At 68.0% G+C, this 57505-nt stretch carries 54 protein-coding genes (1 of these 54 cut by a window edge); 18 read left to right on the top strand and 36 right to left on the bottom strand.

The genetic code is table 11. The features are described from left to right. From J2S53_RS00270 to J2S53_RS00260, 3 genes are all read right to left on the bottom strand, one after another. Positions 1-13 carry the 5' end (the start) of a deoxyguanosinetriphosphate triphosphohydrolase gene (locus J2S53_RS00270; RefSeq protein WP_456239254.1) on the bottom strand. Its footprint begins 1280 nt before the window's first position, so only the first 13 of its 1293 coding nucleotides appear in the window; its start codon is at positions 11-13; the stop codon falls past the left edge of the window. An 81-nt stretch (positions 14-94) separates the two neighbouring features. Beyond that, entirely contained in the window at positions 95-760 is a 666-nt protein-coding gene (locus J2S53_RS00265; RefSeq protein WP_456239253.1) for a YdcF family protein, read from the bottom strand. Positions 761-799: 39 nt separating this feature from the next. Further along, positions 800-2185 carry a glycine--tRNA ligase gene (locus J2S53_RS00260; RefSeq protein WP_092976217.1) on the bottom strand — a complete coding sequence of 462 codons (1386 nt, stop codon included), beginning with the start codon at positions 2183-2185 and terminating at the stop codon, positions 800-802. Between the two features lie 353 nt (positions 2186-2538). Here J2S53_RS00260 and J2S53_RS00255 point away from each other — a divergent pair, with 353 nt between their 5' ends. Beyond that, entirely contained in the window at positions 2539-2916 is a 378-nt protein-coding gene (locus tag J2S53_RS00255) for an ArsR/SmtB family transcription factor (RefSeq protein ID WP_456239252.1), read from the top strand. 116 nt (positions 2917-3032) lie between these two features. Continuing rightward, positions 3033-3449, top strand: coding sequence for a Fur family transcriptional regulator (locus J2S53_RS00250; RefSeq protein WP_130466720.1), 417 nt, complete (start codon positions 3033-3035; stop codon positions 3447-3449). Between the two features lie 149 nt (positions 3450-3598). Here J2S53_RS00250 and J2S53_RS00245 read toward each other — a convergent pair whose 3' ends face one another. The 5 genes from J2S53_RS00245 to J2S53_RS00225 form a co-directional block, all read right to left on the bottom strand. Beyond that, on the bottom strand, positions 3599-4048 hold the full coding sequence (locus tag J2S53_RS00245) for a hypothetical protein (RefSeq protein WP_456239251.1): 450 nt from the start codon (positions 4046-4048) through the stop codon (positions 3599-3601). Next, a complete protein-coding gene (locus J2S53_RS00240) occupies positions 4048-4893 on the bottom strand; it encodes an isoprenyl transferase (protein ID WP_092975413.1) in 846 nt (281 codons plus the stop codon). The genes J2S53_RS00245 and J2S53_RS00240 overlap by 1 nt, the downstream gene beginning before the upstream one ends. Positions 4894-4966: 73 nt before the next feature. Further along, positions 4967-5542: a GNAT family N-acetyltransferase gene (locus J2S53_RS00235; protein WP_456239250.1), complete on the bottom strand. Its 576-nt coding sequence runs from the start codon at positions 5540-5542 to the stop codon at positions 4967-4969. A gap of 29 nt (positions 5543-5571) precedes the next feature. After that, positions 5572-6480 (bottom strand): DNA repair protein RecO, encoded by a 909-nt coding sequence (gene recO, locus J2S53_RS00230; RefSeq protein ID WP_456239249.1) that lies wholly within the window; start codon positions 6478-6480, stop codon positions 5572-5574. A gap of 26 nt (positions 6481-6506) precedes the next feature. Then, positions 6507-6920: a DUF2752 domain-containing protein gene (locus J2S53_RS00225; protein ID WP_456239248.1), complete on the bottom strand. Its 414-nt coding sequence runs from the start codon at positions 6918-6920 to the stop codon at positions 6507-6509. Positions 6921-7276: 356 nt separating this feature from the next. Between J2S53_RS00225 and J2S53_RS00220 the strand changes: the two genes are divergently transcribed. Next, positions 7277-7759: a DUF4190 domain-containing protein gene (locus tag J2S53_RS00220; protein WP_456239247.1), complete on the top strand. Its 483-nt coding sequence runs from the start codon at positions 7277-7279 to the stop codon at positions 7757-7759. Between the two features lie 328 nt (positions 7760-8087). On the opposite strand, the gene era is transcribed toward J2S53_RS00220, so the two are convergent. Both era and J2S53_RS00210 read right to left on the bottom strand, forming a co-directional pair. Further along, positions 8088-8996, bottom strand: coding sequence for a GTPase Era (gene era, locus J2S53_RS00215; protein WP_456239246.1), 909 nt, complete (start codon positions 8994-8996; stop codon positions 8088-8090). Between the two features lie 117 nt (positions 8997-9113). Next, positions 9114-10889, bottom strand: a complete 1776-nt coding sequence (locus J2S53_RS00210; RefSeq protein ID WP_456239245.1) for a chloride channel protein — start codon at positions 10887-10889, stop codon at positions 9114-9116. 54 nt (positions 10890-10943) lie between these two features. Here J2S53_RS00210 and J2S53_RS00205 point away from each other — a divergent pair, with 54 nt between their 5' ends. Continuing rightward, on the top strand, positions 10944-11444 hold the full coding sequence (locus tag J2S53_RS00205; RefSeq protein ID WP_456239244.1) for a MarR family winged helix-turn-helix transcriptional regulator: 501 nt from the start codon (positions 10944-10946) through the stop codon (positions 11442-11444). Positions 11445-11472: 28 nt separating this feature from the next. Here the strand turns inward: J2S53_RS00205 and J2S53_RS00200 are convergent, their stop codons facing one another. The 9 genes from J2S53_RS00200 to hemW all read right to left on the bottom strand — a co-directional run bounded on the left by J2S53_RS00200 (position 11473) and on the right by hemW (position 20108). Next, on the bottom strand, positions 11473-11838 hold the full coding sequence (locus J2S53_RS00200) for a cytidine deaminase (RefSeq protein WP_456239243.1): 366 nt from the start codon (positions 11836-11838) through the stop codon (positions 11473-11475). Further along, the gene (locus tag J2S53_RS00195) at positions 11831-13147 is read right to left on the bottom strand and encodes a hemolysin family protein (protein ID WP_175530014.1); all 1317 of its coding nucleotides are present in this window, start codon (positions 13145-13147) and stop codon (positions 11831-11833) included. The genes J2S53_RS00200 and J2S53_RS00195 overlap by 8 nt, the downstream gene beginning before the upstream one ends. A 29-nt stretch (positions 13148-13176) precedes the next feature. Further along, positions 13177-13743 (bottom strand): rRNA maturation RNase YbeY, encoded by a 567-nt coding sequence (gene ybeY, locus J2S53_RS00190; RefSeq protein WP_092923436.1) that lies wholly within the window; start codon positions 13741-13743, stop codon positions 13177-13179. Continuing rightward, positions 13740-14819, bottom strand: coding sequence for a PhoH family protein (locus tag J2S53_RS00185; protein ID WP_456242660.1), 1080 nt, complete (start codon positions 14817-14819; stop codon positions 13740-13742). Before J2S53_RS00185 ends, ybeY begins: the two co-directional genes overlap by 4 nt. A 156-nt stretch (positions 14820-14975) precedes the next feature. Beyond that, positions 14976-15326: a histidine triad nucleotide-binding protein gene (locus J2S53_RS00180; RefSeq protein ID WP_456239242.1), complete on the bottom strand. Its 351-nt coding sequence runs from the start codon at positions 15324-15326 to the stop codon at positions 14976-14978. Between the two features lie 72 nt (positions 15327-15398). Continuing rightward, complete coding sequence (locus tag J2S53_RS00175) at positions 15399-16139, bottom strand: 16S rRNA (uracil(1498)-N(3))-methyltransferase (protein ID WP_456239241.1); 741 nt, start codon at positions 16137-16139, stop codon at positions 15399-15401. 120 nt (positions 16140-16259) lie between these two features. Continuing rightward, positions 16260-17438, bottom strand: a complete 1179-nt coding sequence (dnaJ, locus tag J2S53_RS00170; protein WP_092975443.1) for a molecular chaperone DnaJ — start codon at positions 17436-17438, stop codon at positions 16260-16262. A 91-nt stretch (positions 17439-17529) separates the two neighbouring features. Continuing rightward, positions 17530-18555 carry a heat-inducible transcriptional repressor HrcA gene (gene hrcA, locus J2S53_RS00165; protein ID WP_165400776.1) on the bottom strand — a complete coding sequence of 342 codons (1026 nt, stop codon included), beginning with the start codon at positions 18553-18555 and terminating at the stop codon, positions 17530-17532. A gap of 314 nt (positions 18556-18869) precedes the next feature. Continuing rightward, entirely contained in the window at positions 18870-20108 is a 1239-nt protein-coding gene (gene hemW / locus J2S53_RS00160) for a radical SAM family heme chaperone HemW (RefSeq protein WP_456239240.1), read from the bottom strand. 380 nt (positions 20109-20488) lie between these two features. On the opposite strand from hemW, the gene J2S53_RS00155 reads away from it, so the two are divergent. The 7 genes from J2S53_RS00155 to J2S53_RS00125 all read left to right on the top strand — a co-directional run bounded on the left by J2S53_RS00155 (position 20489) and on the right by J2S53_RS00125 (position 26652). Further along, entirely contained in the window at positions 20489-20584 is a 96-nt protein-coding gene (locus J2S53_RS00155) for a putative leader peptide (RefSeq protein WP_342752520.1), read from the top strand. A 235-nt stretch (positions 20585-20819) separates the two neighbouring features. Then, positions 20820-22532 (top strand): nitrite/sulfite reductase, encoded by a 1713-nt coding sequence (locus tag J2S53_RS00150; protein WP_092975449.1) that lies wholly within the window; start codon positions 20820-20822, stop codon positions 22530-22532. Then, the gene (locus J2S53_RS00145; protein ID WP_092630667.1) at positions 22529-22720 is read left to right on the top strand and encodes an eL43 family ribosomal protein; all 192 of its coding nucleotides are present in this window, start codon (positions 22529-22531) and stop codon (positions 22718-22720) included. The genes J2S53_RS00150 and J2S53_RS00145 overlap by 4 nt, the downstream gene beginning before the upstream one ends. Further along, on the top strand, positions 22717-23442 hold the full coding sequence (locus J2S53_RS00140) for a phosphoadenylyl-sulfate reductase (RefSeq protein WP_456239239.1): 726 nt from the start codon (positions 22717-22719) through the stop codon (positions 23440-23442). The genes J2S53_RS00145 and J2S53_RS00140 overlap by 4 nt, the downstream gene beginning before the upstream one ends. A 115-nt stretch (positions 23443-23557) precedes the next feature. Then, positions 23558-24502: a sulfate adenylyltransferase subunit CysD gene (gene cysD, locus J2S53_RS00135; protein ID WP_175496684.1), complete on the top strand. Its 945-nt coding sequence runs from the start codon at positions 23558-23560 to the stop codon at positions 24500-24502. Then, positions 24502-25857, top strand: coding sequence for a sulfate adenylyltransferase subunit 1 (locus J2S53_RS00130; protein WP_456239238.1), 1356 nt, complete (start codon positions 24502-24504; stop codon positions 25855-25857). Before cysD ends, J2S53_RS00130 begins: the two co-directional genes overlap by 1 nt. Positions 25858-25893: 36 nt before the next feature. Continuing rightward, positions 25894-26652, top strand: coding sequence for a sirohydrochlorin chelatase (locus tag J2S53_RS00125; RefSeq protein ID WP_456239237.1), 759 nt, complete (start codon positions 25894-25896; stop codon positions 26650-26652). 74 nt (positions 26653-26726) lie between these two features. Here J2S53_RS00125 and J2S53_RS00120 read toward each other — a convergent pair whose 3' ends face one another. Then, complete coding sequence (locus tag J2S53_RS00120; protein WP_456239236.1) at positions 26727-27521, bottom strand: FkbM family methyltransferase; 795 nt, start codon at positions 27519-27521, stop codon at positions 26727-26729. Between the two features lie 274 nt (positions 27522-27795). Further along, positions 27796-28722: a DUF5818 domain-containing protein gene (locus tag J2S53_RS00115; RefSeq protein ID WP_456239235.1), complete on the bottom strand. Its 927-nt coding sequence runs from the start codon at positions 28720-28722 to the stop codon at positions 27796-27798. Positions 28723-29422: 700 nt separating this feature from the next. Between J2S53_RS00115 and J2S53_RS00110 the strand changes: the two genes are divergently transcribed. Beyond that, positions 29423-34588, top strand: coding sequence for a type VII secretion system-associated protein (locus J2S53_RS00110; protein WP_456239234.1), 5166 nt, complete (start codon positions 29423-29425; stop codon positions 34586-34588). 24 nt (positions 34589-34612) lie between these two features. Beyond that, complete coding sequence (locus tag J2S53_RS00105; RefSeq protein WP_456239233.1) at positions 34613-37090, top strand: ADP-ribosylglycohydrolase family protein; 2478 nt, start codon at positions 34613-34615, stop codon at positions 37088-37090. A 313-nt stretch (positions 37091-37403) separates the two neighbouring features. On the opposite strand, the gene J2S53_RS00100 is transcribed toward J2S53_RS00105, so the two are convergent. From J2S53_RS00100 to J2S53_RS00090, 3 genes are all read right to left on the bottom strand, one after another. After that, positions 37404-37952: an RHS repeat-associated core domain-containing protein gene (locus J2S53_RS00100; RefSeq protein ID WP_456239232.1), complete on the bottom strand. Its 549-nt coding sequence runs from the start codon at positions 37950-37952 to the stop codon at positions 37404-37406. A gap of 357 nt (positions 37953-38309) precedes the next feature. Beyond that, positions 38310-39089, bottom strand: coding sequence for a nucleotidyl transferase AbiEii/AbiGii toxin family protein (locus tag J2S53_RS00095; protein ID WP_456239231.1), 780 nt, complete (start codon positions 39087-39089; stop codon positions 38310-38312). Positions 39090-39091: 2 nt separating this feature from the next. Next, positions 39092-39724 carry a type IV toxin-antitoxin system AbiEi family antitoxin gene (locus tag J2S53_RS00090; RefSeq protein ID WP_456242659.1) on the bottom strand — a complete coding sequence of 211 codons (633 nt, stop codon included), beginning with the start codon at positions 39722-39724 and terminating at the stop codon, positions 39092-39094. A 90-nt stretch (positions 39725-39814) separates the two neighbouring features. Here J2S53_RS00090 and J2S53_RS00085 point away from each other — a divergent pair, with 90 nt between their 5' ends. Both J2S53_RS00085 and J2S53_RS00080 read left to right on the top strand, forming a co-directional pair. Further along, positions 39815-39994, top strand: a complete 180-nt coding sequence (locus J2S53_RS00085; RefSeq protein ID WP_456239230.1) for a hypothetical protein — start codon at positions 39815-39817, stop codon at positions 39992-39994. Between the two features lie 294 nt (positions 39995-40288). Beyond that, positions 40289-40531: a hypothetical protein gene (locus J2S53_RS00080; RefSeq protein ID WP_456239229.1), complete on the top strand. Its 243-nt coding sequence runs from the start codon at positions 40289-40291 to the stop codon at positions 40529-40531. Positions 40532-40580: 49 nt separating this feature from the next. Here J2S53_RS00080 and J2S53_RS00075 read toward each other — a convergent pair whose 3' ends face one another. Together J2S53_RS00075 and J2S53_RS00070 are read right to left on the bottom strand one after the other, a co-directional pair. Beyond that, a complete protein-coding gene (locus J2S53_RS00075; RefSeq protein ID WP_456239228.1) occupies positions 40581-41810 on the bottom strand; it encodes an RNA polymerase sigma factor in 1230 nt (409 codons plus the stop codon). Further along, complete coding sequence (locus J2S53_RS00070; protein WP_092924339.1) at positions 41807-42175, bottom strand: YciI family protein; 369 nt, start codon at positions 42173-42175, stop codon at positions 41807-41809. Before J2S53_RS00070 ends, J2S53_RS00075 begins: the two co-directional genes overlap by 4 nt. 242 nt (positions 42176-42417) lie before the next feature. Here J2S53_RS00070 and J2S53_RS00065 point away from each other — a divergent pair, with 242 nt between their 5' ends. Further along, entirely contained in the window at positions 42418-43194 is a 777-nt protein-coding gene (locus J2S53_RS00065) for an enoyl-CoA hydratase-related protein (protein WP_456239227.1), read from the top strand. 317 nt (positions 43195-43511) lie between these two features. Here the strand turns inward: J2S53_RS00065 and J2S53_RS00060 are convergent, their stop codons facing one another. The 6 genes from J2S53_RS00060 to J2S53_RS00035 all read right to left on the bottom strand — a co-directional run bounded on the left by J2S53_RS00060 (position 43512) and on the right by J2S53_RS00035 (position 49675). Beyond that, entirely contained in the window at positions 43512-43850 is a 339-nt protein-coding gene (locus J2S53_RS00060; RefSeq protein ID WP_456242658.1) for a barstar family protein, read from the bottom strand. 250 nt (positions 43851-44100) lie between these two features. After that, positions 44101-44379, bottom strand: coding sequence for a hypothetical protein (locus J2S53_RS00055; RefSeq protein ID WP_456242657.1), 279 nt, complete (start codon positions 44377-44379; stop codon positions 44101-44103). Between the two features lie 440 nt (positions 44380-44819). Beyond that, a complete protein-coding gene (mmsB, locus tag J2S53_RS00050) occupies positions 44820-45707 on the bottom strand; it encodes a 3-hydroxyisobutyrate dehydrogenase (RefSeq protein WP_456239226.1) in 888 nt (295 codons plus the stop codon). A 56-nt stretch (positions 45708-45763) separates the two neighbouring features. Then, positions 45764-46822 (bottom strand): enoyl-CoA hydratase/isomerase family protein, encoded by a 1059-nt coding sequence (locus J2S53_RS00045; protein WP_456239225.1) that lies wholly within the window; start codon positions 46820-46822, stop codon positions 45764-45766. Continuing rightward, positions 46819-48000 (bottom strand): acyl-CoA dehydrogenase family protein, encoded by a 1182-nt coding sequence (locus J2S53_RS00040; RefSeq protein ID WP_456239224.1) that lies wholly within the window; start codon positions 47998-48000, stop codon positions 46819-46821. Before J2S53_RS00040 ends, J2S53_RS00045 begins: the two co-directional genes overlap by 4 nt. Positions 48001-48175: 175 nt before the next feature. Continuing rightward, positions 48176-49675, bottom strand: coding sequence for a CoA-acylating methylmalonate-semialdehyde dehydrogenase (locus J2S53_RS00035; protein ID WP_456239223.1), 1500 nt, complete (start codon positions 49673-49675; stop codon positions 48176-48178). A gap of 306 nt (positions 49676-49981) precedes the next feature. Here J2S53_RS00035 and J2S53_RS00030 point away from each other — a divergent pair, with 306 nt between their 5' ends. After that, complete coding sequence (locus tag J2S53_RS00030; protein WP_092975508.1) at positions 49982-50323, top strand: type II toxin-antitoxin system PemK/MazF family toxin; 342 nt, start codon at positions 49982-49984, stop codon at positions 50321-50323. Between the two features lie 40 nt (positions 50324-50363). On the opposite strand, the gene J2S53_RS00025 is transcribed toward J2S53_RS00030, so the two are convergent. Then, positions 50364-50990: an MOSC domain-containing protein gene (locus tag J2S53_RS00025; protein WP_456239222.1), complete on the bottom strand. Its 627-nt coding sequence runs from the start codon at positions 50988-50990 to the stop codon at positions 50364-50366. Positions 50991-51452: 462 nt separating this feature from the next. Continuing rightward, a complete protein-coding gene (gene aceA / locus J2S53_RS00020; RefSeq protein ID WP_092630723.1) occupies positions 51453-52775 on the bottom strand; it encodes an isocitrate lyase in 1323 nt (440 codons plus the stop codon). Positions 52776-52891: 116 nt separating this feature from the next. Between aceA and J2S53_RS00015 the strand changes: the two genes are divergently transcribed. Then, positions 52892-54367: an XRE family transcriptional regulator gene (locus J2S53_RS00015; protein ID WP_092923505.1), complete on the top strand. Its 1476-nt coding sequence runs from the start codon at positions 52892-52894 to the stop codon at positions 54365-54367. A gap of 325 nt (positions 54368-54692) precedes the next feature. Here J2S53_RS00015 and J2S53_RS00010 read toward each other — a convergent pair whose 3' ends face one another. Continuing rightward, the gene (locus tag J2S53_RS00010; protein ID WP_456239221.1) at positions 54693-56327 is read right to left on the bottom strand and encodes a BCCT family transporter; all 1635 of its coding nucleotides are present in this window, start codon (positions 56325-56327) and stop codon (positions 54693-54695) included. A gap of 444 nt (positions 56328-56771) precedes the next feature. Beyond that, positions 56772-57505, bottom strand: a 734-nt coding sequence (locus J2S53_RS00005) for a LysR family transcriptional regulator substrate-binding protein (RefSeq protein WP_456239220.1), incomplete at its 5' end; no start/stop codon positions are given.

Below are 57505 nucleotides of genomic sequence, written 5' to 3'. Positions count from 1 at the left end.
GGAGTGCGGACATCGACCACAGCCTACGGAACGGATCCGACAACACGCCGCGAACGAGTCAGCGCGTCGGCGGTGGGCCGATGAACTCCTACCGCTACCCGAGTCCGTATCCGGTGACGTCCGCCGAGGCGTGCATGAGGCGGTAGAACAACATCGCGGCCGCCTCGCGCAGGATGTAGGCGGTCCGCACGTCCTCGGTCGGGCCGCTCCTGGTCGGCGAGACCATGGCCCGCAACCCCTGGTCCTCGGCCATGGTCCGACACCGCCAGGAGTGCCAGGGGTCGCTGACGATCAGCGCCGAGTCCCAGTCGCGGCGCTCGGCGACCTCGGAGACGGCACGGATGCTGCGCAGCGTGTCGCTGCCGACCTCGGCCTCCACCACGGCTCCCGGCGGCACCCCTTGCTCGATCAACCACATGCTGCCCGCCTGGGCCTCCGTGTAGTTGTCACCGGCCTGGTTACCGCCGACAGTGACGATGTGCTCGGAGAGCCCACTCCGATAGAGCTCCAGCGCGTGCTCCAGCCTGCTGCGCAACACCGGGGAGGGGTCCCCGTTGTACTGCGCGGCCCCGAGAACCACGATCATGTCGGCGCTGCGCCGATGATCGACGAGCGCTACCTGCCAGACCCGGAAAGCGGTACCACCGAGCACCAGCGAGGCGACCAGCAGCGCACCGAGGAATGCTCTGCCGATCCAGACGGTGATGCGCCCACGGCGCCGCGTCCGGCCGGTTTCGGGGTGATGGGTCACGTCACGCATCGTTGCAGATCCGCCACCGACGACGCGCGAGCCCCGGGATCAGCAGCCGACCAGGCGAGCCGCCAGGTACGCCTCCAGCTTGTCGATGGCCACCCGCTCCTGCTCCATCGTGTCGCGTTCGCGCACCGTAACCGCGTGATCGGACAGCGAGTCGAAGTCGACCGTGACGCAGAACGGGGTACCGATCTCGTCGTGCCTGCGGTAGCGCCTTCCGATGGCACCCGCGTCGTCGAAGTCGATGTTCCAGTTGCGGCGCAGCGTGGCCGCGACGTCCCGCGCCTTCGGGGAGAGATCGGCGTTCCGCGACAGCGGCAGCACCGCGACCTTGATCGGCGCCAGCCTGCGGTCGAGCTTGAGCACGACGCGCTTGTCCACCCCGCCCTTGGCGTTGGGGGCCTCGTCCTCGCGGTAGGCGTCGACCAGGAAGGCCATCATCGGCCTGCCGAGCCCGGCCGCGGGCTCGATCACGTAGGGACGGTAGCGGGAGTTGCTGGTCTGGTCGAAGTACGACAGGTCCACGCCGGAATGATTGGAGTGGGTGGTCAGGTCGAAGTCCGTCCGGTTCGCGACGCCCTCCAGCTCACCCCACTCGCTGCCGCTGAAGCCGAAGCGGTACTCGATGTCGACGGTCCGCTTGGAGTAGTGCGAGAGCTTTTCCTTGGGGTGCTCGTAATGGCGGATGTTGTTCGGATCGATGCCGAGCCCGGTGTACCACTCGGTGCGGTTGGCGATCCAGTACTCGTGCCAGGACTCGTCCTCACCCGGCTCGACGAAGAACTCCATCTCCATCTGCTCGAACTCGCGGGTGCGGAAGATGAAGTTTCCGGGGGTCACCTCGTTGCGGAACGACTTGCCGACCTGGCCGATCCCGAACGGCGGTTTCTTGCGCGCCGTGGTCATCACGTTCAGGAAGTTGACGAAGATGCCCTGAGCCGTCTCCGGGCGCAGGTAGTGCAGCCCCTCCTCCGAGTCGACAGGACCCAGGAAGGTCTTGAGCAGGCCGTTGAACATCTTCGGCTCGGTGAACTGGCCGCGGTTCCCGCAGTTCGGGCAGGGCACCTCGGAGAGGTCGCTGTCGTCGACGTCCTTGCCGGTACGCTCGGCGTACTCCTCGGCGAGCTGGTCGGAACGGTGCCGGTGGTGACAGGCGGTGCACTCGACCAACGGATCCACGAACTCCTGCACGTGCCCGGACGCTTCCCATACCTCGCGCGGCAGGATGACCGAGGAGTCCAGGCCGACGACGTCGTCCCGCCCCTGCACCATGCTGCGCCACCACTGGCGCTTGATGTTGTCCTTGAGCTCCACCCCGAGCGGCCCGTAATCCCATGCCGACCGGGTACCGCCGTAAATTTCGCCGCTCGGGTAGACGAAGCCACGACGCTTGCACAGATTCACGATCGTTTCGATCTGGTCGGTGGGCACGCTCACTCCACGCTTGTCGCTGGTTGCTCGGGCTCCGGCCGGAAGTCGGTTCGGTACTCGACGAGTCGGCCGGGCTGGTCCCGCGGATTCCCGACGGTGAGTTTCCCAGCGTACCGAGGCAGCATCGCGGGCGGCGCGGCCCCACCCCGCAGTGCCGACACCCGCGACCTCGGCTGCGCCCGCCGAAGTGGACGACGCCCGTAGGATGGACGGTGTTCCGCGACCAACTCGCGACGAGGCGACGAAAGGACCCCTTCGGCCACGACACTGCGCCGCGTGTGCCTCGGAGGACTCGTACCGCCGTGACCGGCGGGCGGTCGGTCATCACGTGGTAGTGCCGCTGATCACCTCTCATGCGCAACGACGAAGAGCACTCCGGCGAACGAGCCGAACCGGCCACGGTCCCCGCCGGTGACCCGGAGACCCTTACCGAGGCGGGTGAGTTGCTGCGGGCACTGGCGGCGCCGGTGCGGATCGCCATCGTGCTGCAACTGCGCGTCGGCGAACGCTGTGTGCACGAACTCGTCGACGCGCTCGGCGTGGCCCAGCCGCTCATCAGCCAACATCTCCGGGTGCTGAAAACGGCTGGTGTGGTGCGTGGCCGCCGCAACGGGCGCGAGGTGGTCTACCGGCTGGTGGACGACCATCTGGCGCACATAGTCGTGGACGCCGTAGCCCACGCGGAAGAGGGTTCGGAGGACGAGAACGCCTCCACGGTGAACGCGCCCTAGTCGATGACACGATTCGACCGAGGGATCGTCGACCTCCCCTGAGCGGGGCTCCGCACGCGAGAACGAGAATCCACTCACAACCCCGTACACACACCCGAGCAGAAGACGGAGAAAGCGTGACCTCCAGCGAGCGTCCCTCGGCCGCGATCCCGGGTCTGCGGTCCACCAAGCAGCGGGCCGCGGTGTCGCGTCTACTCAGCGAGATCGACGATTTCCGCTCCGCGCAGGAACTGCACGAGCAGCTGCGGAACCGCGGCGAAGGTATCGGACTGACAACCGTCTACCGCACGCTGCAGTCGCTGGCCGACGCGGGTGAGATCGACGTACTTCGCAGTGACTCCGGGGAAGCCGTCTACCGGAAGTGCTCCACCGACCACCACCATCACCTGGTCTGCCGGTACTGCGGCAGAACGGTCGAGGTGGCGGACCCCCCGGTGGAGGACTGGGCGGAACGGATCGCCACCGAGCACGGCTTCTCCGAGGTGGATCACACCGTCGAGATAATCGGCACCTGCTCCGAGTGCGGAGTCTGATATCCACCGGGCGAGCGACACCCGCCCGTCACGGAACATGCCGGGAACCGGAGTCACGAACGGCCACACGGCCCCCGGAGAGCTCACTGGTCGGGCCCGTGCTCTCCGCCACCGGTTCGAGGAACCCCGCCACCGGAACGAGGTCCCGTTCAGCCGGGATCGCCGAACCCGGCCACAACCTCGGAACCGAACGCCTCGGCGAGTTCCCCCCGCAGCTGCGACCCGCCGGAAATCACGAGCATCAGCAACGTGGCCAACGGCTCCTCCGCCATCCCGTCCGCGGGGAACGCATAGCGCAGCGTGAGATCCGTTCCACCCTCGGTGCGCACCACACCGAGCGTGCCGAACATGCCCTGGCCGGCGCGTTCGGCCACCCATCGAGCTATCGCGTCCTCCTGGGGCAGGTCCCAGGCGATTACGCAGGTCAGACTCAGCACGGTCAGCCCCTCGGCGAGGCGCATCGCCTGCAACGCGCACGGCGTACCGGAGTGCAGGAAGGTCAGCGCGCCGTCGTCGTCGACCCGTACCTCGTAGTAGTTCTCCAGCGCGCGTTTGGCCACTGTCAGCAGATCGGCCGTCCCGGCGGCTTCACTCGACATCAATGTTGCTCCCCATCGGGCTCGGCCGAGCTCGAATCCGGCTCGGTTCGGTCCACCGCACCGCCGAATCGACGATCACGGCGCGCGTAAGCGGCGCAGGCGTCCCAGAAGTGAGTGCGGTCCACGTCCGGGAACAGCGTGTCCTGAAAGACCATCTCGGCATAGGCGGACTGCCAGAGCATGAAGTTGGAGGTGCGGCGTTCCCCGGAGGGACGGATGAACAAATCCACATCCGGCATCTGGGGCTGGTACAGGTGGCGTGCCACCGTACGCTGGTCCACCTTGTCCGGATTGATCTTGCCCGCCGCGGCGAGCCTGGCGATCTCACGTGCCGAGTCGCCGATCTCCGCGCGCCCGCCGTAGTTGACGCACATCGTCAGGTTCATGACCTGGTTCTCGGCGGTACGCCGCTCCGCGGCCCGCAGCTCGTCGACGACACTGCGCCAGAGTTTGGGACGCCGACCCGCCCAACGCACCCGTACACCGAGTTCGTCGAGCTCGTCCACCCTGCGGTGGATCACGTCCCGGTTGAAGCCCATCAGGAACTTGACCTCATCGGGGCTGCGTTTCCAGTTCTCGGTGGAGAAGGCGTACAGCGACAGCCACTGCACCCCCAGCTGGATCGCCCCGCGCGTCAGTTCCAGGACCACCGCCTCACCGCGTTTGTGCCCCTCGATACGCGGCAGACCGCGCTCGTTCGCCCACCTGCCATTGCCGTCCATGACCACGGCGACGTGGTTGGGCACCAGCTCCGGTGGAAGTGAGGGGGGTTGTGCTCCGGAGGGATGCGGGTCGGGCGCCCGTACGTTCGGCGCTTCCCTGTCCCGCCCGCGGCGTCGCAGCATCGATGGGTCCCCTTCGTGGTCGCTGGGCCGAGTCCTTCCCGAACCGTCTCCCATTCTCGCGAACGCGACGGCACTACCCGCCCAGTGGTCGGCCGAACCGGATGGCGGGGCCGTCGTCCAACGGCAGGCGTGTCATCCCCATCGCACGGTAGAACGCGTGAGCGGCGGCATTGGTGGCCCGCACACCGAGCTGCACCCCCGGGGAACCGGCCTGTTCCAGCGCGGTGAACAGTGTGCGCAGCAGCGCCGCACCCAGTCCGCTACGGCGGGCTCCGGAAAGCACGTTGATATGCAGGTGCGAAGGATAGCTCCCCGAGTCCGGCAACAGCATTCGCAGCGGTCGATGCAGCAACAGCCGCAAGTGCTCGTCGGCGTCGTCGGATCGTTCCTCGGCACCGGTGAGCGGATGACTGGCCGCGAACGCCGGGGTCCACTCCCGCTGCCAGCGGTGGTAGAACTCGGTCGAGTCCAGCGCCGCCACCGCATAACCGAGCGGTTGTCCCGAGATCTCGGCCAGAAAACACAGTCGCGGTTGCAGGGCGAGATAGGGCCCCGCGAAAACGTGGGCCATCAGCTCCGGGTCACGCAGGATGTGACGCGAGTGCTCCCCCGCGTCCCCCGTAGCCACACAGATCCGACGTACCGCCACGGCATCCTCGGGACGACAGGGACGGACTATCACGAATCCCCCGACCCGGTGACGGAATCGGGCTGGGCCGATCCGGAATGGGCCGACTGGGCAGCCCCGGTCGGAGTGTCGCGCTCGACCGAGTCCTCGACCCCGCTCGCGCGTTGCCGGATGAGCTCGGGCACGGGATTCGGCGACTCGTGCTCACGCACCTCTGGATCAGCCGCCGCGTGCCGCTCGACCAGGGGCAACGACCGCAACCGGTGCTCCAGATGCCATTGCAGGTGAGCGGCGACCAACCCGCTGGCCTCACCGCGCACGGACTCACCGGACTCCTCCGCCACTGCCCACTCGCCGTTGAGCAGGGCGTTCAGCAGTCGGATCGTCGTGGCGGCCGGACGAACCGCACCCGTGGGTCTGCACTCGGCGCAGACAGTGCCTCCCGCGGCCACGCTGAACGCCGGGTGTGGCCCGGCGAGACCGCAACGGGCGCATTCGCCCAGCGCCGGTGACCATCCGGCGAACGCCATGGCCCGCAGCACGAAGGAGTCCAGCACCAACGAGGGATCCCGGTCTCTGCCGCTGAAGGCGCGCAACGCTCCGACGGTGAGCAGGTACACGCGCAGCACCGGTTCGCGTTCCTCCGCGACGATGCGGTCGACGGTCTCCAACGCGGCGCAGGCCGTGGTGTAGCGCCGGTAGTCACCGACTATCCCCATCCCGAAGGCGTCCAGGGTCTGCACCTGGGTGATCACATCGAGCGTTCTTCCGGTGTGCAGCTGGACATCCACGTGTGCGAACGGTTCCAGCCTGGCGCCGAACCGGGAACCGGTGCGACGCACCCCCTTGGCCACGGCGCGCACCTTGCCGTACCGCCGGGTCAGCAGTGTGACGATCCGGTCGGCCTCGCCGAGCTTGCCCACGCGCAGCACGACACCGACATCCCGATACAGGCTCACGTTCGCATCATCCCATCACGGGGGACTCAGGTGGACAGCGTCGTCAGGGGCGGAACGGGAATGTTGCGGAGGATCGTCCACAGCAGCAGCCCCGCCCCCAGCAGGTACGCGCACGTCGACCCGCCGCGGCCCGCGGGCCAGATCCGCCGTGTTCTGCCCAGCTCGAAACGTGCCGCCGCCACGAACAAGGACAGCGCCACCGGGGACAACACCAACAGTACGAAGGCGTTGAATTCCAGGGCGAGCAACGGATCACCCGCCAGCAACGCCCGGAGCATGCGGGTGCCCCCGCACATGGGGCCGTCCAGTCCCAGCATCTTGAACGGGCACGGCGGCTCCACGGGTGAGATCAGCAACACCGCGGCGAGGACGCCGAGCCCGACGGCCACCGAAAGCGTACGGAACGGCCCGAATCGACGGGCCGCGGATCCGGTCCCCAAGAATCACCTCCGACGAGTCCCCGAGCTGGGCACGCTTGTCCCACCTCGATGTCCGGCGAACGCGCGGGAGTCCGGCTCGCGCCACGACCGTGGGGCACGAAGGGCTCCCCCGCTTACGATTTCGGGGCACTCGCGGGAGAAGCGCCTCGGTACGGTTCTCGTACCGCACGATTTCTCCCACGGCGAGGAACCGCAAGGGTGGGGTGCCGCATCGAATCCGTACTACCCCGGCGGACGAGAATTCACTGCCGACGCCGACCGAGCAGGTCGTACCCACGGCTCAGCCGGTTGGGAACGGTGCGTCACTTCGGTCGTCCGGCGTGGTTGGATCTTGCCGACAACCCGGAAGGAGCAGCATGAGCGATCCGTACGATCAGAATCCGCACAGTCCGCCGTCGGACAGCGGTGGCTTTCCCCATCCCTACCAGGGGTCGTACGGCGGTGCTGGTTATCCCGGTTACCAGCCGGGCCAACCGTACCCGCAGTACCAGCAGCACCCCCAGTATCAGCAGTACCCGCCGGCCCAGCCGGGCGGACCGGTTTATCTCACTGCGCAGCCTCCCCGGAACAACGGAATGGCGATCACCTCGATGGTGCTCTCGCTGTCGAGCATCCTGTTGACATGCATGTGGGGACTGGGGCTCATACCGGCGATCCTGGGCGTAGTGTTCGGGCACGTGGCCAAGAAACAGATCCGGCGCGACGGGACCGAGGGAGACGGCATGGCCACGGCCGGGCTGGCGGTCGGCTACTGCGTGCTCGGGCTGGTGCTCCTGGCGATCGTGCCGCTGATCTTGCTCGGCATCGCCACCATGCCGTTGATAGCGACAAACGCGTAGCGCGGAGAGCACCACTCGCGTCAGGAGCAACACCATGACGGCTGGAGGCAGCACTCGCGGGACCGCTACTCGGCTGGATCATCACGACGCGCTGACCCTCGATAGCAGTGATCATCGCGAACCGGTCACCGCTACGAGCCCGGACCCCGACCCGCGAGAAACCAGTGGCGCCGGCGCCTGAGCCGGACCCATCGCGAGGCGGCGGGCAGGTGGCGTATCGCTGCTGGATGTGCCCCGCCGCCCTGCTGTGGACCGGACTCACACACCGGAACGTCCCAACCCGGTCGAAGATACGATCACGCGAGCCAAACGAGTTCGCGCCGCGACCCTAGAAGCCCAGCTTGCGAAGCTGCTTGGGATCGCGCTGCCATTCCTTGGCGACCTTCACCTGCAGATCCAGGTAAATCTTGCTGCCCAGCAGCGCCTGGATGTGCCGCCTGGCGGTCTCGCCGACCTCCTTGAGGCGTTCCCCGCTCCTACCGATCACGATGGCCTTCTGGCTGGAACGCTCCACGTACAGCGATGCGTAGATGTCCACCAGGTTGTCGTAGTCCTCCCTGGGGGCCATCTCGTCGATGGCCACCGCCAGTGAGTGCGGCAGTTCGTCACGCACCCCTTCCAGGGCCGACTCGCGGATGAGTTCGGAGATCAACGACTCCTCGGGCTCGTCGGTGATCTCGCCGTCCGGGTACAGCTGCGGTCCCTCCGGAACCTGCCGCACCAGCAGATCGGAGAGAACGTCCATCTGGAACCTGTCCACCGCCGAGACCGGAACGATCTCGGTGAAGTCCATGAGTTCCTGCATGGCGACCAGTTGTTGGGCCACGCGTGGTCTGCTCACCACGTCGGTCTTGGTGACGACACCGATCACCGGGGTACGACGGGCCACCTTGGCGAGCTCCGCGGCGATGTGGCGATCGCCGGGACCGATCTTCTGGTCGGCGGGCACGCAGAAGCCGATGACATCGACCTCGGACCACGTTTCGTGCACCAGGTCGTTGAGTCGTTCTCCCAGCAGGGTCCGGGGACGGTGCAGTCCCGGCGTGTCCACGATGACCAACTGCGCGTCGGTCCGGTGCACGATCCCTCGGATCGCGTGCCGCGTGGTCTGCGGCTTGCTGGAGGTGATGGCCACCTTCGTGCCGACGAGCGCGTTGGTCAACGTCGACTTGCCGGCGTTGGGACGTCCCACGAAGCAGGCGAATCCGGATCGATGTGTTTCGCTTGAGCTGGTCACGGCTCTATTCTGACGTGCCCGCCATCCCACTGACGTGTGGGGAGCCCGGTCACTCCACCGCTACCCACGGCGGGTGGAGCCGAACGGGCCCCGGGAGCACGTCCTTGAAAACCGTTCTCAGCCGCTGTTGGCGGTCGTCCCCATACAGCTCAACAGCGTTCGGTGACTGATCCAACCGACCGGTTGGGTACCCTGCTCCTCCAGCACGGGAGCAGCGGTCACCTCGACGGAGACCAGCGAGTCGAGCGCGTCGACGAGCTTGCTCCCGGAAGCGATCGTCGGGGGGCTCTCCAGCAGGTCGCCGACCTCGCCGTTGTCCACGGTGCCGTCCCCGAGCACTTCGGCCACGGCCCCCGCCGTGACACACCCCTTGTAGCGCCCTTCGTCGTCCAGCACGGGCAGCACGGAGTCAGTGCTCTGGGCCAGCCGTCGCGCGGCTTCGGAGAGCCCGGTCCGCGTGGTCAACGTTTCCGGCAGCGGATCCATCACGTCGGAGACCGTGCGGTCCGGCAACCGACCACGCCGTTGCCTGGCGTCGAGGTCGATGCCGCGCCTGCTCAGCTTGGTGGTGTAGATCGTGTCCCTGCTGAGTGTTCTGCTGATCAACGTCGCGACCACGACGGCGAGCATCAGTGGCAGGATGATCGAGTACTGCCCGGTCAGCTCGAACAGGATGATCACAGCCGTCATGGGCGCCCGTGCCGATCCGGCGAAGGCCGCCCCCATTCCGATGAGCCCGTAGGCTCCCGGCGATCCGGCGATCTCCGGGATCAGTCCGTGAGCGACGAGACCGAACGCGGTGCCGCCCATGCCGCCGATGAACAGGGCGGGTGCGAACACGCCCCCGGATCCGCCGATGCCGATGGTGAGGCTGGTGGCGATCATCTTGCCCAGTAGCAGTATCACCAGGAACCAGATGGCGTAGTTGCCGTTGATGGCGTTGCCCAGCACCGGATAGCCGACGCCGTACATCTGCGGCAGCACCAGCAACAGCAGGCCGAGGAACAACCCGCCGACGCCGGGACGCAGCCACTCCGGACCGCGCCATATTCGGTCGCAGAGGTCCTCTATGCGGTAGAGGACCTTGGAGAACAGCACCCCGGCGGCACCGATGAGCACGCCGAGCAGCGCGAACAGCAGGAATTCGCTCGGGTTCCGCAGGTGGAAGTCGGGCAGCGAGAGGAACGCCTCGTTGCCCATCACGGCGCGTCCGATCACGCTGGCGGTGACGCTGGACAGCACCACGGCGCCGAAGGACTCCACCGTGAAGTCGCGCAGGATGAGCTCCATCGCGAAGAACGGTCCCGCCATGGGGGCGTTGAACGTGGCGGCGATGCCGCCTGCCGCGCCGCAGGCGACCAGCACTCGCATTCTCCGCTCGGTGAGCCGCATGCCGCGTCCCATGGTCGAGCCGAGCGCGGACCCGATCTGCACGATCGGACCTTCCCTGCCGACTGATCCGCCACCACCGATGCACAGCGCTGAGGCCAGAGCCTTGACCAGACTGACCTGAGGTTTTATCCGGCCGCCGCGTTCCGATACGGCGTACATGACCTCGGGAACACCGTGTCCCTTGGCTTCGGGAGCGAACCAGTAGACCAGTGGGCCGTAGATGAGTCCCGCGATGGCGGGGACCAGCACCAGAAACCAGATTCCGAGGCCGGGCAACCAGGGGTGTGGCGCACCGGGCACGTCGGTGTATTCGGGACGTCCGGAGAACAGCTCGGTCGCGGACGTGATCAGCCACCGAAAGGCTATGGCGCCGAGCCCCGAACCGAGGCCGACCAGCAGTGCGAGGGCCATCAGGCCGCTGCCACGTTCGCGGAGCCAGATCCCGATCCGCCCACGTACCGCTACGGGCAGGGCTATCGATCGTTTTACGGCTTCCGCCATCACCGTTGCATGATGCAACTCTTGCCCTGTACACGTCAATGTGAAAATGGCGACATGCGTAACGAAATGCCGCCGCACGGTGACGAGGTGGACGCGATCACCGAGGCGGTACTGACCGCTTCCCGGTTACTGGTGGGAGTCTCGGCGAAATCGGTCGCCGCGGTTGCCGGGCCGATCACGCTGCCGCAGTTCCGACTGCTGGTGGCCCTCGGCTCGCGGGGCCCGTTGAAGCTGGTCTCGCTCGCGGAGATGCTGGGAGTGAATCCGTCCACGGCGACCAGAACGGTGGACAGGCTGGTCACAGCGGGGTGGGCGCAGCGCAACAGCAATCCCGAGTCCCGGCGGGAGATCACGGTCAGCCTCACCGAAGCGGGCCGCGACCTGGTGGATCGGGTCACCGAGTACCGCCGTAGCGAGATCTCGGCCATCGTCGAACGAATCCCGCACGAGGATCGCGCTGGGTTGGTGCGGGCGTTGCAGGCCTTCACCGAAGCGGGGGAGGAACCACCACCACGTGCCTCCCCCTACGACGCGGGACTGACCGAGTGGCGTTGAGCCACCCGGTCGGCACCGGTCGGATTCGTCAGGTCCCTCGCGAGAGCTCGACGACCTCGCCGTCACCGCCCGCCCGGAACACCGGTGCCGTACTCGCCAGCTCCCGAACCGCCGCCACCGAGTCGGCATCCACTTCACCAGCGTCAGTGACAACGGCCGCCGCTTCCAGCTCCTCGGCCCCACTGGAGGTGGCGGCGGCCACCGCCACCTGCAACGCGGTCAGCCGCAGCGCGGTCAATCGCACGGTGCAGCCGGTGTAGGTTCTGCCGTCGGTGTCGCGCACGGCGGCGCCCTCCGCCGCGCCGATGCGCGCCCGCGCCGACCGCGCCAACGTCACGATCTTGCCGTCCTCGGGGTCGAGCCGCTCGGCCACGGTCTCGATGCGTTCAGCCATGCTGCGAATTCCTTTCGTCATCGGCGGTGTTGTGCCCGTTGGACTCACTCGCCCTGCGAACCAGCAACGCGTTGATCCGGATACGCCCGCGATGGTCCTTACCCCCTTCGGCACGCAACCGGAGTCCGGATATCTCGGCCTCGGCCCCGGGGAGGGGGACACGGCCGAGGCGCTGCGCGAGCAACCCGCCGACGGTCTCGACCTCGGAATCGTCGAGCTCCACCTCGAACAGGCTCGCGAGATCGGCCACCGGCAACCGTGAACTGACCCGAACCAGTTCCTCGTCGAGCCACTCGACCGGACGGTGTTCCTCCCGGTCTGACTCGTCGGTGATCTCACCGACGATCTCCTCGATGATGTCCTCGATGGTCAGCAGTCCCGCCGTGCCGCCGTACTCGTCCACGGCTATAGCCATGTGACTGCGCGAGAGCTGCATCTCCTTGAGCAACTCGTCCAGCCGCTTGGAATCCGGCACGAAACTGGCCTCCCGCATCAGCTCGGAGACCCGGACGCTCTCGGAATCGGAGGACTCGCCGCGCTCGGTGGTCATCCTGGCCAGTTCCTTGAGCGTGACGATCCCGACGATGTCGTCGACACTGTCACCGATCACGGGAATACGGGAGAAACCGGAACGCAGGGCGAGCGCCAGTGCCTGCCGGGGAGTCTTGACGCGCTCGATCCAGATCATCTCGGTGCGCGGCACCATCACCTCGCGTGCCGTGGTGTCGCCGAGCTCGAAGACCGAGTGGATCATCTCGCGCTCACCGGCGGCGACCACGCCGCGTTCCCCGGCCAGATCGACGAGTTCCCGCAGCTCCACTTCCGAGGAGAACGGCCCCTCACGGAAACCACGGCCGGGAGTGATGGCGTTTCCCACGAAAATCAGCAACCGCGTCAGCGGGTTGAGCAGACGGGCCAGCACGGCTACCGGTCCCGCCACCACGAGTCCCACCCCGTAGGGATGCTGGCGACCTATGGTTCGCGGTCCCACGCCGACGAGCACGTAGGAAACCACCAACATGATCAGCACGGCGAACAGCACCGACCAGCCGGGCGTGGCGCTCACCTCGAGCACCATCACGGTTACCAGCACCGTCGCGGTGAGCTCGCAGGTCAACCGCAACAGCAGCAACAGGTTGACGTGCCTGGGGCGGTCGGCCAGCACCCTGGCGAACTGTGCCGCTCCGGCTCTTCCCTGCCGCAGTAGCTCCTCGACTCTGGCGTGCGAAGCCGTTCCGATGGCCGCGTCGGCAGCCGCGAACACACCGGCCGCCAACACCAACAACACGGCCCACACCAGCAGCGCCATGATTCCGGTGAACACTATGAGAAAGTCCGTTACCGTTCGGAATCGCCGTCGGCCGTGGCCTCCTGGGACTCGTCGAGCCCCACCACACCCAACACTCGTGAATCGGCGTCGCGTTGCTGTGCGGCGCGATCGGCCTCCGTCTTGGCCTCGCGGAACTCGGCGAGCAGCCGGTTCTGCAACGCGAACATCTCGCGCTCCTCCTCCGGCTCGGCGTGGTCATAGCCGAGCAGGTGCAGCACCCCGTGCACCGTGAGCAGGTAGAGTTCGTCCTCCATCCCGTGACCGGCCTTGCGTGCCTGATCCCTGGCGAACTCGGGACACAGCACGATGTCACCGAGCAGTCCCGGGCTGGTCTCGGTGGAGTCCTGCCCGCGTGGCGCCTCGTACTCCTCCATGGGGAACGCCATCACGTCGGTGGGACCTGACAGGTCCATCCAGCGCTCGTGCAGGTCGGCCATCACGTCGAGCTCGACCAGCACGATGGACAGCTCGGCCAACCTGCTCACGCCCATGCGGTCCAGCGTGAAGCGGGCAACGGAGACGATGGTGGTCTCGGGCACCCGTACGACGGACTCGTTGGCTATCTCGATACTCATGCCTGCTCGTGCGCCCGCCCCTCGGAGATTCGTGTCTTTCGGGCAGGATTGCCGCCCTCACCGTCCTGGTGTTCCTGCCAACGGTCGTACGCGTTGACGATCTCACCGACCAGGCGATGCCGCACCACGTCCTGGCTGTCCAGGGTCGAGAACAGGATGTCGTCGATCCCCTCCAGGATCTCGCGGACGACCTTGAGTCCGCTGCGCTGACCACCGGGCAGGTCGATCTGCGTCACGTCACCGGTAACCACGATCTTGGAGCCGAAACCCAACCTGGTCAGAAACATCTTCATCTGTTCCGGCGTGGTGTTCTGCGCCTCGTCGAGGATGATGAAGGCGTCGTTGAGGGTACGTCCGCGCATGTAAGCCAACGGGGCGACCTCGATGGTTCCGGCCTGGGTCAGCCTGGGGACCGATTCGGGGTCGATCATGTCGTACAGCGCGTCGTAGAGCGGCCGCAGATAGGGATCGATCTTCTCGTAGAGGCTTCCCGGCAGGTACCCCAACCGCTCCCCGGCCTCCACGGCGGGCCGGATGAGGATGATGCGGTTGACCTCCTTGGCCTGCAGAGCCTGCACCGCCTTGGCCATCGCCAGATAGGTCTTGCCGGTTCCGGCCGGTCCGATGCCGAAGACGACCGTGTTCTCGTCGATGGCGTCGACGTAGCGCTTCTGGTTGGCGGTCTTCGGACGGATACTGCGCCCGCGACGGGACAGCACGTCCATGGTCAGCACGTCACTGGGTGAGTCCCCGTTACTGGCGGAAAGCATCGTCACGCTGCGACGCACGATGTCGGGGGTGAGCTGGTTGCCCTTGGAAACCAGCTCGATGAGTTCGTCGAACACCCGCTCGGCGAACGCGACCTCGGTGGGCTCCCCGGAGATGCTCACCTCGTTGCCCCGTACGTGGACATCGGCGTCGAGTGCCTCCTCCGCGGTCCGAAGGTTCTCGTCCTTCGAGCCGAGCAGGGCGAGCACCGCCGTGTCGGGCACTGTTCGGGTGGACTGTGCCTTCTGGGGCTGGGACGACTCGTTTCCCGAACGAGCCGCCGCCCCGTCCGCTGCGGTTCCGGCCACGCTGTTACCGGCCTGCTTCCTGCGCTGAAGCGCGATTTCGGTACTGGATCCTGTCACTGTCAATGGTAGAGCAACGAACAACTGGATTAGCGCCGATGTTCGTTCCCCGGAACGCGCCGAGCACACCCCCGCTGTCGGTGTGGTCAGGTCGACCGGTCAGGCCAACGGCCCCAACTGGCGTCCGCCGAGCAGGTGCAGATGCACGTGGAAGATGGTCTGCCCGGCATCGGAGTTGGTGTTGAACAACAGGCGGTACCCCGATTCCGTGATCCCCTCGCTCTCGGCGATCCGGCCCGCCACCCTGACGAGTTCGGACAACAGCTCCGGATCCGCCGCGGCCAGCTCGGCCGCGTTGCGGTACCGCTCGCGGGGGACCACCAGCACGTGGACCGGCGCCTGCGGGCTGATGTCGCGGATCGCGATCGTGCGCTCGTCGGTGTGCACGAAATCGGCGGGGATCTCGCCCGCGATCATCCGTTCGAACAGGGAGGGTTCGGTATCGGTCATGCCCGCGAGACTATCCACCACCGATCACGCCGTGACCGGGTGCTCCGCTCGATCCCCGATCCCGACCCCCGATCACCGCCAGCGGGGCGTGAGTGCGCCCAGCGCTCCGAGCGCCACGGCACCCGCGGTGGAGGCCCGCAGCACCTCGTGCCCCAGTCGGACCGGTCGGACCCCCGCCGCACGCAGTGTAGACAGCTCCTGATCGGTGATGCCGCCCTCCGGGCCGACGACCACGGCGATCTCACCGGCTGTGGGCAGCTCGACGTCGGCCAGTCCGAGCTCGGCGGACTCGTGCAGCACGAAAGCGGCCTCGCGGCCACGCAGCGTCTCCGCGACCTCCGAGGTGGAGCAGGGCTCGGTCACCGTGGGGATCCAGGCCCTGCGTGCCTGTTTGGCGGCCTGCAGCGCGGAATTGCGCCACCGCGCCAGTGCCTTGGCGCCACGAGGGCCGTCCTCCCAGCGCGCCACACAACGCTCGGCCCGCCAGGGAGTGACGAGATCGACCCCCGCCTCCGTGGCCAGTTCGACGGCGAGTTCACCACGGTCACCCTTGACCAGCGCCTGGACCAGCCGAACCCGGGGTTCGGCGGCGGGGACCCTGTCCCGCCGCACCACCTCCAGGTCCAGGGCGTCCCTGGCGACCTCGGTCACCAGACACTCGGCCACACCGCCCCGTCCGTCCGACAGCAACAGCCGGGCGCCGGAACGCATCCGACGCACCGTGGCGGCGTGCTTGCCCTCGGGGCCGTCCAGCCGGGTGAGCTCGCCCGTGGGCAGCTCCTCGACCGAGAAGACCGGGAGGGTGGATGACATCGCGCTAACCCCTTCCGGGAGACGAGCCGAAACACGTTGGACGGCCAGGCCGCGCGGGGACCGCGTCCCGTTCCGACCCCGCGAGCACGGGGCCGGGCGGAACCAGCGATGTGGACGGGATCAGCGGTGACCGAAGCCTCGGAAACGGGAGAAGATGCCGTTGCGATGCCCGTTGCCACCGGCACTGACGGTGGGTTCGGGCTGCTCCTCCTCACGCACGGTGGCCAACTGCCGCAGCAGGTCGGCCTGGTCCTCGTCCAGTTTCGTCGGCACCCGCACATCCAGGTGAACGTGCAGGTCACCGTGGCCGCTCACCCGCCCGTTGGAACGCAGCTTGGGCAACCCACGGCCGTCGAGCACGTACTCGGTACCCGGCTGCGTGCCGGGCTCGACCGTCAGCTCCTCCTCGTCCTCGAGGGTTCGGATGTTGACCACCGTGCCCAGCGCCGCCGCGGTCATGGGCACCTGGACGTGGCAGTGCAGATCGGCACCGTCGCGGACGAACCGCTCGTGTTGCAGTTCCTCGACCTCGACGAACAGGTCGCCGGCGGGACCACCGCCGGGGCCGACCTCGCCCTCACCGGCGAGCCGGACCCGCATCCCGTCACCGACACCGGCCGGGATCTTCACCGTGATGGTGCGCCGGGAACGCACCCGCCCGTCGCCACCGCACTGCTGGCAGGGATCCGTGATCACCTCGCCGAAGCCGCGGCAGACGGGGCAGGGACGCGAGGTCATGACCTGCCCGAGGAAGGAGCGCTGCACCGACTGGATCTCGCCGCGGCCCTCACAGGTGTCACAGGTGGAGGGGGCGCTGCCCGCGCTGGAGCCGCCACCCTCACAGGTGTCACAGACGACAGCCGTGTCGACGGTGACATCGCGGTTGACTCCCTGGGCGCACTCCTCCAGCGTCAGCTCCAGCCGCAACAGGGCGTCGGATCCCTGCTGCATCCGGCTGCGCGGTCCACGTCCGGCGGCGCCGCCGGATCCGCCACCGAAGAACGCGTCCATGATGTCGCCGAGGCCGCCGAATCCGGCGAAGGGGTCACCACCGGCGCGACCGCCCGCGGCACCTCCCCCGCTGTCCATCGGGTCCCCGCCCAGGTCGACCATCTGGCGCTTCTGGGGATCCGAAAGAACTTCGTAAGCAGTGCTTACCTCTCGGAAGCGCTCCTGCGCGCCGTCCTCCTGGTTGACGTCGGGATGGAGTTCCCGCGCAAGCTTGCGGTAAGCCCGCTTGATCTGATCCTGGGTCGCGTCCTTCGATACCCCGAGGATCCCGTAGTAGTCCTTGGCCACCTTGTGCGCTCTTCCTCTGCTCGTCTAGCGGGTACATGCCGAAGAGTTCCGAAGGGCCGGTCGTGGCGCGCCACACGTGCCGACGCGGACGTCACCGCCCCGCCAGGATCTCTCCCACGTAGGACGCAACGGCACGAACCGCTGCCATCGTTCCCGGATAATCCATCCGAGTGGGGCCGACCACGCCCATCCCCCCCAGTACCGTCCCATGCGAACCGTAACCGGTGGAAACGACCGAGGTCGTCTGCATCTCCTCGGCCTCGTTCTCCATCCCGATACGAACCGTCACACCATCAGAGTCCCGTGCCGCCGCCAGCAGTCGCAGTACGACCACCTGCTCCTCGAGCGCTTCGAGCACCTGGCGCAACGACCCGGGGAAATCGGCGACGTTGCGGGTCAGATTGGGGGTTCCCCCGAGCACCATGCGCTCGTCGGGGTGTTCCACCAACGTCTCGATGAGCACCCCGCACACCCGGGACATGGTCTCCCGCAGCTCCGGGGGAGACTGCTCGGGGAGTTCGGCCACCGAAGCGGAGGCCTCGGCGAGCCGCTTGCCCGCCATCGCCGAGTTGAGCACGGTTCGCAGCCGCGACACGTCCTCCTCGCCGATGACATCACCCAGGTCGACCATACGCTGATCGACCCGCCCGGTGTCGGTGATCAGCACCAGCATGAGCCGCGCCGAAGTGATGGTCACCACCTCGACGTGACGCACGGTGGACTGGGTCAGCGTGGGGTACTGCACCACGGCCACCTGCTGCGTGAGCTGGGCCAGCAGCCGGACACTCCGCCGCATCACGTCGTCGAGATCCAGCGCGCCCTCCAGGAAGGCGTGGATGGCACGGCGTTCCGGCGAGGTGAGCGGTTTGATCTCGTGCAGCCGGTCGACGAAGGTCCGGTACCCGTGGTCGGTGGGAATCCGTCCCGCGCTGGTGTGCGGCTGCGCGATGAGCCCTTCCTCCTCGAGCACGGCCATGTCGTTGCGTACCGTGGCACTGGACACACCCAGATTGTGCTGCTCGACGAGCGTCTTGGAACCGACCGGCTCGTTGGTGGACACGTAGTCGGCAACGATCGCGCGCAGCACCTCGAACCGGCGCTCGTCCGCATTCACCAGCGTCACCTCCTCGTTCGGCGCGCCCCGGGATGGACACGTCCGACTCGGCAGACACACGTCCCGTGCCTGCGGTCCACCGTCCGAGTTTACGGTGTTTCGACCGCTGAGCCGAGGGCCACGAGGACGGTGGCGGGCAGGCGGCGGTCGTGAGTGCCGCGAAACCCGCTCTCACCGGTGTTCGGGCCCGGACGAGCACCGTAAGCGCCCGACGTGGCCGGGCCGGCGACCGCTCCCGGCAGGCAGGATTCCGACGAATCACCGTTTCCGGTGAACCACCCGCCGCACCTCCGAGACGCGCGGGACAGGTGTGGGTATCAACCGACGAGTCGGCGGACCACCCCGTCGGCCAGCAGTCTGCCGCGATCGGTGAGCACGCAGCGTCCCGAACGCAACTCCTCGCCCCGCAGCAGGCCGTCGGTCACGGCGCGCCGGGCCTCGGCGACTCCGGCGTCGTCGAGCACCTCGGTGGCGAGTCCCTCCCGCAGCCGCAGTTCCAGCATGACGCGTTCGACACGTCGGTCCTCCGCGTCGAGCACCTCTCGCCCCGCGGCAGGCGAGATCCCCTCTCCCAGGGCGGCCGCGTAACGGCTCGGGTACTTGAGATTCCACCACCGCACGCCACCGACGTGACTGTGCGCGCCGGGTCCCGCACCCCACCAGTCACCACCACGCCAGTAACCGATGTTGTGCGCGCAGCGTGCCGCTTCGCCGGTGGCCCAGTTGGAGACCTCGTACCAGTCGAATCCGGCCTTGGAGAGAACCCCGTCGACGAGCTCGTAATCGGCGGCCAACACGTCCTCGTCCGGCATCGGCAGCTCGCCGCGGCGGACCCGCCGAGCCATGGCGGTGCCGTCCTCGACGATCAGGGAGTAGGCCGAGACGTGGTCCACCCCGGCTTCCAGCACCGCTTCCAACGACCCCCGTAGGTCGTCGGTGCTCTCGCCTGGGGTTCCGTAGATGAGGTCGAGACTGACGTGCTCGAACCCCGCCGCCATCGCCTCACCCGCGGCGGCGACGGCACGGCCCGGGGTGTGCTTGCGGTCCAGCACCCGCAGTACGTGTTCGGCCGCGGACTGCATCCCCAGCGAAACCCTGGTGTAGCCCGCCCCGAGCAGGGCGGTGAACAGCTCCGGGGAGGTGGACTCCGGATTGGCCTCGGTGGTGACCTCGGCGTTCGGGGCGAGCCCGAAGGAGGCACGTACCGCGTCGAGCACCTCGCCCAGCCCCTCGCCACCCAGCAGTGAGGGGGTCCCGCCGCCGACGAAGACGGTTTCGGCGCGGGGAACCGCACGGTTGCCCTCCCCCAGCACCCGGGCCCCGAGCTCCAGTTCGGCCTTGAGAGCTTCGAGCCAGCCGCGGAAGCTGCCACCACCGGCGAGCTCGTCGGCGGTGTAGGTGTTGAAGTCGCAGTAACCGCACCTGGTGGCGCAGAACGGCACGTGCACGTATATCCCGAACGGCCGCTGTCCCACGCCACGCAGCGCGGTGGCGGGCAGCGTGCCCTGTTGCGGTGGTTGTTCGCCGGTCGGTGGATGCGTGCTCACGACACACATTCTCCCAGCGGGCCTTCGGGGGCCGACAGCAGCGCGAACTCCGTCTCCTCGTCGCCAGCACCTCGTCGACCCGGTTCTCGGAGCCGTTTCCGCGGCTGAACCCGCCGCGGGTGGCCGGGGCACACGGAGGTGCCACGCCGACCACCGATTCCGCCGACCCGCGGTGACCACGCGACGGCGATCGACTACAGTGCTCCACGAGTGTGAGGTTGCTCCCACCGGAAAGGGACGGCACCCGCGACGGGCCGCGGGTACCACGCCGGGCACCCGCTGTGTGCGGGTCTGTTCGCTCACAGGACCCGCCAACGTACGGGTGACGCGCTGTCCCAGCATGCGGATGATCCTGGACCGCCCGATACGTGCGTGGCACGCTGACGACCATGGACGCGACCCCCACCGAGCTGCTGCTGGTCGCCCGGCGTTACCTGGATCTACGGCGGGTCTCCAGCGCGCTGTGCCGGAGCACGGACTGTTGAAGTTTCCCGTTCGCACCTGACGGGTGCTCGCTCGGCGAATACGACGCGGTTTCCGCTTCCGGAGGCCCGGCGCCGAGTGGTCGCCCGCGTCGGTCCGATCGGAAACTCCCGGTAGTTCCTGTCGCGTTTCGTGTCCGCATCCGATCCGATGTGTCGGCAACCGGATCGTGAGCGTTCTTTTTCCCGTAAAACTCTCGCGGCGTAGTCACGCCATGTCATCGCGGAGGTCGGACGAATGGTCCCCCCGACGGAAGCACCGAGCCCCACACAACGCCGCGCACCCGCACGTAAGGGCAAGGGCCGCGCGGAGGGCCAGTGGGCGCTCGGTTACCGCGAACCGCTGAACGGCAACGAGCAGTCCAAGAAGGACGACAACCCACTCAACGTCCGCGGTCGTATCGAGAACATCTACGCGCAGCGTGGTTTCGACTCCATCGACCCCTCCGACCTGCGCGGTCGGTTCCGCTGGTGGGGCCTCTACACGCAGCGCGCTCCCGGCATCCCGGGCGCCCGGACGGGAACCATCGAGCCGGAGCAGCTGGACGACTCGTACTTCATGCTGCGCATCAGGGTCGACGGCGGCGCGCTGACCACCGAGCAACTGCGGGTGATCGGTGAGATCTCACAGACCTACGCCCGCGACACCGCCGACATCACCGACCGGCAGAACGTCCAGCTGCACTGGATCCGGGTGGAGGACATGCCCGCCATCTGGCAAAAGCTGGAGTCCGTCGGGCTGTACACCACCGAGGCCTGTGGTGACTGCCCCCGCGTCGTGCTCGGCTCCCCGGTGGCGGGCATCGCCGCCGATGAGATCGTCGACGCCACCCCGGCGATCAGGGAGATCACCGAACGCTACATCGGTGACGAATCACTTTCGAACCTGCCGCGCAAGTTCAAGACAGCCATCTCGGGGTCCCCGCGCCAGGACGTGGTTCACGAGACCAACGACATCTCGTTGATCGGGGTCGAGCACCCCGAGCACGGCCCCGGCTTCGACCTGTGGGTCGGCGGTGGCCTGTCCACCAACCCCAAGCTCGCGGTACGCCTGGGAGCCTGGGTTCCGGTGGAGGAGGTCGCCGAGGTCTGGAACGCCGTTGTGCAGATCTTCCGCGACTACGGTTACCGCAGGCTGCGCAACCGGGCGAGGATGAAGTTCCTGGTGTCGGACTGGGGTGCCGAGAAGTTCCGCGAGGTGTTGGAGAACGAGTACCTCGGTCGCGCGCTCATCGACGGTCCGGAACCGCCGTTGCCGGACGGACCCCGTGACCACGTGGGGGTGCACGAGCAGGTCGACGGCAACTACTACGTCGGCGTGACCTCCGTGGCGGGCAGGGTCGACGGCTCCAAGCTGATCGAGGTCGCCAAGGCCGCCGAACGCGCGGGATCGCGCCGGATCCGCACCACCGTGGAGCAGAACCTGCTGGTGCTCGACGTCCCCGGCTCCGAGGTGGAGAACCTCGTCGGCGACATGGACCGGCTCGACCTGCGGGCACGGCCCTCTTCCTGGCGACGCAGCGTCATGGCGTGCACGGGAATCGAGTTCTGTAAGCTGGCGATCGTCGAGACGAAGAACCGTGCCATGGAGCTGGTCGAGGATCTGGAACGCAGACTTGAGGACGTGCAGGGCGACATCGACAAACCCGTCACGGTCAACCTGAACGGCTGCCCGAACGCCTGCGCCCGCACCCAGGTCGCCGACATCGGCCTCAAGGGCCAGCTGGTGCAGGACGAGCAGGGCAACCAGGTCGAGGGCTTCCAGGTGCACCTGGGGGGCGGTCTCGGCAGGGACGCGGGCTTCGGACGCAAGATCCGGGGGCACAAGGTGACTTCCGCCGAGGTGGGTGACTACGTGGAACGCCTGGTGCGTCGTTACGTCGAGCAGCGCGGCGAGGACGAGACCTTCGCCGAGTGGACGAAACGCGTCGGTGACGAGGCGCTAACGTGAGTGGGGGGCGTTCGGCAGAACCGGGTCCCGAGGGCAGGGCCGTTCCGTTCTACTGCCCGTACTGCGGTGACGAGGAACTCACACCGGAGGCTGAACCCGTGGGCGCGTGGAAATGTCAGGCGTGCCGTCGCGTGTTCACGGTGCGACTGGCCGGGTTGGCGTTGACAGAGGAGGACGAAGAACCATGACCACTGACAGCACCTCCCGAATCGGCTTTCGACGTGGTGACGACGAACTCCGCGCTCTGGCGGAGGACGCCTCCGAGCGACTCGCCGGGTCGAGCACATCGGAGGTACTCGACTGGGCCGCACGCACGTTCGGCGATAACCTGATCATGGCCTCCAACATGGAGGACGCCTCGTTGATAGACCTGGTCTCGAAGGTCCAGCCGGGCGTGGACGTGCTGTTCCTGGAAACCGGCTACCACTTCGCCGAGACGCTCGGTACTCGCGACGCGGTCGCGCAGACCTACGACGTCAACATCATCGACGCGATGCCCGAACAGACGGTCGAACAGCAGGACGCCACCGAGGGGGCGAGGCTCTACGAACGGGACCCCGGCCGGTGCTGCCACCTGCGCAAGGTTCTTCCGCTGCGCAACACGCTGGCCCGCTACGAGGCCTGGATCACCGGTCTGCGACGCGTGGATTCGCCGAGCAGGGCCGACACTCCCCTCGTGACCTGGGACGAACGCAACAACCTCGTGAAGGTGAATCCGCTCGCGGCGTGGACCGACGAGGACATGGACAATTACATCGCCGAGCACAATGTGCTGGTGAACCCCCTGGTCCCCGCCGGCTTTCCCTCGATCGGGTGTCAGCCGTGCACCGCCAAGCCCGCACCGGGCGCGGATCGGCGCAGTGGCCGCTGGGCCGGTAGCACGAAGACGGAGTGCGGATTGCACGCCTAAGCCCGCGGACTCGGGAACTCCGGGGGAAAATGCCGGTACGACCGGCACCAGAACATCACCCGATGGGATGAACTGGTAACTGTGTAAGGGCACGCTGATGACGACGGAAGCGATCATGGATCAAAATCTCGACCTACCGGAAGATCCGGCGACATCCGAGGCACCACCACAAGTGGACAACCTCGATGCGCTGGAATCCGAGGCGATCCACATCTTCCGGGAGGTCGCTGGGGAGTTCGATCGCCCGGTGATCCTGTTCTCCGGAGGCAAGGATTCCACGGTGCTGCTGCACCTGGCACTGAAGGCGTTCCGGCCCGCCCCCGTGCCGTTCCCGCTGCTGCACGTGGACACCGGGCACAACTTCGAGGAAGTGCTGCGGTTCCGCGACGAGCTGGTCAGCCGCCACGATCTGCGACTGGTCGTGGCCAGGGTCCAGGACTGGATCGACGACGGCAGGCTCAGCGAACGGCCGGACGGTACCCGCAATCCGCTGCAGACGCAGCCACTGCTGGAGGCGATCGAGCAGAACCGCTTCGACGCCGTGTTCGGCGGCGGCAGGCGTGACGAGGAGCGTGCCCGCGCCAAGGAGCGCGTCTTCAGCCTGCGCGACGCCTTCGGCCAGTGGGATCCCCGCAGGCAGCGCCCCGAGCTGTGGAACCTCTACAACGGCAAGCACCGGGCGGGCGAGCACATGCGGGTGTTCCCGCTGTCCAACTGGACCGAACTGGACGTGTGGCGCTATATCCAGCGCGAGAAGATCGAGCTCTCCAACCTCTACTACGCCCACCGCAGGGAAGTCTTCCATCGGGACGGCATGTGGCTGACCTCCGGCCCGTGGGGCGGGCCGCGCGAGGACGAGGAAGTCCACGAGAAGACGGTTCGCTACCGCACCATCGGGGACGGCTCGTGCACCGGCGCGGTGGAGTCCGAGGCGTACACGGTGGACGACGTGATCGCCGAGGTCGCCGCCAGCCACCTCACGGAGCGAGGGGCGACCCGAGCCGACGACAGGATGTCCGAGGCAGCCATGGAGGACCGTAAGCGGGAGGGCTACTTCTGATGAGCAACGAGACCGAAACCCTCACCCGGTTCGCTCCCGACAGCGGAACCGAAGTGGCACTTCCGGTGCACACCGACCTGTTGCGGCTGGCCACGGCGGGATCGGTGGACGACGGCAAGAGCACGCTGGTGGGACGGCTGCTGCACGACACCAAGTCGGTGCTGGCCGACCAGCTCGACGCGGTACACCGCGCCAGCGCCGACCGCGGGCTGAGCACTCCGGACCTGTCGTTGCTGGTCGACGGGCTGCGCGCGGAGCGCGAGCAGGGCATCACCATCGATGTCGCCTACCGCTACTTCGCGACCGGCAAGCGCACTTTCGTGTTGGCCGACACCCCCGGCCACGTGCAGTACACCAGGAACACCGTCACCGGTGCCTCCACGGCGCAGCTCGCGGTGCTGCTGGTCGACGCCCGCAAGGGTGTGGTGGAGCAGACCAGGAGGCACGCCGCGGTACTGGCGCTGCTCGGCGTACCGCGACTGGTACTGGCGATCAACAAGATCGACATGGTCGACTTCGACGAGTCGGTGCACACCGCCATAGCCCAGGACTTCGCACAGCACGCCAGGGCCCTGGGCTACTCCGACGAGGACGTGGTCACGGTCCCGGTTTCGGCACTGCACGGTGACAACGTCGTGGAACGTTCCGAGCGCACGCCCTGGTACGAGGGCCCCGCCCTGCTGGAGCACCTGGAAACGGTTCCGGTCGCTCCGGACCCGCACGACGTTCCGTTCCGGTTGCCAGTGCAGTACGTGATCCGGCCGCGTACCGCCGACCACCCGGACTACCGCGGTTACGCGGGGCAGGTCGCCGCGGGAGTGGTCAACGAGGACGACGAGGTGGTGGTGCTCCCGAGCGGAGCGCGCAGCAGGGTCTCCATGGTGGACACCCCGGACGGCCGGGCGCAGAGCGCTGCGGCCGGACGTTCGATCACCGTGCTGCTGGAGGACGACCTGGACATCGCACGCGGCGACGTCATCGTCTCGGCCGAGGAACAGCCCCGGGTGACCGACGAGTTCGACGCCACGGTCTGCTGGCTCGCCGAGAAGCCCCTCTCGCCGAACGCGAAGGTGCTGATCAAGCACGGCGCCCGGACCGTGCAGGCCATGGCCACCGAACTGTCCACCCGCTTCGACGAGCAGGAACTGTCGAGCGTGGACGCCCCGGACAAGCTGGAGCTCAACGAGATCGGCAAGATCCGGTTCCGCACCTCGGAGTCGTTGCCGATCGACGACTACGCGGACAGCAGGCGCACCGGTTCGTTCATCGTGCTCGATCCCTCCGACGGTTCCACGCTCGCGGCGGGCCTGATCGGTGTTCCGCTGGCCCCGCTGGCCTCGGCAGTGACTCGATGACGACCCCAGCGACTCGATGACGACCGGAGTTCCCGGATGAGCGCACCGCTGGTCGCGGTGGCGCACGGCAGTCGGGACCCACGTTCGGCAGCCACGATCCAGGGGCTGCTGGACGTGGTCCGCTCCGTCCGCCCCGAACTTGACGTACGAACCGCGTTCCTGGAGCTGTCAGCGCCACGGCTCGGCGACGTGCTCGACGCCGTGCACGCCGACGGCAACAGGCGGGCCGTCATCGTTCCGCTGTTGCTCGGCCACGCCTACCACGCGAGCGTGGACATCCCGAACGCGGCGCGGGAGGCCGAACGCCGCAATCCGCTGCTGCGGCTGTGCACGGCCGAAGTGCTCGGACCGGACCCCAGGTTGCGGCAGGCGGCGTGGCGGCGGCTGACCGAGAGCGGTGCCGATCCGGCCGATCCGGAACTCGGTGTCGTACTGGCCGGTGCGGGCTCGGCGCACGACTCCGCGAACGGGCTGGTCTCCGATGTGGCCGGATTCTGGCAGCGGCACAGTCGTTGGGCCGGTACCGTGGCGGCGTTCGCCGCCGCTGCCGAGCCCGACGTACCCACCGCGCTGGAGCTGCTGCGTGCGCGGGGAGCACGGCGGTTCGCCGTCGGCTCGTGGTTCCTGGCTCCCGGCAGACTGCCCGACCGAGTGCTCGAACGGGCCGCCGAACACGCCGATCACCCGCTGCTGGCGGACACGATGGGAGCGGCACCGGAACTGGCCGAGCTGGTGATCGAACGGTACGAGGCGGCACTGGCCGCCAGGCCCGGGGCGCTGGCACACGCCACTTGAGGACGCACGGCAGTGCTAGCCCAACGGCCCGGCGATTTCGCGAGAAATCGACGGCGGTGCGGTGTCGCGGTTGGTCAGACTCCCCGTCTCGTGGTGAAGAGATAGTTCCGCTTGCGAGTGGTCACCCTGTCGACAGGCACCCACCGTTCGGCGTGCCAGACGTACATGCCGTATCCCATCCCGCGGAGCCAACGGGTGACCTTGTCCGGTTCGAACCCGTATCTGGCCAGGTGGCGTTGTTCGATTTCCAGCAGCAGAGTCGGCTCGCAGTCCGCGAGCGTCCGTTCCGCGCCTTCCAGCACGAACGGTTCGTATCCCTCCACGTCGATCTTGAGGAAGTCCACGCGGTCGAGGCCGCGTGAACGCCGCACCTGATCCACCGAGAGCACGTCGACGGTATGGGTTCGCGCCCGCCGCGCCTCATCGCGCTCCCCGGGGGTGGATCCTCGCTCGTCGATATGGGCGTGGCCGTGCACCGGGAAACCGAAGCGGCGGGGCACCACGAGCCCGCGTGGTTCCGTGCGACTCCCGAGCGCGGCACGAGTGGCCCGCAGCTGGGGCAGGTGGACGAGCCGCTGCAGCCCCGCGAGTATCCGATGTGGCTTACGCTGCGGTTCGAAGGAGTGCACCGTCCCGTGCTCACCGACCAGCGCTGCCAGTGAGAAGCTGTACATGCCGTAGGCCGCACCGACGTCGAAGCACACGTCACCGGTAGCGACCACACTCGGCAGACCTCTCGTCTCGGGCTCGAACAACGATCCGGCCGAAGCCGTCCGCAGCAGAGCGGCCAGCCGCGATCGACGCCGCTCCGAAGCCGCGCCTCCCTCGACAACACGTTTCCCCTCGGCCCGCTCGAACTGCCCCGACACGGAAACTCGCTTTCGGTAGGTGTTCGGTCACTGTCGCCGACCCGGCACGTCGCGATTTCACTTTCCGTACCCGATCGATCACCCAACGTAGGATAATCGACGTGCCGAATCGCACCGCGAGGCGCATGGAGCAGTAACAGGGCCGATACGGACAAGCGGTCCGTATCGGCCCTCGGATCCGTCACAGCGGCACCGATCGGCTCTCCGGAGCGTGCGGAACCGACGGGGAGATCCCGACTCGTCCTACCCTCCCGGAGCGCGCGGGAAATCTCCGTCAGGAGGCCGCGAAGGTCACCTCGCGTCCGGCGTCGCGGCAGGTGTAGTCGTAGCCACCCAGCTCGCCGTCCGCCTCGGCCGCGGAGCACTCGAAACCGTTGCTGCGGTAGTCCTGCCCGATCCGCCCTTCGGCGTCCGCCGCCACGTCACGGGCGGTGTCGCAGTCGGCTCCGCTCGCCTCGATACCGAATGCACCGTTGTCCGAGTTGGGAGTGAACGGTACGTCACCGCAGGAACGCGTGGCCGCGTACTCGGTGGAGACGGTGGTGTCACCGCTGACAACGACGGTGTTGTCCCGCTGGACGACGCTCTGCGGGTGGATCGCCTCGCGGGGACCCACCACGCTGTTGCCGACGGCGATACGCGCGACGACGCGCTGACCGGTTCGCAGTCCCACCGGTGCGGAGTAGACGCCGTCACCGTCGTTGTCGCGCAGCGCGACCGCACCCAGCTCGTCGATGTCGGCGACCTCGTCACGCGGGTTCGCACCGGGAGTTCCGAACAGGCCGTAGAACGTCGTGCTGCCGCTCACGGAGCCGTCGGTACGCACCTGGAAGTTCAGTCGCGTGGTACCGCGCTCGGGCAACGATTCGCCGCGTGCGACCGGCTCCACCGTTCTGACCGCGAGCCGGTCGGTTTCCGAGGTCTTGCCGGAATCGCTCCCGGTCACCTTGACCCGTTCACCCGCATAGGGCAGCAGCATATCCGGCGCACCGGTGAGCCGGTAGCGCGTGCCGTCGCTTTCCGCTGTAAGGGCGTATCCCTGATCGCCGCGTACGAGCGTTCCGGTGGCACTGGTGAACAGCCCTGCCCCGCTCTGGCCGTTCCGGGGGGACTGCCCGTCGGATTTCTCCGCGGCGGCAGCGGTGCCCGCGCCACCCAGTACTGTCAACACGGCGGCGGCGATCGCGAAAGTCTTGCGCATCCTTGTCGAGCCACCTTTCGTTCGGGATAGCTTCGATGATCCTTTCGCCCCGGGAGACGTCGCGGTGGACTTCGGGTTGCCCCGAAACGGTCATCGATTCGTATCGAGTTGTAAGCACCCCGGGTACAGTGCCGACACCTCGGAACAGGGGCGGGAGCGACCGACGGTCCACCCCGACCGAGAGCCGAGGGGTACCGCGACTCGGCCGATGCCCTGTGGTTCCCACCACGTGGCGAGACCGCCCAGACTGCCACTTCCGAAGAGGTTTCGCACCCGATCGGAGTAACGAAAGGAGCCCTGACTGGGCCTTTCGGAGCAATTCGGCCCCACCCGCCCCATAGACAGCGGAACCAGGAGCATGATTTCGGGAGCAGGAGCCGGAAGGGACATCCGACGAGCGGGGAACGACAACTCCACGAACGTCCGCTCCCCGCGAACCGGCATCCGCCCACCACGGAAGCGGTTAACCGCATTGCGAATCCGAACAATCACTCCTGGTGAACGGGAGATACCGAAATTCACTCCGTGAGATCATGAGACAGTAACGATTGTGCGGACACACACCGGAACCGATCGCTCAACGCGTCGCGTCCGATCGTCGTAGCCAGCCGAGTGCGCGTTCCGCCAGGTGGTCGCCAACCGGAAAATCGCAGGTCGAACCCTGCGCATCGACGAACCGGAAATGGGAAGCAGCGGGGAGATGAACAGTCAGCAACCGAGCCGACCGGTGATTACGCCCGCGATGCGGGAGCAGGCCGCGCAACAACCGAACAGCTGGCTCTACGTGGTGGATCCGATCTTCACCGATCCCAACGCGGAAGTCCCGCCCTGGGGGTTCATCGGTGGATTCCGAGTCGACGAGCACGGGGAGATCACCGCGGACTTCTCCCCGAACCCGAACTACCGCCCGTCTCCCGTGGCGTTGCGCCTTCCCGCCCCCACCAACGACGTGGAGCGGGCGCTGCAACTGACCACCACCGGCTACGCCCCCTCCCAGACGCTGCTCGGTTCCCTGCTGGAGGCCGAACTCATCCTGTTCGCCCAGCCGCAGGGCGAAGGACTGTTCACCTTCGAACACCCTTCGGGACGCAATCAGCTGCAGGTTTTCACCTCGGAAGGCCATCTGCCGCAGAACTGGACCAGTTGGCAACGCATGACCGGCAGGTCGCTCGCGGAGCTGCGTCCGCTCGGCACCGATATGCAGGTGAACCCCGCCAGCCCGAGCAAGGTGCGTGTTCCCTGCGAGGACCTGATCCAGGCCGCGGGCATCCCGCTGCGGAGCAGCGAGGGGACATCACGCAACGGTTCGGAGGCGACCACGGTGGTCACGGGGCTCGGAACCCGCCACCGACCGGATCGTCCCGGAGGAACGACACAGTCGGCCCCGGTACAACCGCCCGCGTCGCGGCGAGCCCCCGCCGCGGCAACGACTCCCGAAGCACGATCGACCGGCGCACCGAACATCGCGGCGGGGAGCACCGCGCCACCCGGAACCACGCCCGCACCTGCCGATACGAGTAACGGCGAAACCGGGAACGACGAAACCGGCCAACGCCTGCTCGGCAGCCTGCTCGCCGCCGCTGCCGGTGACGCGCTCGGCGCACCGGTGGAGTTCTACCCGCTGGAGCAGATCCGCAACCGGTACGGCAGCGCCGGGGTAACCGACTACGACCGGGACAACCAGCAAGGCGGCTCGTTCACCGACGACGGCCAGTTGATGCTGTTCGCGCTCGAGGGATTCGTCCGAGGTCACATCGCAGTGCGCCACGGGGTCGCGGAGACACCGCTTCCGGCCGTGCAGCTGGCATTGCAGCGCTGGCTGCACAGCCAGGGATACTCCTGGTCACGCGTGGCCGGGCCGTTCTCGGAGACCCATCCCGAACCGGACGGCTGGCTCGTGGAGCGGCCGGAGCTGTTCGCGGTGCGCTCGCCCGCCAGCGGCTCGATCAGCGCGCTGCGCGAGTTCGCGGCCTCGGGCAGGGCGGGCACGGTCGAGGAACCGCTGTACTATTCGGACACTCATGGCGCGGTGCTCCGCGGAGTCGGTGCCGCGCTGTGGTCGGACGACGCGGCGGAGGTCTTCCGAACGGCCGCCTGCGCCGCCGCGCTGACCCACGGCGAGCCGGCCGGTTATCTACCAGCCGGCACGTTCGCGGTCCTGCTGCGGGAACTGCTGTGGGAAACCCCGGTTCCGGAGGCACTCGCGCGGGCACGGAGCGTACTCGGCGAACACGCCGCTGGCTCGGCCACGGAGCGGGCGCTGGCCGCGGCGGTGAACCTGGCCGAGCACGGGCGTCCCACCCCGGAACGACTCAAGGACGTACTGGGCGGTGGCTGGACCGGCCCCGAGGCACTGTCGATCGCCGTCTGCGCCCTGCTGAGTACCGAAAGCCTCGCCGATGCCGTACTGCTGGCTGTCAACCACTCCGGGGACAGTGACTCCACTGGAGCGATCTGCGGTGCCCTGGCGGGCGCCCGGTACGGCAAGAGCGCCCTGCCGGGCACCTGGCTGCGCGACCTGCGGGGACGGGAGACGATCGAGATCCTGGGGCGGGACGCGCTGCTGGAGTTCGGCGCCGAACCGCCGGACGATCCGACGTGGCGGCACCGCTATCCGGGCAGGCGGGACGGTTCCGAACTCGGGTTCAGCACCGACTTTCCCGTGACGGTTCCCGACCACTCCGAACCGTCCACGGCGGAACAGCCGACCGCCGAGGACTCCCCTACCGAGGAACCGGCCGAAAGCGCCGACGAGAACGCGGGTTCCTCGACGGAGGAGGCGAGCGAGGCCGAAGGACGTCCCGGTGCGGCGGACACGTCCCGGAAACCGGTGCTCGGCTGTCTGCTGGGTGGGGCGGTCGGTGACGCGCTGGGCTACCCGGTGGAGTTCGACTCGCTGCGCGCGATCCGTGACCGGTTCGGTCCCGAGGGGGTCACCGGCCTCGAACCGAGCGGAGCGGACACCGCTCCGATCAGTGACGACACCCAGTTGACCCTGTTCACGCTGGACGGACTCATCCGCGCCGGTCACAGCATGCGCCGTGGGTTGGCGACCGATCCGGTCGAGCTGGTGCAGCACTCCTACCAACGCTGGCTGCACACCCAGGGCTTCGAGAGTGACGAGGTCACCGGACCCGGCTGCACCGAACCGGACGGTTGGCTGCTCGCCCGGTCCGAGCTGTTCGATCGGCGAGCGCCGGGAACGACCTGTCTCGAGGCGCTGCGGGGATTCGCCGCGGGCGAGGGGCCCGGTTCGTCGCACAACCCACTGAACGAGTCCAAGGGATGCGGCGCGGTCATGCGTGCCGCTCCGGCGGCACTGTGGTCGGCCGATGTGGACGAGGTGTTCCGGCTGGGCGCCGAGACGGGGATGCTGACCCACGGCCATCCCAGCGGGTATCTGCCCGCCGGGACGCTGGCCGTGTTGGTGCGTCGGTTGTTGGAGGGGGACACGCCGCGGCGGGCCCTCGACACCGCGTTGGCGCGACTGGCGACCTGGGACGGGCACGAGGAGACGACCGAGTGCCTGTTGCGGGCGGAGGAGCTGGTCTCGCTGGGCGAGCCGGGCCCCGAGGTGATCGAACAGCAGCTCGGCGGTGGCTGGGTGGGCGAAGAAGCACTCGCCATAGCGGTCTACGCCGCGCTGAGCCACCCCGACTCGTTCACCGACGCGGTGCTGTTGGCGGTCAACCACTCCGGCGACAGCGACTCCACCGGGGCGATCTGCGGCAATATCATGGGCAGCGCGTTGCAGCTCGAACGGATTCCCGCGGAATGGCTGGAATCGCTGGAACTGCGCGAGTCGATCGAGCGGCTCGCGCGGGACGCGGATCTCGAGTTCGGCGCGGAGACGCCGCCCGAGCGGGACTGGGCGGAACGGTATCCGGTACCCGACGGTGAAAGGGCCGGTGTGGTGGCGCCGAGGTGGCCGCTGCGGGAACGGGCGCTGGCCACGGAGCCGGGAACAGGTGCGGCGGACGAGGCCGGACAGTCGGACGAAGCGGGAGCGCCGGAAGAACCCGCCGAGGAGACGGTCACGGCGGTGCCGAACGGGCACGGGACCGAGCCGGACGGTGGGAAACCGGACGACGGGGAACAGCACGAGGAGGACGACCAGTCCACCGCGGACGTGGAAAGCACGGACGGGCAGCGGGACGCGGTCGGCTCCGAGAGCACATCCGTGGACACGGCGGCCGTGGCGGACACGGCCGAGGAAGAGGCGGAGGGGGTCGCCACCGCGGCGGATTTCGCGGGCAGCGACCTCCCGGCCACGGATTCCGTCCCCGAACCGGAGCGGGACGCCACGCTGGAGGCCGACGCCGCGTCGACGAGCGCGCGAACGGCGGAGTACCTGAACGCGGCGGAGCAGGCCACGGTGGATGATGAATTCCCCGACGACGAAGAAAGCCGCACCGGCGAGAGCGCGAAAGACGGGGAGGAGCGCGGTCGCCTGCCGTCGGAGAAGACCAACTCCGAGGGAACGTACGACCCGCCCCCCGGAACCCCGGCGCCGACGGGAGCCGCACCAGCGCCGGAAGCCGACGGTGCCGAGAGAACGAGCTCACCGGGGGAATCACCGGGAACGGAACTCTCCGCGGAGGAGACGCGGCTGCTGGCCGCTTGGCGCAAGCTCAGGGAGAGCCCCGAGGAGGTTCCCGACGAGCTCGCCGGGGAGCTCCGCGAGCTCACCGCACGGGCCTTCGGCGACGAACGGGCCGCGCTGCTGTTCGGTGAGCAGCCCGATGAATCCGCCGACTCCGGGGTACTGGTGCGGGAAACCCCGCTGAGCCTGGACTTCGAGGAGCGGCTGGCGGGGTGTGTGCTGGGGGCGGCCTGCGGTGACGCGTTCGGAGCGCCCTGGATGCTCGGGCGGGCGGACCGGCTGCGACGTCCGGAGTCGATCGGGTTGGCCGAGGCGTTCGGGGGCAGCGGGCGTGTCACGGCGGCGACGCAGCAACTCGCCTTCGTGCTGGCGGGAACGATCCGCGCCGACCTGCTCGGACGCGGGAGCGGAACCGGCTACGTGACCGACGTGCGGGAGGCGCTGCGGCACTGGGTCCGTACGCAGGGCGTGGCCATCGATCCGCCCGTCACGACCGACTGGCTCTCGCACTGTTCCGAGCTCAACGCCCAGCGCTTCCCCGATCACGCCGGGACGGCCGCGTTGGTCGAACCGCGTGACGAGGACGGGCTTCCCGGCCCGGCGGAACCGCCCAACGACTCGGCCGGATACCTGGCCACCGTGCGCGCGGCTCCGCTGGGGCTGCTGGCCGACGACACCGGCGCGGCCTTCACGCTCGGCGCGCGAACGGCCGTGCTCACCCACGGCGCTCCGGACGGCTATCTGCCCGCGGGCGCGCTCGCCGCGCTGAACCACGAGCTGCTGCGGGGGACGACGCTGGCCGAGGCCGTGGCCGCCGTGCTGACCGAACTGGACAAGTACGACGGCTGCGAGAACACGGCGGACGCGCTTCGCTCGGCGGTTCGAGTGGCACGGCGGGGAACACCGAGCGACTCGGCGCTGCGTTCGCTGGGAACGGGATGGCACGGCCCGAGTGCGCTGGGAATCGGTGTGCTGGCGGCCCTGTCGTACCCGGACTCCTGGCGCCGGGCCGTGGTGCTCGCGGCGAGTCACGCGGGTAACAGCGCCGCCACGGCGGCGGTCTGCGGTGCCGTGGTGGGGGCTTCCCGGGGGAGCAGCGCGCTGCCCGCGAAGTGGCTGGACCGGCTGGAGGTGCGCGAGATCGCGGACCGGCTGCTCGCCGACCGTCGAGGTGTCGCTGACATCGCACCGAACGGAAATCTTCCGGCCTGGGCACGCGCCTACGTCACCGAAACCGAACGATCTTCATACCGTCAGCGGTAACGGCCCACGACGGGGCCCGCTAGGATGACGAACGCTTTGGACGAGAACACCCTGGAAGACGACGAGAAGCGATTACTGAACGCTCTTCGCGCACGCGAGAACTCGCGCCGGAAACGGGCGGAATCGGACGCGGCGGTTGATCCGACCACGTGGCTGGTGCGGAGCTGGCGGGAACTCGTGGCCGACCCGGCGGCAACGCCGCTCTGGGCCACCGGCCTGCGTTACCGGCTCGCCGAGGAGACCGCATCGACCGGGAAACCTGGCTCCGACGTCTCCGGGGGACTGTTCGACGTGGACGGTTTCGTGGCCCGCTCTCCCGGTCGGCTGCTGGGGATGCTCTACGGCGGCGCGCTCGGTGAGAGCGTCGCGCGGCAGGACAGCCGGGGCACGGAGCGCACCGCCGCCCTGCTGTGCGCGCTGGACGGGCTGATCCACGCCCACACCGAACTACGGGAGCTCGGGCGGGCCGATCCGCTGCGAGCGGTGCTCGCGGGAGAACAGCACTGGCTGCGCAGCCGGGGTGCCCCCGTGCACCCGCCCGCCGAGCGGCAGGGATCCACGTCGCCCCGGCTGTTTCGGCCGGACGACCCGCTGCTGGTGGGTTCCGGCGGTGGCGACCCGGTGATGCTGACGGTGCTGGCTCGTCTCACACCTGAGGAGACACCCGCGAGCCCGGAACACCCGGGCAACGACGTCGAGTCGGCGGCGGCCGTGCCGCTCGGCTCGATCGCCGCGCTGTGGGCCGAGGACGACCGGAGTGCTTTCCGGCTGGGCTGCGAGATCGCCGCCGTCACGCACGGCGGGACGCGGGGTCATCTGCCCGCCGGGGTGCTCGCCGTGCTGATTTCCCGGCTGCTGCGCGGCCACGGGCTCGCGGAGGCGGCGGAGCTCGCCATCGGGCTGTGCCCGGACCAGGACATCGCGGCGGAGCTGTCCGAAGCGGTGCGGCTGGCCGGTTTCCGACCGGCGGGCAGCCTGCCCAGTGCGGGAAACCTGGCGGCCACGGCCGATGGCGGCACCGGCAGCGGGACGCTCGCGATCGCGCTGCGGGTGGCGTTGTCGGCCGCCGAGGACTGCGCCGCGGCGATCGACGTCGCCGCCCGTCACGACGGGGACACCGCGACCTCGGCGATGCTGTGCGGTCAGCTGCTCGGCGCCCTGCACGGACCGGAGTGGGTGAACCGCACCGGCGGAACCTCGCCGGGAATCGGCCCGCTGCTGGAACGCGTGGCCGCCGCTGCCGTCGCCGAGTTCGGTCCTGGTCCGGCGGATGTCACTCCTGCGGATTCCCCACAGCTCGCGGATGCCCAACCGCCGACGGAGAGCCTTCCGGGAGCATCCCGGGGGGAGGAGTCGACCGAGGAGGGAACCTCCGACCGGGTCGCCGACGACGAGAGCTCCGCCGAGGCGGCGTGGCGACCGCGTTTCGTGCGGGCCGTGCTGGGGTGCGCCGTCGGGGAAGCACTGGGCGGGGCCGTCACGTCCGACAGCTGGCGCGAGATCAGGGACCGCTACGGCGAGGAGGGACTGCGGGAGTACGTACCGGCCGGTCATCCGTCAGGGCGGATCGGCAGTGACACCCAGCTGCTGCTGTTCACCCTGGAGGGAACGATCCGGGCAGGGGTGTCCCGCAGATCATTCGACGGGCTGCGGCGCCCCACGCGGCACGTGCAGCACGCCTACCAGCGGTGGCTGCACACCCAGCACCTTAGCTGGCCCCGCGCGGCGGGCGAGTTCCTGTCCACCTCGTCCGAACCGGACGGCTGGCTGGTGGGGTTGCGCGGGCTGTTCCAGACCCGCAGTCCGGGCAGGACCATGATGCGCACGCTGATCGCCTTCGCGAAGGGGCAGCAGGCCATGGGCTCGCCGGAGGAACCGGTCAGCGACTCGGACGGCAGCAGCGCGCTGTTGCGGGCGGTCCCGGCGATGTTGTGGACGCCCCGCTCGGAAGAGATCTTCCGGTTGGCCACCGAGACGGCGGCGCTCACCCACGGCCACCCCACCGCCTGGTTGAGCGCGGGCGCGCTGGCGGTGGTCGTCTCGCGGCTGTCCCGGGGCGAGGTGCTCTCGGAAGCCGTCGACGCGGCCGTGACCGAGCTGGGGCGACATCCGGGGCACGAGGCCGTGACACGCAGGATCGATGCGGCACGCGAGCTCGCCGAGTCGGGCGTCGTCGAGCCGGAGCGGCTGGAACGCACCCTCGGCACGGGATTCAACGCGGCCGAGGCGCTGGCGATCGGGCTGTACGCGGCGCTGGTGGCGGAGGGGGACTTCGCGGCCGGGCTGCGCACCGCCGTGAACCACTCCGGCAACAGCGGGGTTTGCGGCGCGGTGACGGGCACGCTGCTGGCGATGTCGGCGAACGAGGAGATCCCCGAGCACTGGACGCAGCAGCTCGAACTGGGTGAAACAGTCCGAGCGCTCGCCGCGGACGGCTGCCTGGAGTTCGGACCGAACCCGCCGGAGACCCCGGAGTGGTTCGAGCGGTACCCCGCTTCCTGAGTGACGGCTCGCTAGCTCTGGACTGAATCCCTCACCAGTTCGTAGTGGGTGGGCAGCACGCCCCGTGCTGCCCACCCACTACTCTAGTTTTTATTTCTTTTCGCGCGACGAGTTATGTACATCACCAGAAATACCAAGAAACCAACAAAGAAGCAAAAAGAGCTTATTGCAGAATTTTCACCGTCTCCCCACTCAAGCAGTTCATTTCTTTGAGCCAAAAAAACCATGAACCCAACGAGGGCGAGCCCTAGAAATACAACAGTAGTTGACGCAATGAAATCATGCTCTTTGCGCACTCAAATCGAACCTTCTGTCAGCAGACCAAGTTTTGGGTAACCCACCACCCGGCGCCAGCGGCAACGCTTCCCCACGGACCGAATGCCATACCCCACATCGCGGCATTATACACTCCAACACCACCGAGAACCCATCCACAAGCAGCGAGCCCGGTGGGATCCATCAGGTTGGTCGGATTGCATTCGGCGTAGGCGTAGAGGTTGGATTCCTGCCTGCTGGGGTCGGTCTGGGTGAACCGCTTGGTGTCGGTGTCGTAGTAACGATGGCCGAACATGTAGTCACCGGTGTCGAGCTGGTACCCACCGGTGTAGCGGAACGGGTTCTCCTTGGCGGCTTCCCCACTGGCGGTGGTCTCACCGTAGGTGCCGTACTCGTAACTCCCCGCGATGGTGCCGTCCTCGGCCAGCAACGCCAGCACCGTGCCACGCTGATCGGTGATCGCGTTGTAGCGCGTGCCGTCCGGTCCGACCTCGATGATCAGTTTTCCGGAGGGGTCACGGAAGTAACCGGTGCGCTGCCCGTTGTCGGCGATGCTGGTGATCCCGACCGCGGTGTGGGTGAACACGTGTCGCACCGTGTCGCCGTCGGTGGTCTCGGTCAGGGAACGAGGCGTGGCCTGGTCCGTGGTGTCGTAGACCGCCTTGTCGATGCTTCCCGAGGGCAGCTGCGCGCTGGTCAGCTGATTGGTCGCGCTGTACTCGTAGCTCGCCCCGCTGCTGCCGCCGGTCAGGTTCCCGGCCCCGTCGTAGCTGTTGCCGGTGCCGTCGATGTTCCGGGACTGCAGCAGGGTGGTGTCCGAACCGTCCGACGCGGCGTAGGAGTAGCTCGTGTCGAACTTCGTGACCCCGTCGGTGCCGGTGACCGTGATACCGGTCTGTCGCCCCGGGTGCGGCTGGGTGGGTGACGGGTTGTCCGCGAGTGGTCACCGAGCATTTCCGTCGTGGTTTTCCTGTGATGAGGCGTCGAGCCAGGCGTCGCGGACGTGGGCGAGGGCGGCGTGCGCGGTGATGTCGAGGTGGGTTTGCCCCGCGAGTTCTCGCTGCCACGTTTCCTCGTCGGGGGCGTGGGTGAAGAGTGCGTTCGACGGAGGCCTGTTGGTGGGGCCGAAGCGTGTGAACAGCTCCGCCGCCTCGGTGGTGATGGCCCCGAGACGGGCGAGCAGCCAGAGATCGTAGAGATCTCGGGAGGTGGCGCGGTGCGCCCAGGCGGTGGTTTTCCAGGCCGCGAAGGCGGCTGCGGTGGGCACACGCAGCGCGGCGGGTCCGGCATCGCTGTAACGCTGCACGAGCTGGCACCGCTCGGTCGGCCAGGGCGCGTAACCGGTGGAGCTCAGCAGCTGCACTCGCACGGTCGGGCCTTCGGGGGCGACGAGCACGGCGGGCGTCACATCGCGGACCGAGGTGAGTGCCGGTTGCCAGCGTAGCCCTGGAAATTCGCGCCGGGTCCCGCGAAGCAGGGTCGTCTCGAGCACGTCGGCCGTGCTGCTGCGACTGCTGCGAGCGATGAGGTCGATGTCTTCGGACAGCCGCCCCTCGGGGGCCAACGTGCGGGAGAGCGCGGTGCCGCCGAAGAAGACGACCTCGTCGGCCAGCCGGTCACTGATGGCCGCGAGCAGGTGGGAGATGAGATGGTCCCGGCGCACCTGGGCGCGGGCCACGCCGAACTGCTCGGCGACGGCGGCTTCCTCCTGAGGGTCGAGCATGGTCAGGCCGCTTCGAGTAGACGGGCAAGGCTGGCTTGGCGGCGCTGTCCGACTGCCAGCTCTTCCAGCAGTCGACGATCACAACGGTCCAACAGATCGTGGGCGGCGGCACGAGCCTGCTCGGGCAGCCCCCCCAGATCGGAGCGGGCGACAAGATCGAGCACCGTCTGTTCGACCGTGGTGACCCACCCCTGACCCAACTCACTGGTGTGGCGTTGCACGTCCAGGGCGACTACGCGACGACGAACGAAACGCACGGTGGCCTCGCGGTCGGCCAACCGCAACGTCGGCCGGTGGCGAGTGGCAGCCACGACCGCAACCCCCAGTGCCCGCGGGACGGCCCCGTGAACACGGGCGGCGGACAACCCCATCAGCGCGACCGAGTCGATACCCACGTCAGCGACCGCGATACCCAACGCGGCCGCCTCCAGCTCGGGAATCCAGCCCCGATCGAGCTGATCATCGGGAACCACGGCGTAATAACCGGTCGCCAACCGGTGCAACGCCCCGGCACGGGCCAGCCGCGCGAACTCAGGACGCGGGTTCACATACACACCGGCAGCGTCGCGAGGCCGCAACACCCTGGAAGACCCCCGCAGCAGCACTGAGGGCACCCGCGCCGTGATGTGTACCATTACCGTCACCTCCGTAGGCTAACAGCCTACTCTCGTGCCACACACAAGCATACCTGCGCCACTGACATCCTCGCGCTGGACCCAACCAGCGTGCGGCTTCAGCCAAAGCTCGGTGGCGCGGTCTGGCTGGTGTTGTCGCTGCGGCGGGCGAACCACACGATCGACCGGATCCTGCGTGAGGAACTCGACCAGGACCGCTCGGAAGATTCGGCGGACTCCGAGTCATCGCTCTTCGGGGTCACGCTCCCCGTGCCCCGAGCGCAGCGGTAACGCTCACCGGTTCGGACGCGGTGCGGCGCCTCGGAACTCCCGGTCGCCGTACCGCGTCCTCCGCCCGAGGGGGCGATCCCCCCTGCTCCGGCTGACCCGATCGGAAACGAGACCGGCTAGCTCGACGAGCACACCGTAGTGCCACAGCACGAGTACGGCTGGGCCACGACACATGGTTTTCCGAAGTGGACACCGCACCGGTAGCGTCGGAGCTACCACCACCGTTCACGGGAATCGGGCCGCTGTCCACGGACGGCTCGACGACAGGGCAACACGGCAGGAGCACTCCGAACGATGCGGCGAACGAACCGCGGAACGAACCAGAGCTACTTCTTCCTGTTGATCGCCGCAGGAGCGCTCTTCCCGCTGCTGGCGGAGTGGACGCTCGGCCCCGTGGAAAAGGCGCCTTGGTGGTCGCTCATCGCGCTGGCGGTACTGCTGTTCGGATGCTTCTCCCTGATTCTCCTGGGCACCACCAAAGCAATCCAGCGCAAGAATCAGAGCAAGAGCACAGCTCACCGGGAGAGCCGTGCATAACTCTCCGCATCGCCGAAGTACCACGAACCGTCGAATCCGAGGCCAGTCCTCACTCATTCGCGTCGGAGAGGCGTCGTAGCCGGTGTCTGAGGTGCTGTCGCTCGGCGAGATTGACGGTGGCGGCGATGGCTCGCCGGTAAGCGTTCGCCGCGTCCTCGGGTCTGTTGGCCTGCTCCAGCAGGTGTGCTCGTACGGCGTTGAGCCGGGGAAGGCGGGGATGCTCGGCTTCCAGCACATCGATCTGGGCGAGCGCGGTGTCGTTTCCCTCGACCATGGCCTGGGCAACGATGCGGTTGAGAGTGATCGTGGGGTTGCCGTGACCTGTCACGAGTTCGAGGACCCGGTAGAGCGCGAGGATCTCGTCCCAATCCGTCGTCGCGATGTCGGGGGCTTCGGCGTGCAGGGCCGCGATGCACGCCTGGAGCAGGTAAGGGCCTGGTTCGGCACCTGGAGCGGCTTGTTCGACGAGCTCGGTTCCCTCGTCGATCAGTTCCCGGTCCCACAGCGTACGATCCTGCTCGTCGAACGGCTTGAGGCTTCCGTCCGGCCCTACTCTGGACGGGTGGCGGGACTCGCTGAGCAGCATCAACGCGAGGAGCCCCGCGACCTCGGTGGACTCGGGAAGGCTGCCGCGAAGGAGCCGGGTCAGGTGAATCGCCTCCGCGGCGAGATCCGCGTCGCGGGGTGGTGCGCCAGTGGTTGTGTGGTGTGCCTCGGTGAACATCACGTAGAGCACGTCGAGCACGGCGGTGACGCGCTCCGCGGCGTGTTCGGGGGACGGGAGCGGCCGGCCGAGTTCGGAGACTCGCCGCTTGGCCCGTGTGATCCGTTGGGCGATGGTGCTCTCGGGGACCTGGTAGACATTGGCGATCTGTGCCGTGGTCAGTCCGGCGACGGCCCGTAGGGTCAACGCGACCTGTCCGGAGCGTGGCAGCTCGGGGTGGCAGCACAGCTGCAGCACCAGCAGCGAGTCGTCACGCTGGGCTGCCTCCGGCGCCACGGGAGGATGCGACGACGCGGCACGCGTCTCGCGATGGCGACGCCGGGCGTCGCTGCGGGCGTGGTCGGCATAGCGACGGCGGGCGGTCGCCGTGAGCCACCCCAGCGGGTCGTCCGGGGACTGTGTCGACCATCGCTGGTACGCGTGCAGGATTGCCTCCTGAACGGCGTCTTCGCACAGGTCGAACCGGGCGCTGCCGTAGGTGCGCACCAGCCGGGCGAGGGCCTGTCGCGTGAGTTCACGCCACAGCCCCTCGCCCGTCCGGGAATCGGCAGTCACCCGTCCCCCAGGTCGGCGAACATCACCGGACGTAGCTCGAGTGCGAGGCCGGGGATGTTCGCATCGGGGATCCGCTCGGCGAGCTCCACCGCGCGGGCCTCGTCCGCGACATCGATGAGGTAGAAGCCTCCCATGAACTCCTTGCTCTCGACGAACGGCCCATCGGTCACCTCGGGCCCGCTCCCGGAGCTGCGAATGACCTTCGACTGACTGGGGTCGGCGAGGGCCTGAGTGGCGATGAACTCACCTCGCTCCTTGGCCTCGGCCATGAACGCGCCGTGTCCTTCCTGGAGCTGCCGCTGCTGCTCGTCGGTGAGCTGCTCCAGCACCGCCGGATCGACCTGCATCAGGATCAAGTACTTCACCGTTTCCTCCTCGGTAAGTGGACCACCCTTGTGGCGACTCACCAGAGGGTCGTCACCGACCCGGCGAACACGACACCACGCGATCAAAATTTTCATCCGGGAGTTTCCGCCACCGCGCACCGACCCCGCCCGGGGGTTCGATCCCACGGCCGTGCTCCGGCTGACCCGCTCGTGAACGCTGACCCGCTCGTTCGACGAGCACACCGTAGTGCCACACCACGAGTACGGCTAGGCTGCGGCGCATGGCTGACGAACTCGTGCACCGCGAGGTGGCAGGCGGCATCGCCACGATCACGCTGGACTCGCCGCACAACCGCAACGCGCTATCCGCGCAGTTGCGCGGGGAGCTGCTGGCGGCGCTGCGGAACTCGATCGACGACGAGACGGTGCGGGTGATCCTGCTGACCCACACCGGCACCGTCTTCTGCGCGGGCATGGATCTCAAGGAGTCCCGTTCGGAGAGCGCGGAGAACCAGGGGATCAACGAGGTACCCGGCCTGCTGGAGTGCGTCCGGAACAGCCCGAAGCCGGTGGTGGCCAAACTGAGCGGCCCCGCGCGGGCCGGTGGTATCGGGATCGTGGCCGCCTGCGACATCGCGGTGGCCGCCGAGGGCGCCACCTTCGCGTTCAGCGAGGTGCGGATCGGGGTGGTCCCCGCGGTGATCTCGGTGACCGTGCTGCCCAGGCTGCACGCCAGGCAGGCCCACGAACTGTTCCTGACCGGGGAGACCTTCGACGCGAAGCGGGCCGAGGCGATCGGACTGCTCAACGCGGCGGTTCCGGAGTCGGAACTGGACAGCGCCGTGGAGCGCTACCTCGACATGCTGGCAAAGGGCGGACCGAACGCGATGGCGGCGACGAAGGAGATGCTGCGGCAACCCCGTCCGGACGACGTGGACAAGGCTTTCGCCGACATGCTGCGGCTGTCCGCCGAGCACTTCGCGGGCGAGGAGGGCCAGGAGGGCATGCGGGCCTTCGCCGAGAAGCGCTCCCCCAACTGGGTCCCCGACCGGGGCTGATCCCTTGCGGGGGCGTCGCCCTGTCCGAAGGGAGCGGCGTCCTCGGTATTCCGCACATCCTCGTCCGTTTACCGGTTCACGGCTGCACAGCGAAGCTCTCCACTCAAAGTGTCAGGCCCCTGAGATGACGTGCTTCGCCGCGCGAGCGCCGAATCACCACTCACGCAGTCGGCACCGCCGCGGGTTCTCCCGTGCGGCTCTCGCGAGGAAGGCCCGACGCTGTGTAGGTCGCTACCCGATGTCGGGCCTCCCGCAGTGAGAGCCGTGCGCGAGGTTCCGCCAACTGAGCACCCACGCAGCCGGAGCCGAGGAACCGGTCAGTCCGTAGTGCAGACGGCGCGGAACACTCGTTCGCCGGACTCCTGCGCCGCCGCCACCAGCACCGAACCGATACCGCGGTACGCCTTGGGGTCGTGCTCGGCCAGCACCCGGTGACCGGACCAGATCAACACGTGCTCCCCGCTCGGGAGCCAGGACAGGTCGATCAGGCAGTCGTAGAGCGCGTCGAGATTGCGTCCGGCCCATTCCGGGAACGAGAGCTGGGCGGCGATCGCGCACAGCATCATGCGCTTGTTGACCAGCTCACTGCCGTCGACCACATGGGGACAGGCTCCCGTCGAACGGACCTGCTCGACCGCCTGTGCGGTGGTGCCCACGACGGGCAGCGGGGCGGGCTCGACCACTGATGTGTCCTTCCTGGCGTGTCGCTTCAGGAAGCCTACCGCATTCATCATCATCAACCGTGCGATTCAATCCTGCCGGATCGGTGCCTGGAGTTCACGACGCTCACATTCCGTCGACGTACTGGCCCAACCAGCCGAGAACGACCAGCGCGAGCAACAGCACCAGGGTGCCGGTGATCCGAGCGCGCGAACTCATCCACGCCTCCCCCGGAACGACACGTGATCACGAAACACCGTGCCGCTCCCGTTCGGAGCCGTCACGGTTCGAACTCGTCTCAGCGCCCGCGTGGCGCTCGTAGCTCTCCTTGCTGCGCAACGGAGGTTCGGCGTCGCGAATCCTGCTCGCCTTGGCCGAGATCTCGTCGACGATGCGGTCGACGAGTCGCGCCACCAACCAGCACAGCGGCACGAGAACCACCAGTACCAGTGCCACCTGGAACGGGTAGGGAAGCAGCACGAGCCACGACTCGACCCCGTCCCACAACGCGACCAGCTCGCCCATCACGGACCGTCAGCGTACTCCCGGGGTGGGTCCAGCGTGCGCCGGGCACCCCGGGCGACGGAACGGCCCGCGGCACCGGGACTCACTGGACCGGTCCAGCCGGGTACTCCTGGATCGGACGTGAATCGGCTGCCGTACTCGGTCGCGTCGATTCCGACCAGACGCTCGCCCCTCACACCCGCGCCGAACTCCCACCACTCCCGCAGGCCGAACCACGACCACCCTCGCAAGCCGCACTCCGACCACTCCCGCAGGCCGAGCTCCGGCCACTCCCGCCACCGGCACCGCCGCGGGTTCTCCCGTACGGCTCTCGCGAGGAAGGCCCCGACGTTGTGTAGGTCGCTACCCGATGTCGGGGCACCCGCAGCGAGAGCCGCACGAGAGGTTCCGCCACCCGCACCGCTATGCGGGCCGAACCGCTAACCCCGTGAGGGCCAAAGCTAGCTTTCGGAGTGGCGCCGGATGGACTCGATCACGGCGCTGAAGTCGTAACCCCCGCCGCCCTCCGAGTTGAACCGGTCGTAGATCCGCGCGGCCAACCGCCCCACCTCGGTGTCGGTGCCGCTCTGCTCGGCCGCCGAAACGGCGAGGTTGAGGTCCTTGAGCATCAGCGATGCCGCGAAGCCCGGCTCGTAATCATGATTCGCCCTGCTGGTCTCCACCATGCCCGGCACGGGGCAGTTGGTGGTCAGCGACCAGCTCTGTCCGGTGGACACGGAGGTCACGTCGTAGAGCGCCTGGTGCGGGAGTCCGAGTTTCTCCCCCAGCACGAACGCTTCGGCCGTGCCGAGCATGGCCGCCGCCAGCATGAGGTTGTTGCACATCTTGGTGACCTGGCCGTTGCCGTCGCCACCGCAGTGGATCACCTTCCGCGCCATGGGTTCCAGGAAGGGCTGCGCGGCCTGGTAGGCCCGTTCGGAGCCACCGACCATGAACGTCAACGTGCCCGCCTCGGCACCGGCCGTGCCGCCGGAGACCGGGGCGTCGATCGCGTCCAGCCCCGCGGCCGCGGCCAGCTCGTGCGCCCTGCGCGAGTCGGCCACGTCCACGGTGGAGGAGTCGACCAGCAGCGTGCCCGGCGCGACCGAGCCCACCATCCCGTCGTAGCAGTCCAGCAGCTGCTTGCCCCCCGGCAACATCGTGATCACGGCGTCGGCGCCGGTAACCACCTCGGCCGCCGAGTCGACCGTGGTCACCCCGTTCGCCGCCGCGCGCTCGATCACTTCCGGCATCAGGTCGAAACCCCGCACGGTGTGACCGGCGTTGACCAGGTTCGTCGACATCGGGCCGCCCATGTGCCCCAACCCGATGAATCCGATGACTGCCATGGTCGATTACCTTTCTCGCGATCCGACACTGTCACGAAAACCGGGGTGCGGGGAGATCAGTCGGACAGACCGAGATCCCCGTTGGTGGGAGTGCGGAAGAACGCCGCGACGTGCTCCTCGCCCACGTCCTCCAGCTGGGCCGGGGACCAGGCCGGGGAGCGGTCCTTGTCCACGAGGGTGGCGCGCACGCCCTCTAGGAAGTCGCCGCGGTGCACGCAGGCCAGCGAGACGCGGTACTCCTGGTCGAGCACTTCCTCCAGGGAGTTCAGCCGCGCGGCCGACCGCAGCGCGCGCAGCGTCACCTTCAGCGAGGTGGGCGACTTCGTGGCGATGGTCTCGGCCGCTTCGCTGGCCTCCGGCTCGCTCCGGGACCGGAGCTCGGTCAGGATTCCCGCCACGGACTCGGCCGCGTAGACCTCGTCGATCCAGCTCGCGGCGGCGCGCAGTCCGGAGTCGGGAGCCGCTGTGGCGTACTTGTCCAGCACGGCCGAGGCGTCTCCCTCGGTGAGGGCGTTGACCAGTTCGTCGAGTTCGGAACTGTCGACGTAGTGGTCGGCCAGCCCGCAGTGGATCGCGTCCGCGCCGCTGACGGGAGCTCCGGTCAGCGCCATGTGGGTGCCGAGCTGCCCGGGGGCGCGGGAGAGCAGATAGGTGCCGCCGACGTCCGGGGCGAAGCCGATGCCGACCTCGGGCATGCCGACCTTGGAGCGCTCGGTGACCACGCGGTGCGAACCGTGTGCCGAGATGCCGACTCCGCCGCCCATGCAGATGCCGTCCATGATGCCGACGACCGGCTTGGGGTAGTGCGACAGCGCGGCGTTCATCCGGTACTCGGCTGCCCAGAACTCCTCGGTCCGTTCGGGCTCGCCCGCCTTAACCGCGTCGTACATGGCGCGGATGTCCCCGCCCGCGCACAGTCCGCGGTCTCCGGCTCCCTCGATGAGCACCGTGCGCACCCGGTCGTCGGCGCGCCACTCCTCCAGCGCGTCCAGTACCGAGGTGACCATCTCCATGGTCAGCGAGTTGAGGGCCTTCGGCCGGTTGAGAGTGATCCGGCCGAGGGATCCCTGCACGTCGAGCAGCACCTGCTGCTGTTCGGCGGCGTGAGTTGTCATTGGTCCGACTCCAACATTCCACGGGAAATGATCAATCGCATGATCTCGTTCGTGCCCTCCAGGATCTGATGCACCCGCAGGTCGCGAACGATCTTCTCCATGCCGTACTCGGCAAGGTATCCGTAACCCCCGTGGAGCTGAAGGGCTTCGTTGGCCACGTTGAATCCGCTGTCGGTGGCGAGCCGCTTGGCCATGGCGCAGAGTTTTGTCGCCTCGGGGTCCTTGGCGTCCAGCGCGGCGGCGGCGCGCCACAGCAGGGTGCGGGCGGCCTCCAGTTCGGTGGCCATGTCGGCCAGCTTGAACCGGAGCGCCTGGAAATCGCCGATCCTGCTTCCGAAGGCGGAGCGCTGCCCGACGTAGGCCTGGCCGCGTTCCAGTGCGGCGCGAGCCCCGCCGAGCGAGCAGGCACCGATGTTGAGCCTGCCGCCGTCCAGTCCGGACATGGCGATGCGGAAGCCGATGCCCTCCTCGCCGAGCCGGTTGCGCACCGGAACCCGCACGTCGGTGAACACGACCTGGCGGGTGGGTTGGGCGTTCCAGCCCATCTTGTCCTCTTCGGGGCCGAACGAGATGCCCTCGCTGGCACCGTCGACGACGAGGGCGGAGATACCGCCGGGCCCGGGCTCGCCGGTGCGGACCATCACCACGTAGACGCCGGAGTAACCGCTTCCGGAGATGAACTGCTTGACCCCGTTGACCACGTACTCGTCGCCCTCGCGAACCGCCCTGGTGCGCAGCGCGGCCGCGTCCGAACCGGCGTCGGGTTCGGTGAGGCAGTAACTGCCCAGACTCCGCATGGCGCACAGCTCGGGCAGCCACTGTTCGCGTTGCCGCTGGTCGCCGAACGCGTCGATCATCCAGGCGACCATGTTGTGTATCGAGATGTAGGCCGCGATGGTGGGACAGCCGGTGGCCAGCTCCTCGAACACGAGGGCGGCGTCGAACCGGCTGAGCCCGGTGCCGCCGTACTGCTCGTCGACGTAGATCCCACCCATGCCGAGTTCGCCCGCCTCGGCCAGCACGTCCACGGGGAAGTGTTTCTCCCGGTCCCACCGCAGCGCGTTGGGAGCGATGCGTTCCGCGGCGAACTCGCCCGCCGTCTCCTTGAGCGCACGCTGGTCGTCGGTGAGCGCGAACGGGGATCGCGGTGTTTCGGAGGCGATCACGGAAGCGGTCATGTGGGACTCCTGCTCGATCGGGGACGCCGGATCGCGGCGTCGGGCCTCTCGCGATGACGGCACCACCGGTTCGCGGTCCGTGGTGGTCACACCGCCGGTGGGGTCACCACCGGCGGTGTGGACCGGTCCGCACGATGGCGCGGCGGACTGCCCACCGGCTCACCGGCGGAGCGGCTCAGTGCATGGTCGGGATCGTGAAGCTGGCCTCCTCCTTCCGACCGGAGGGCCAGCGCGAGGTCACGGTCTTGGTCCTGGTGTAGAACCGGATGGAGTCGGGGCCGTGCTGGTTGAGATCGCCGAATCCGGAACGCTTCCAGCCGCCGAAGGTGTGGTAGGCGATCGGCACCGGGATCGGCACGTTGATACCGACCATGCCGGTGTCCACCCTGCCCGCGAACTCGCGTGCGGCGTCGCCGTCCCTGGTGAAGATGGCGACACCGTTGCCGTACTGGTGTTGGCTGGGCAGCCGCAGCGCCTCCTCATAGTCGGCGGCGCGGACCACCGAGAGCACGGGGCCGAAGATCTCCTCGTTGTAGATCCGCATGTCCGAGGTGACGTTGTCGAACAGCGAGGCACCGGTGAAGAAGCCGTTCTCGTGTTCGGGCATCCGGAAACCGCGGCCGTCGACCAGCAGGTCCGCGCCCTCCTCGACGCCGAGGCCGATGTAGTCGTCGACCCGCTGCTTGGCGGCGGCCGTCACCAGCGGGCCGAAGTCGGCGGAGTCGTCGAAGCTGGTGCCGATCCGGAGTCCGTTGACTCGTTCGGTGAGCTTTTCCACCAGCGCCTCGGCCGTGGGTCGTCCGACGGGAACGGCCACGGAGATGGCCATGCAGCGCTCCCCCGCGGAGCCGTACCCGGCACCGACCAGGGCTTCCACCGCCTGGTCGAGGTCGGCGTCGGGCATGATGATCATGTGGTTCTTCGCGCCGCCGAAGCACTGCGCCCGCTTGCCGTGGGCGGTGGCCGTGGAGTGGATGTACTCGGCTATGTCGGAGGATCCGACGAAGCCGACCGCGGCCACGTCCTGATGGGTCAGCAGCGCGTCCACCGCGGTCTTGTCGCCGTTGACCACGTTGAACACGCCGGGTGGCAGCCCCGCCTCGACGAACAGCTCGGCGAGCCGCAGCGGCACCGAGGGGTCGCGCTCGGAGGGCTTGAGCACGAAGGAGTTGCCGCAGGCGATGGCCGGGGCGGCCTTCCACAGCGGGATCATCGCCGGGAAGTTGAAGGGGGTTATCCCCACGGCCACGCCCAGTGGCTGGCGCATCGAGTAGACGTCGATGCCCGCGCCCGCGCCCTCGGTGTACTCCCCCTTGAGCAGGTGGGGAATGCCCGTGGCGAACTCGACGACCTCCAGGCCGCGCTGCACGTCGCCCTTGGCGTCGGGCACCGTCTTGCCGTGTTCGGAGGCCAGCAGCCGCGCCAGCGAATCCATCTCCTCGCGACACAGTTCGAGGAACCGCATCAGCACGCGTGCCCGGCGCTGGGGATTCCAGTTCGCCCACTCGCGTTGCGCCTCGGCGGCGCCGCGCACGGCGGCGTCGACCTCTCCGGGGGAGGCCAGCGGCACCCTGGCCTGCACGCCTCCGGTGTTCGGATCGAACACGTCGTCGTGGTTACCGGAGGTCCCGGCGACGCGCTTGCCGTCGATGAAGTGCTCCAGCTCGGTGGTCATTCCGCTACGCACCCTTCCCTCGCACCGGTCGCCGACTCCCGCTATGCGCTTGGAAGCCAAACTTTTGGTATTCCAATCATTGCCCCAATGCAACACATCACAACAGGGTGTGCTGCGTCACAACACGATTGTGTGAGGTCAACGGCCGAACCGGAAGGAAGCGCGGCACATAGTCCGCACACTTCGCCACGTGCACCGGCGGCACCCCGCCGACACGCGAGCAGCGGCAGCGGGGGAGGATCCGGCGGTGGAGCCGATTCACGAACCGTTCGCCACCTTGCCGAGCAAGGAGATCCGGGAGTTCACGTGACCGCCCAACCGATCAGTCCCGGTGACGTCTGGATCGTCGATCTCGATCCGGTGCACGACGAGGAACAGGCCGGGCAGTGCCCGGTTCTCGTGGTCTCGTCGCGTTTCCACCTGGAATTGACCAACAGCGCGCTGGTCAACGCACTGCCGCTGACCGGCGAGGAACGGAGCGAGCGGTCGCAGCGCGTCCACGTGGCGGCCGCCGACAGCTGGGTCGCCACCGAGCGGGTACACACCGTGGCCGCGCGGAATCTCCGACGGTTCGCTCCGGAACTGGCCCCCACCGAGGAGGAACTCTCGGAGGTGCGGCGAGCACTCGCCCGCACACTCGACATCTGAGCCACGCACCAGCACAGCTAACCGCAAGCGGCGGAAACCTCTAACGAACCTTCGCCGCCCAGTACTCGGGCAGATCGGGCTCGGCCGCCACCACGTGTTCGGCCAGTTCGGGCGTCGCGCGCCCCATCCGGAAGGCGAAGAGCTCGGCGACGGTCACACCGTGCTCCGGTCGGTGCAGCACCTCGCGGGCATCACCCGCCGTGATCTCACCGGGCCGCTCCACCGCCAGATAGGCTCCGGGTCTGCCGTAGTCGGTGAACCGCTTGATCAGCCCCGGCACGTCCCAGAAGCCCGCGAAAACCCTGCAGGGAGTCCGCGGTCCGGTCACGCGCAGCACGGTCGTACCGATCCGCCAGCGCTCCCCGATCACCGCGTTGCCGCAGTCGCAGCCTTCCAGGGTCAGGTTCTCCCCGACATTGCCCGGTCGCAGTTCCCGCCCGGTCTCGCCGGACCAGTACCGCAGGTCCTCGATGTCGTAGGCGTAGACGGCCTGGAACCAGCGGCCGTGGTTGTCGGTGTCGCAGACCGTGTCCCCCTCGACCCCCGAGACGTCGACCCGCACCGGCCTTCGTACCGGTCGCTTGTCGATCCCGCTGGCACCGATCCGTCCCGTCCACTCCCCCGTGCTGGCGGTGGCTGCGAGGTTGACCTCGTTCACGCGACTCACGGGGCCAGCCTATGCGTCGCACGACTCCCGATCGAACGGAATTCGAAAACAACTCGGGATGCGGGAGACAACCGTCGCTCGGCGATCCGACTGTCGGGCACGGAGCGCGGAGCGTATCCGGCTCCACCCGATGCCGGCGGGCACCGCGACGGGCCCGACACACAAGCATGGGCGGGAACCCACCGATCCGGGTTCCCGCCCACTCGCACCATCGCGATCATCACACCCCGCCACAGGGCCGCTGGTGCGTCTTGGTGAACGCCGCCGCAGGAGTACGGCGCTCACTGTCGTCGCCCTCCGCCGCGAGAACCGGAAGGCGCCTCACCGGGTCGCGGCGGAAGGGGTCTCGTGCCGTACCGCGGCTCACCACGGGCCGCGGCACAGCCACCCGACGTCGGGCCTGCCCGAGCGGTGGCCGGAAGGTTCGGGAAACCAGCCGACGACCGGCCCGGTAGGGCTCCCTCAGAACTGCGCGGTCTCGGTGGACCCGGCCAGCGCGGTGGTCGAGGAGTCCGGGTTGACCGCCATGCTGATCTGGTCGAAGTAGCCGGTTCCGGCCTCGCGCTGGTGCTTGGTGGCCGTGTAGCCGTCCTTCTCCGCGGCGAACTCCCTGTCCTGCAGGTCGACGTAGGCCGTCATGTCCTCCGAGGCGTAGTTCTTCGCCAGGTCGAACATGCTGTAGTTCAGCGCGTGGAAACCGGCCAGCGTGATGAACTGGAACTTGTAACCCATCTGGCCGAGCTCACGCTGGAACTTGGCGATGGTGCTGTCGTCGAGGTTCTTGCGCCAGTTGAACGACGGCGAGCAGTTGTAGGCCAGCATCTTGTCGGGGTACTGGGCCTTGATGGACTCGGCGAACCGCTTGGCCACGTCCAGGTCCGGTGTGGAGGTCTCCATCCAGATCAGGTCGGAGTACGGCGCGTAGGCCAGCCCGCGGTCGATGCAGGGCTCGATGCCGTTGTTGACCTTGTAGAAGCCCTCCGAGGTGCGCTCGCCGGTGACGTACTTCTGGTCACGCTCGTCGACGTCGCTGGTCAACAGGGTGGCTGCCTGCGCGTCGGTGCGGGCGACCACGAGGGAGGGAACCCCGGCGACGTCGGCGGCCAGCCGGGCGGAGTTGAGGGTCTTGACGTGCTGGCTGGTGGGGATGAGCACCTTGCCACCGAGGTGGCCGCACTTCTTCTCGGAAGCGAGCTGGTCCTCCCAGTGCACACCGGCGGCGCCCGCCTGGATCATGCCCTTCATCAGCTCGTAGGCGTTGAGCACACCACCGAACCCGGCCTCGGCGTCGGCGACGATCGGGGCCAGCCAGTGCCGGTCCTCCTGCTCGACCTCGGTGGCCTCGGCGTCCAGCGCCTCGGCCCAGGCGACCTGGTCGGCGCGCTTGAGCGCGTTGTTGATCCGCCGAACCACCTGCGGGACCGAGTTGGCCGGGTACAGGCTCTGGTCCGGGTAGGTCTCACCGGCGAGGTTCGCGTCGGCGGCGACCTGCCAACCCGAGAGGTAGATGGCCTGCAGTCCGGCGCGGACCTGCTGGACGGCCTGGTTGCCGGTCAGCGCACCGAGCGCGTGGATGTAGTCGTTGTCGTGCAGCAGGTTCCAGAGCCGTTCGGCGCCCAGCCTGGCCAGGGTGTTGTCCTCCTGCACCGAGCCACGGAGTCGGATGACGTCACCAGCGGAGTAGGTGCGCTCGACGCCCTTCCAACGGGGGTTGGTCTCCCAGTCGCGCTGCAGGTCCTTGGCGGCCTGCAGGGCCTGTTCACGGGTACCGGGCTGAGGGCTCATGGCTTTTCACCTTCCGATCGCTTGCGGCCTGTTGATCCCAGTGTTGGTACTCGACCAAGAAAAAACGAGCCCCAATCCGGACAAAATTTTGTATTTTTTCTGCTAGAGTGAACTGCATGTCGGAGTTTACGGCTGAGTCGACGGAAGAACGCGGCACTTTTTCCAACGAGCAGGACCTGCTCGTCTTCGGGCAGCGACTGCGCCACATGCGCAAGGCGGCCGGGTTGACCCTCTCCGAACTGGGACAACGGGTCGATCGGGCACCTTCGCAGCTCTCGCTGCTGGAGAACGGGCACCGCGAACCGAAGCTGTCGCTGCTGCGCTCGCTGGCCGTGGCGTTGAACAGCTCGGTGGACGAGCTGATGTCCAAGAAGCCGCCGAACCGGCGTGCCGAGCTGGAGATAGCCGTGGAGCAGGCACAGCTGGACCCGCTCTACCAACAGCTGGACGTGCCACCGCTGAAGATCGGCAAGCGGGTCCCCACCGAGGCGTTGGAACACGTGTTGGCGCTCTACGAGGAGCTACGGCGCAGGGAGACGAAGCGGGTGGCCACACCCGAGGAGGCCCGGGCCGCCAACGCGGAGCTGCGCGGCATGATGCGCGAACACGGCAACTACTTCCCCGAGATCGAGAAATCGGCGGGCGAGATCCTGCGGGGCGTCGGTTACCACGGGGGGCCGCTGTCCGAAGGGCTGATCCAGTCGATCGCCACGCATCTCGGGTACGGGCTTCGCTTCGTCACCGACCTGCCCCGTTCGGTGCGGTCGGTGACCGACCTGCGGCACAACCGGATCTTCCTGCGACGCGAGTCGCTGGGGATGCACAGCCCCCGCACGATCCTGCTGCAGACCCTCGGGCACCTGAACCTGGGACACCGCCAGCCACGCGACTTCGCCGACTTCCTGCGGCAGCGCGTGGAGGCGAACTACTTCGCCGCCGCCGTGCTGATCCCCGAGAGCGCCGCGGTGAGCTACCTGCGCCAGGCCAAAGCGGACCGGGATCTGGCCGTGGAGGACCTGCGTGACGTGTTCTCGGTCTCCTACGAGATGGCCGCCCACCGGTTCACCAACCTCGCCACGCAGTACCTGGATCTGGTCTGCCACTTCGTGCGCAACGACGAGACCGGGATCATCTACAAGGCATACGCCAACGACGGGCTGGAGTTCCCCGCCGACCCCACCGGGGCGATCGAGGGGCAGCGGATGTGTCGGTACTGGGCCGGGCGGCAGGTGTTCGCCTCCGCGGACCGCTACTCCACCCACTACCAGTACACCGACAAACCCGGTGCCACCCACTGGTGTGTGGCGCACGTCGATCCGAGCAGGGGACGCGACTTCGCCATCACGCTCGGCGTTCCCTACACCGAGTCCCGGTGGTTCCGGGGTCGTGAGACCACGAACCACTCCAAGTCGGGCTGCCCGAACGGCGAGTGCTGCCAACGCCCGCCCGCGGAACTGGCCAATCGGTGGCAGGGCATGGTCTGGCCGTCGGCCCGGGCGCACTCCCACGTGCTGTCGGCGCTGCCCTCCGACACCTTCCCCGGGGTGGACGAGGCCGACGTCTACTCGTTCCTGGAAACCCACCAGGGTTGAACCCAGGTTCCGGAAACGGCGTGCCGGGAAAAGGACGCTCCTCCCGCGGCCTGCGGGAGGAGCGTCCACAACGGCGCGAAGCGCCGAGGGCCACGTGGCGACCGACTCGGCGTGGTGACCCATGCGTCGGAGCCGCGGGGAGGGAAATGCACACGCCGGCCGCTGCCGACGACCTGCCCGCTGTCTCCTCGGCCCACAGCACACACGCCACCAATCCGAGCACGGTGACCCTGGTCCGAAATACACGGTTACCGAGGTGACGAACCGTTCCAGCTACACCGGCACCGGATCCGAACATCCGGGTAGCCGTGATCACCCGTGGCGGTCACGGAAGGTGCACTCGCTCGTCGGAATGTTCCTCGCGTCCGATCCTCCTGCCCCCGGAGTCGCTGCCCTCGGAGTCGCTGCCCCCGGACTCGGTAGCTCGGCTGTACGAGGGTTCCACCGCGGGAGGAACGTGCTCCCTGGACAGGGTCTTGTAGAAGGACACGCAGATTCCGATCAGGAGGATCGCGAACGGTGTCCCGGTGAGCACCGAGGCCTTCTGCAGCGCACCGAGGCCACCGGAGACCAGCAGGACCGCCGCGACACCCGCCAGCAGGAGTCCCCAGAGAACTCGAACCCAGACCCTGGGGTTCGGGGAGCCGCCTGTGGAGAGTTCACCCAACACCACGGTGCCGGAGTCGGCACTGGCGACGAAGAACACCCACAGCACCACCAGCGTGATGATCGACAGGAGAATGGGTAGTGGGTACTGCTGGATGAAGACGAACATCCCCGCGGCCGGGCTCTGGGCCACGGTCTCGGCGATGGCGGAGGCCTGCCCGTCGCGAGCCAGCCGCAGCGCCGCTCCACCGAACACGGCGATCCAGATTATGCTGACGACACTGGGGCCGAGGACGGTTGCCCCGACGAACTCGCGGATGCTTCGTCCGCGGGAGATTCGCGCCATGAACATTCCCACGTACGGGGCCCAGGCGATCCACCAGGACCAGTAGAAAACGGTCCAGCTCCCCAACCAATCCGTGTTCGGATCGAACGCGTCCAGCCGGAAGCTCATCGGGACTATGTTGGACAGGTAGTCACCGATGCCTTCGGTGAGGACGTTGAGCTGTGTGACGGTCGGTCCGACGACGAAGTAGAAGACCAGCAGCAGCGGCGCGATGAGCATGCTGATGTTGGCGAGCCACTTGATGCCGTGCTCGATCCGCGTCGTCGCCGACACCATGAACGCCGCCGTGGTGAGGCCGAGGACCACGAGGTGCACCAGCATCACAGTGGGCAACCCGAACGTCTGACCGAGCCCCGCCGTCAGCTGCAGTCCGGCCTGCCCGAGGGCCACGGCGATACCGAACACGACCGCCAGTACCGCCAGGATGTCGATCGTCTTTCCCACCGGACCGTCGACGCGGTCGCCCAACAAGGGTCGGAAAATGGCGCTCACCAGCGCCTTCTCACCTTTGCGGTGGGTGAAGTAAGCCACGGCCAGGCCGACGGTGGCGTAGATCGCCCAAGGGTGCAACGCCCAGTGGAAAAAGGAGTACTGCACTGCCACCCCGGCGGCCTCATCCGAACCGGGCTCGGCAAGACCGAACGGCACGTTGACATAGTGCGACAGCGGTTCGGCCAGGCCCCAGAAGATGATGGAGGGACCCATGCCCGCCTGAAACATCATGGCGAACCAGGACAGCCGACCGAAATCGGGGCTGTCGTTCTTCTTCCCGAGTTTGATCCTGCCGTACCTGCTCAGCGCCAGGTAGATCACGAATACCAGGAACACGTTCGCCGCGAGCAGGAAGAACCAGCTCAGATCCGAGACCACGTAGCCGAGAAGCCGATTGGTGACGGCCCCGAAGTTCTTCGGCGCCACCGCGCCCCACAGGACTACCAGCGCCGTGAGCGCGACGGAGACGAAGAAAACGACTCCGATCCCGGACCGATTCGTTTTTAACGTTTGCATGGAAACCACTATCTATAAGATTGGATACATGCGGACAAGGCGGGCGATTCCAACGCCCCTGAAGCAACAGCACCCCGCGCGAGCAGTGAGTTCGAGTCCGACAGGACTCCCGATTCCCGCACTGCCGACCCGGAATCCGATGTGAGCATAATCGAGCACAACCTCCCTTCCGCTCCCGGTGTCGCCCACCGACGAACAAACACGACGAGAATTACCAGAATATCCTTCCGTATCAGAATCGACAGTCGCTTCCCCACCATTCAACGATTTCACCGAGCCAACCGAGACAGGTTTCGAAAAAACCCTCATTTCATCGATCCTCTCGGTTTCCGAAAGAGACGATTCCGAACCGAATCGTCTCGTCTTTCGAGGCGGGAACGATCCGTACCGCTCCGCGGTGCGCGAGGAACGAGGGCCGTTGGTCCGCGTCCCGCACCAGGCCAACTACTCCCGGAAGCGGTATCCCGGCCCACGTCGCACGAGTTCCTCCACCAGGCTCACGAACTCCGCCGCCGAGGGCGACAGCGGACCCCGGCGCCAGAAGAGCACCCCGCGCCGGATCACCCGGGGCCGCAGCGAGACGGTCACCGCGCCGCGCTCGGCGGCCTCCCGGGCCATCGACGCGGGCAGCAGCGTGGCCCCCGCTCCGGCCAGCACGCTGGGCACGATCATCGCCTGGTGGGCGGTCTCGACCGCCACGTGCGGACTGCTGCCCTGGGTTCCCACGGTGTTCTCGATGACCTCGCGGGGGGCGGTTCCCTTCGGAGTGCTGACCCAGTCCAGCGCGGCGAGGTCGGCGGGCGTCAGCGCGGAACGTCCCGGATCGGCCGAAGCGGGCAGCACTGCCAGGAACTCCCGCCCCGGCAACACCATGCTGCCGAGATCGTCCACCGTCTCCTCGGTCGAGTCGACCATGCCGAGCTCGCACTCGCCCGCCCGTACGGCGGCCGTGACATCGGATCCCAGCTCGGGATCCGTGATGCGCACGGCCACCTTCGGATGCACGCGCAGGAACGAACCGACCAGATCGGCCAGCGGATCCACGGCCAGAGTGGTCTGGGCGACGATGTCCAGCCTGCCGCCCGCGAGTCCCAGTACCCTGCGCACCGAGTCGGTGGCCGTGCTGAAGTCACGCATCACCTGCCGTGCCGGTTCCAGCAGCGCCTCGCCCGCCGGGG

This window comes from Actinopolyspora lacussalsi (genome assembly GCA_030803735.1).
GTDB lineage: Bacteria > Actinomycetota > Actinomycetes > Mycobacteriales > Pseudonocardiaceae > Actinopolyspora > Actinopolyspora lacussalsi.
This window is presented reverse-complemented; position numbering and strand designations above follow the sequence as displayed.

What these genes read in the sequence shown, in the direction of transcription:
- J2S53_RS00265 (WP_456239253.1), bottom strand. Translation starts at nt 760, where the DNA reads ATGCGTGACGTGACCCATCACCCCGAAACCGGCCGGACGCGGCGCCGT.
- J2S53_RS00255 (WP_456239252.1), top strand. Translation starts at nt 2,539, where the DNA reads ATGCGCAACGACGAAGAGCACTCCGGCGAACGAGCCGAACCGGCCACG.
- J2S53_RS00245 (WP_456239251.1), bottom strand. Translation starts at nt 4,048, where the DNA reads ATGTCGAGTGAAGCCGCCGGGACGGCCGATCTGCTGACAGTGGCCAAA.
- J2S53_RS00240 (WP_092975413.1), bottom strand. Translation starts at nt 4,893, where the DNA reads ATGCTGCGACGCCGCGGGCGGGACAGGGAAGCGCCGAACGTACGGGCG.
- J2S53_RS00220 (WP_456239247.1), top strand. Translation starts at nt 7,277, where the DNA reads ATGAGCGATCCGTACGATCAGAATCCGCACAGTCCGCCGTCGGACAGC.
- J2S53_RS00210 (WP_456239245.1), bottom strand. Translation starts at nt 10,889, where the DNA reads ATGGCGGAAGCCGTAAAACGATCGATAGCCCTGCCCGTAGCGGTACGT.
- J2S53_RS00205 (WP_456239244.1), top strand. Translation starts at nt 10,944, where the DNA reads ATGCGTAACGAAATGCCGCCGCACGGTGACGAGGTGGACGCGATCACC.
- J2S53_RS00200 (WP_456239243.1), bottom strand. Translation starts at nt 11,838, where the DNA reads ATGGCTGAACGCATCGAGACCGTGGCCGAGCGGCTCGACCCCGAGGAC.
- J2S53_RS00195 (WP_175530014.1), bottom strand. Translation starts at nt 13,147, where the DNA reads ATGGCGCTGCTGGTGTGGGCCGTGTTGTTGGTGTTGGCGGCCGGTGTG.
- ybeY (WP_092923436.1), bottom strand. Translation starts at nt 13,743, where the DNA reads ATGAGTATCGAGATAGCCAACGAGTCCGTCGTACGGGTGCCCGAGACC.
- J2S53_RS00180 (WP_456239242.1), bottom strand. Translation starts at nt 15,326, where the DNA reads ATGACCGATACCGAACCCTCCCTGTTCGAACGGATGATCGCGGGCGAG.
- J2S53_RS00175 (WP_456239241.1), bottom strand. Translation starts at nt 16,139, where the DNA reads ATGTCATCCACCCTCCCGGTCTTCTCGGTCGAGGAGCTGCCCACGGGC.
- hemW (WP_456239240.1), bottom strand. Translation starts at nt 20,108, where the DNA reads ATGTGTGTCGTGAGCACGCATCCACCGACCGGCGAACAACCACCGCAA.
- J2S53_RS00155 (WP_342752520.1), top strand. Translation starts at nt 20,489, where the DNA reads ATGGACGCGACCCCCACCGAGCTGCTGCTGGTCGCCCGGCGTTACCTG.
- J2S53_RS00150 (WP_092975449.1), top strand. Translation starts at nt 20,820, where the DNA reads ATGGTCCCCCCGACGGAAGCACCGAGCCCCACACAACGCCGCGCACCC.
- J2S53_RS00140 (WP_456239239.1), top strand. Translation starts at nt 22,717, where the DNA reads ATGACCACTGACAGCACCTCCCGAATCGGCTTTCGACGTGGTGACGAC.
- cysD (WP_175496684.1), top strand. Translation starts at nt 23,558, where the DNA reads ATGGATCAAAATCTCGACCTACCGGAAGATCCGGCGACATCCGAGGCA.
- J2S53_RS00130 (WP_456239238.1), top strand. Translation starts at nt 24,502, where the DNA reads ATGAGCAACGAGACCGAAACCCTCACCCGGTTCGCTCCCGACAGCGGA.
- J2S53_RS00125 (WP_456239237.1), top strand. Translation starts at nt 25,894, where the DNA reads ATGAGCGCACCGCTGGTCGCGGTGGCGCACGGCAGTCGGGACCCACGT.
- J2S53_RS00115 (WP_456239235.1), bottom strand. Translation starts at nt 28,722, where the DNA reads ATGCGCAAGACTTTCGCGATCGCCGCCGCCGTGTTGACAGTACTGGGT.
- J2S53_RS00110 (WP_456239234.1), top strand. Translation starts at nt 29,423, where the DNA reads ATGAACAGTCAGCAACCGAGCCGACCGGTGATTACGCCCGCGATGCGG.
- J2S53_RS00105 (WP_456239233.1), top strand. Translation starts at nt 34,613, where the DNA reads ATGACGAACGCTTTGGACGAGAACACCCTGGAAGACGACGAGAAGCGA.
- J2S53_RS00095 (WP_456239231.1), bottom strand. Translation starts at nt 39,089, where the DNA reads ATGCTCGACCCTCAGGAGGAAGCCGCCGTCGCCGAGCAGTTCGGCGTG.
- J2S53_RS00090 (WP_456242659.1), bottom strand. Translation starts at nt 39,724, where the DNA reads ATGGTACACATCACGGCGCGGGTGCCCTCAGTGCTGCTGCGGGGGTCT.
- J2S53_RS00080 (WP_456239229.1), top strand. Translation starts at nt 40,289, where the DNA reads ATGCGGCGAACGAACCGCGGAACGAACCAGAGCTACTTCTTCCTGTTG.
- J2S53_RS00065 (WP_456239227.1), top strand. Translation starts at nt 42,418, where the DNA reads ATGGCTGACGAACTCGTGCACCGCGAGGTGGCAGGCGGCATCGCCACG.
- J2S53_RS00055 (WP_456242657.1), bottom strand. Translation starts at nt 44,379, where the DNA reads ATGGGCGAGCTGGTCGCGTTGTGGGACGGGGTCGAGTCGTGGCTCGTG.
- mmsB (WP_456239226.1), bottom strand. Translation starts at nt 45,707, where the DNA reads ATGGCAGTCATCGGATTCATCGGGTTGGGGCACATGGGCGGCCCGATG.
- J2S53_RS00045 (WP_456239225.1), bottom strand. Translation starts at nt 46,822, where the DNA reads ATGACAACTCACGCCGCCGAACAGCAGCAGGTGCTGCTCGACGTGCAG.
- J2S53_RS00040 (WP_456239224.1), bottom strand. Translation starts at nt 48,000, where the DNA reads ATGACCGCTTCCGTGATCGCCTCCGAAACACCGCGATCCCCGTTCGCG.
- J2S53_RS00035 (WP_456239223.1), bottom strand. Translation starts at nt 49,675, where the DNA reads ATGACCACCGAGCTGGAGCACTTCATCGACGGCAAGCGCGTCGCCGGG.
- aceA (WP_092630723.1), bottom strand. Translation starts at nt 52,775, where the DNA reads ATGAGCCCTCAGCCCGGTACCCGTGAACAGGCCCTGCAGGCCGCCAAG.
- J2S53_RS00015 (WP_092923505.1), top strand. Translation starts at nt 52,892, where the DNA reads ATGTCGGAGTTTACGGCTGAGTCGACGGAAGAACGCGGCACTTTTTCC.
- J2S53_RS00010 (WP_456239221.1), bottom strand. Translation starts at nt 56,327, where the DNA reads ATGCAAACGTTAAAAACGAATCGGTCCGGGATCGGAGTCGTTTTCTTC.